This window comes from Pseudomonas sp. Pf153 (assembly GCF_001269775.1).
GTDB classification, from domain to species: domain Bacteria; phylum Pseudomonadota; class Gammaproteobacteria; order Pseudomonadales; family Pseudomonadaceae; genus Aquipseudomonas; species Aquipseudomonas uvaldensis.
Map to the genome: position 1 here is coordinate 1 of NZ_LHVL01000004.1, position 56,218 is coordinate 56,218.

Consider the following 56,218-nt stretch of genomic DNA (forward strand, 5'->3'; position numbering starts at 1 on the left):
CGAATGCAGTGTGTCAGTCGACTTTCATTGCCTGACACACTGCATTCGCGAGCAAGCCCGCTCCCACAGGTTCATGTGTATGTCAGAGGTTTTAACAGGGCTTAGTATTTTTACTCTAAAAATGACCACTGAATATTCTTGAGTCGGATTAGTGACTAGGGAGGCCTATTTTGGCTCTAGTCGACCCTTGGCAAAGCTGCTACTCTCGGCGCGCTTTTGTGACTTCTCGGCCTTCATTCAAGCCAGATTCACCAACAAACACACACCAATAATAATCGCATCAAATGCGGTGAGAATTCGCGTTGCTGAGGAGTGGGCTTCCATGATTGAAGACTTTTGGAAGGATAAGTACCCAGCTGGGATTGCTGCCGACATCAATCCAGACGAGTATCCGAATATTCAGGCAGTGTTGAAGCAATCCTGCCAACGCTTCGCCAACAAGCCGGCATTCAGCAACCTCGGCAAGACGATCACCTACGGTGAACTGTACGAACTGTCCGGTGCCTTTGCCGCGTATCTGCAACAGCATACCGATTTGCAGCCCGGCGATCGAATCGCCGTGCAACTGCCCAACGTTCTCCAGTACCCGGTGGCCGTGTTCGGTGCGATCCGTGCCGGTCTTATCGTGGTCAACACCAACCCGCTGTACACGGCGCGGGAAATGGAGCATCAGTTCAACGACTCAGGCGCCAAGGCGCTGGTGTGCCTGGCCAACATGGCGCACCTGGCCGAAAACGTGGTGCCCAAGACGAGCGTCAAACACGTCATCGTGACCGAAGTTGCCGACCTGTTGCCGCCGCTCAAGCGTCTGTTGATCAACAGCGTGATCAAGTACGTCAAGAAGATGGTCCCGGCGTATCACCTGCCCAAGGCCGTCAAGTTCAACGACGTGCTGAGCAAGGGCCACGGCCAGCCCGTGACCGAGGCCAACCCGTCCAGCGACGATGTGGCGGTGCTGCAATACACCGGCGGTACCACCGGCGTGGCGAAGGGCGCGATGCTGAGCCATCGCAACCTGGTGGCCAACATGTTGCAATGCAAGGCGCTGATGGGCTCCAACCTCAATGAAGGTTGCGAAGTGTTGATCACGCCGCTGCCGCTGTACCACATCTATGCCTTCACCTTTCATTGCATGGCGATGATGCTGATCGGCAACCACAACGTCCTGATCAGCAACCCGCGGGATCTTCCGGCGATGGTCAAGGAACTGTCCAAGTGGAAGTTCAGCGGTTTCGTCGGCCTCAATACGCTGTTCGTGGCCCTGTGCAACAACGAAGGTTTCCGCAAGCTGGATTTCTCGGCGCTCAAGGTTACCCTGTCCGGTGGCATGGCCCTGCAACTGGCGGTGGCCGAGCGCTGGAAGGAGGTCACCGGCTGCCCGATCTGCGAAGGCTACGGCATGACCGAGACCAGCCCGGTAGCCACCGTCAACCCGATCCAGAAGGTTCAGGTGGGTACCATTGGCATTCCGGTGCCGTCGACGCTGTGCAAGGTGATCAACGACGCGGGCGTCGAATTGCCGCTGGGGGAAGTCGGCGAGCTGTGCGTGAAGGGGCCGCAAGTCATGAAGGGCTACTGGCAACGTCAGGAAGCCACCGACGAGATCCTCGACAGCGAAGGCTGGCTCAAGACCGGGGACATCGCGCTGATCCAGCCGGACGGCTACATGCGCATCGTCGATCGCAAGAAAGACATGATCCTGATCTCGGGCTTCAATGTGTACCCCAACGAACTGGAAGACGTGTTGGCGACCTTGCCGGGCGTGCTGCAATGCGCCGCCATCGGCATACCGGACGAGAAATCCGGCGAGGCGATCAAGATTTTCATCGTCGTCCGGCCGGGGGCTACGCTGACCAAGGAGCAGGTGATGGAGCACATGCGCGCCAACGTCACTGGCTACAAGGTGCCCAAGGCGGTGGAGTTCCGCGATGCCTTGCCGACTACCAACGTGGGCAAGATTCTGCGACGCGAGTTGCGGGATGAAGAGCTCAGGAAGCTGGGTCTGAAGAAGTAGGGCAGGCTGCAATCCACAATCTGTGGGAGCAAAGCTTGCTCGCGATTGAGGTAGGCCAGCCGACGCAATCGCGAGCAAGCTTTGCTCCCACGGCGGTACCGGTTACAACTTGAACTGGGCGAAATTCAGGTTGGTACCACCGGGCCGCAAATCCTGCAGATACGAATCCTTGTCGGCACTCAGCTCCAGGCTCAGGGCTGCCTTGCGCTTGCCCTGGTTACGTACTTCCAGGCCTTCTATCTTTTCCCGCAGGAACACGGTCGGTACCTTCAAGTGCAGCAGCTCGTCGGTGGTCGGAGTGTGCAGCAACAGATGGACCCATTCGTACTGACCGACGGCCAGGCGTGTCACCGGGATGTTGAACCAGAAGATGTTGCGGTTGCGGTTCAATTCGCTGAAGTGGCAATTATTGACGCCCAGTACGGCACCGCCCAGTTCCTGGTTCCTGCGGGCGATGGCCTGTTTCTTATCGAGTTTCATAACATTCCTACGGGATTGGAGCTTCAGGTCGCAGCCCGAATACGTAGGGCATTCTCGGGGGTTGGCCGGCAAACATAAAGCGCAACCTGCATTCGACGATGAAATATGCCGCCGAAAAATGAAACTCCCCGCAAACGGCCCCGGTCAACCCTTATGTAATGACTTTTGGTACCGTTGTTCACAGGAGAGACATCATGGGTAGCACGAGCGATAAGGTGAAGGGCGTTGCCAACGAAGCTGTCGGCAACATCAAGCAAGGCGTCGGCAAGGCCACCGATAACGACCGCATGCGCGCCGAGGGCGTGGTACAAGAGAAAAAAGGTGAGGCCCAGCAAACCGCAGGCAAGGCCAAGGACGCGCTCAAGAAAGGCGTCGACGAGGCTTGACCGGGCTGTCGTGAAAAAACGATTGGAACGGCCATCTGCGGATGGCCGTTTTCATGTCGGCTCGAACTTGCACCTGGGAAATTGTTCCAAAGTCGCCAAACAGGTTACTTTGTCTTGGATAACAACCCTATGAGTCGCCAGACGACCTTCCTTTTTTTGCGGCGAAAGGAGACGCACATGATGTTTCCGGCCTTGAAAGGCTTACCCCTTCATCGTGTGATGATGCGTACCGTGACCGAGTTTCTCGACGACGAGATGTCGACCTACGCCTCGGCATTGGCCTACCAGATGCTGTTTTCGCTGTTCCCCTTCATTCTCTTCCTGATTGCCTTGATCGGCTTCCTGCACCTGCCGGATTTCTTCTCCTGGCTGCGCCTGCAATCGGAACTGGTGCTGCCGCCCCAGGCCCTGGAGCAGGTCAACCCGGTGATCGATCAGTTGCAGCAATCCAAGGGTGGGTTGTTGTCGGTGGGTATCGTCATTGCCTTGTGGACTGCCTCTGCGGGTGTGCGCTTGATGATGAGTGCGATGAACGCCGCCTACGACGTGGTGGAAGGGCGTCCAGCCTGGAAACGCTTCCCGCTGTCGATTCTGTACACGGTCGGCATTGCCGGCATGCTTTTGGCGGCTGCGGCGTTGATGGTTCTCGGGCCGCAGGTGATGGGCTGGATCGCGGCGCAGGTGGGGCTGGAGGAATTCATTGTCACGGTCTGGACGATCGTGCGCTGGCCGGTGATCGTCTTCCTGCTGATGGTGGCCGTGGCACTGATCTATTACGTAATGCCGGACGTCAAGCAGGAGTTTCGCTTCATCACGCCGGGTTCGGTGCTGGCGGTGGTGGTGTGGATCATCGCTTCCCTGGGCTTTGCGTTTTACGTCAAGACCTTTGCCAACTACAACGCCATGTATGGCAGTATCGGTGCGATTATCGTGCTGTTGCTGTACTTCTATATTTCTTCGGCGGTGCTGTTGCTCGGCGCAGAGATGAATGCGGTGATCGAGCACATGTCTTCCGAGGGCAAGGACCCTGGGGAAAAGAGCCCTGGCCAGCACGAAAAACAGCATGTGTCGGGCCTGGGGCGCGACCATTCCATCCATCACACCCACCCTGACGAAGCCCGACCATGATTCGTGAAATCCTGAAAATGGGCGATGAACGCCTGCTGCGCATCGCCCCGCCGGTGCCTGTCGAGATGTTCGACAGCCCGCAGTTGTGGCAATTGATCGACGACATGTTCCAGACCATGGAAAGCGTTGGTGGTGTCGGGCTGGCGGCGCCGCAGATCGGTGTGGACCTGCAGCTGGTGATCTTCGGTTTCGAGCACAGCGAGCGTTATCCCGATGCCGAGGCAGTGCCCCAGACCATCCTGATCAACCCGCTGATCACACCGCTGAGCCCGTTGATGGAAGAGGGCTTCGAAGGGTGCCTGTCAGTACCGGGCCTGCGTGGCGCTGTGGAGCGTTATCAGCACATTCGCTATGAAGGCTTCGATCCCAAGGGCGAGCCGATCGTGCGGATGGCCTCGGGTTTCCATGCGCGGGTGGTGCAGCATGAATGCGATCACTTGATCGGGCGTCTTTACCCGTCGCGAATCAAGGATTTCAGCAAGTTCGGTTTCACTGAAGTGATGTTTCCGGATCTGGATCCGGCTGCTGACGATTAATTGGACAGCTACACATAACCCCTGTGGGAGCGGGCTTGCTCGCGAATGCGATCTGGCGTCCAACGACGATGTTGACAATCAGTCCGCATTCGCGAGCAAGCCCGCTCCCACAGGGGATGCATTCAATTCAGTGCCTTGGGCACCAACCCCATCGCTATCATCGGCTTGCTGCGGGCATACCGGCTCAGGCGCTCGGCCATGGCGTAGGGCAGGGCAGGGTCGAAGCTGAAACCGCGTCGCTCATAGAAACCGCGCAAGTCCGGATGGCAGAACAACCACACCGGTTCCTCCACCCCTTTGATCGCTTCGGCAATCAACCGGGCGGCGATCCCTTGCTCGCGGTACGCCGGGTCGACAAACAGCCCGGTCAACCAATGCCCGCCCGATACCGGCCGCAGGCAGAGGGCTGCGACGATGTGTTCCTCGCGCGCCACCCATAGCTGCGCGTCACGCACTGCTTTCATCGAGGATTGGTGGGCACGATAGAACTTGTTCATCAACGGCCATAGTGGCGCGTCGAGCAGCATGTAGTGAATCTCAGGCATGTCAGAGTCGGAGGCGAGGAGGGGCGGGCATTATAACGGTCGGGTGTGAAGCTGCTGGGGCATCATCGGCCCCAGCTTGGAAGGGTTATTGAGCTCAGACAGCGGCCAGGAAGGGGTCCACGGACGGTTCCTTGGCATCCGTGCGGCGTTCCTGTTCTTTCTCCACTTGTGCGATTGCCGTCTTGTCCTGCATACGCTGGGCAATTTCCTGGCTGACCGCCAGTTTTTTCTCGGGCGGCATTGCCTCGTATTCTTCTTCGGTGATGCCCATCTCCTTGAGAATGCTGTCGCGAAGGCGTTCTTCCGGCGTCTTGCTCATGTAGTCCTTGAACTCGGCCGTTGCAGCGCCACCAACGGTCTGCAACTGCACGCGGGTCTTGGCGAACGCTTCATCGACATTGTCGCTGATGGCGGTGGCCGCGTTGACCTGCTGGGTGGCCTGGCGGGTAGCAGACTCCTGAACTTGGCTGGCCTGGGCCTGGACGTTGTCGCGCAACGCCTGCAGGGCGGCGCTTTGCAGGCCGCTGGCGGCCTCCGCGGTGGGGTCCTCCCCGGGACGCTTGAGCGGCAGATTAATCATTTGCTGTTTTGCACTGACCAACATGATGGACACCTGTAGGTAATGGCTGAGCGATGGGCAGGAGCAATTACCATGCCGTCGCTGGAAAGCCCCATGCCACCGGGCTTTAGCGAATGCAGGCAGGCCGCCCGGCGGCCAACCCTTGCCGCCCGGCGGCACGGTTCCACCGCATCGAGATCAGGTGCTTTCGCGAACCTTGAGTTCAAAACCCATGTCGACCACCGGCTGCGCGATGCGGTTGCCGGCCATCAACGTCAGCATCTGCTCGGCGGCACGTTGGCCGATGGCCTCCCGTGGCGTACTGATGCTGCTCAGGCGCGGGACCATATGGGCCGAGGCGGGCAGGTCGTTGAAGCCCAGCACCGATATTTGTTCGGGAATCCTGATGCCACAGCGCAGCGCCTCGAACAGCGCCCCGTGGGCCAGGTCGTCGTTGCCGAAGAAAATCGCATCGACGTCCGGATGACTGGCCAGCAGTTGAAGGAACAACTCGCCGCCCAGGCCCACCGATGACGGGCGTGGCGTCAGCAGCTCCAGGTCCGGGTCATAGAGACCGGCCTTTTGCAGTGCCCGACGAAAGCCTTCGCCACGCAGCAGGGTGCGCTGGTCCAACTGTGCGCCGATGTAGGCCAGGCGTTTGCGCCCCCTGGAAATCAGGTGTTCGGCGGCTGTTTCGCCGGCCTTGAGCTGGGAGAAGCCGACGCAGTTAAGGCCCGCGCCGGGGTCCAGTTCCATCATGTACACACAGGGAATGTTGCTGGCCTCGATCATGCGTCGGGCACTTTCAGTGCGGTCGAAACCGGTCAGCAGCAAACCACGTGGCTGATAGGCCATGTAGTTGCGCAGCAAGTCTTCTTCTTCGTCCCGCGAGTAGTGGTAGTTACCGATCACCACTTCGAAGCCCTTGGGTCTGAGCACGCGATGGATGGCTTCCAGGGTGTCGATGAACAGCAGGTTGGACAACGACGGCACCAGTACCACTACCGAATGGCTTTGCGCCGAAGCCAGGGCGCGGGCGGCGGGATTGACCACGTAGTTGAGTTCAACGGCGGCGTGGCGGACTTTTTCCACCAGCTCGGTGGCAACGGTGCTGACCCCGCGCAGGGCTCGGGAGGCGGTGATGGGGCTGACGCCAGCCAGTCGTGCGACTTCGTTGAGCGTAGGGCGACCGGTGGTGCGTGTATTTTTATCGTTTTTAGGGACAGTCATCAGGGTGGCTTGCCAAACAAAAATCAAGGCACTAAGGTAGCGCTGTCTCGACGTGGCTGCAAATACGTGACCGGGGTTTTGCCTGATCTCCGCCCGTGGATGTCGTGAACGAACATGCTGCAACTACAAAAATGACAAGAAGGCGTCGGCAACTTCTGCTTTTGCATTGGTGTCATAACTCGCAAAGGTAGCGCTGTCTGCGCGCTGAGGTGTTACATGAACAATCCCATCACCGCCCTCGTCATCATGGGCGTTGCCGGTTGCGGCAAGACATGCGTCAGCCAGGCCCTGTGCCAGTTGAGCGGCGCCACCGCCATCGAAGGCGACACTTTCCACCCAGCGGCCAACATCCAGAAGATGAGTGCCGGTATTCCCTTGAACGACGACGACCGTGCCGGCTGGCTCGACAGCCTGTGCGAAGAGCTGCGTCGTGTCGATGCCAGGGGCGAACGCCCGGTGTTGACCTGTTCGGCCCTCAAGCACAGTTATCGCGAGCGCCTGCGCAGCGCCTTGCCGGGCCTGGGCTTCGTATTCCTCGAACTCACACCTGAAGTGGCTGCCGACCGGGTTTCCCATCGTCCGGGCCATTTCATGCCGTCGACCCTGATCGATAGTCAGTTCGCCACCCTCGAGTCGCCTGTCGGCGAGCCCTTGACCCTGGCCCTGGATGCATCCAGCCACAGCGTCGACGAGCTGGCACGTGAGGCTTACGTCTGGTGGCTGGCCCACGGCCTCAAGCTCGCCAGCTGAGTTTTTTCAACGCGTCAGAAAGACAGCGCTGTCCCGACAGCTAACGAATAACTGCTTCAATAACAACAACAAATCAGGAGACACCTCCCATGTTTGGCATGTCCCACGAGACGTTTCTGCTGCTGGATGCAGTGGTCACGGTGATCGGACTCATCGTCCTCATCACCAAGTTCAAGTTCCATCCCTTCATTGCCCTGACCATCGCCGCCGCGTTCCTCGGCCTGACATCGGGCATGCCGACCGGCACTATCATCAAGGCGTTCCAGGACGGCTTCGGTGGGGTGCTGGGCTTTGTCGGCATCATCCTAGCGCTGGGTACGATGCTCGGAAAAATGATGGCCGAATCGGGGGGGGCCGATCAGATCGCCCAGACCCTGATCCGCGCCTTCGGCAGGGAAAAGGTGCAATGGGCCATGATGTTCGCCGCGTTCCTGGTGGGCATCCCGCTGTTCTTCGAAATCGGCTTCGTGCTGTTGATCCCGCTGGTGTTCATCGTCGCGCGCCGCACCGGCGTATCGATCATCAAGATCGGTATTCCGCTGTTGGCCGGTCTTTCTGCCGTCCATGGCCTGGTACCACCGCATCCGGGGCCGTTGCTGGCGATCGGCATATTCGGCGCTGATATCGGCAAGACCATTCTCTACGGCCTGATCGTAGCGCTGCCGACCGCCATCATCGCCGGGCCGATCTTCGGTACGTTCATTGCCAAGCACATTCCCGGTCACCCGAACCAGGAGCTGGTGGACCAACTGGCCCGGGAGACGAATGCCGCCGAACTGCCAAGCTTCAGCATCACCCTGATCACCGTGCTGTCGCCGGTATTCCTGATGCTGCTCAAGACCTTCGCGGATGTGGCGCTGCCGGACGGCAACCTCTTCCGGGTCTGGATGGACATGATCGGCCACCCGATCTCGGCCTTGCTGCTGGCCTTGCTGCTCTCGCTGTACACCTTCGGCTACAAGCAGGGCATCGGTTCCAACCAGATGCTGAAGTGGCTGGACGCCAGCCTTGCTCCGACGGCTGCGATCATCCTGATCATCGGTGCCGGCGGTGGCTTCAAGCAGATGCTGGTAACCAGCGGCGTGGGTGACGTGATCGGCCACATGGCCGTGAGCGCGCAGATTTCTCCGATCCTGCTGGCCTGGCTGGTGGCGGCGGTGATCCGTATCGCCACAGGTTCGGCGACCGTGGCAACCATTACCGGTGCCGGTATCGTGGTGCCGGTGGTGGGGATGATTCCGGGTGTGAACCGTGAGCTGCTGGTCCTGGCCACCGGTGCCGGCTCGCTGATCCTGTCGCACGTGAACGATGCGGGTTTCTGGTTGGTCAAGCAGTACTTCAACATGACCGTGGCCGAAACCTTCAAGACCTGGACGGCGATGGAAACCATCCTGTCCGTGGTGGGGCTGATCTTTATCCTGCTGTTGTCGCTGGTGATCTGACCGAAACGCAGTAACCAATGTGGGAGCATGGCTTGCCCGCGATACAGACACCTCGATCCCAAGTCGACCGCGTCGTCTTCATCGCGGGCAAGCCTTGCTCCCACAGGCCCGCTCCCACAGTGGGTTTTGCGTCAGGCGTTGGTCTTTTGTACCAGCCCATCCGCCCGGAACATTGCGCGGATTCCACGCACGGCCTGACGGATCCGGTCCTGGTTCTCGATCAGCGCAAAGCGCACATGATCATCCCCATATTCCCCGAACCCCACCCCCGGCGAGACGCACACCTTGGCTTCGGCCAGCAACTTCTTGGCGAACTCCAGCGAACCCAAATGCGCATAGGCCTCGGGAATTCTGGCCCAGACGTACATCGATGCCTTGGGATTTTCCACCATCCAGCCCAGCTCATGCAGGCCCTTGACCAGCACATTGCGGCGTTGGCGGTACTGCTCGGCGATGTCGCGCACGCATTGCTGGTCGCCTTCGAGCGCGGCGATGGCGGCCACTTGCAGCGGGGTGAAGGTGCCGTAGTCGTGATAGCTCTTGATCCGCGCCAGAGCGCTGACCAGCTCCGGGTTGCCCACCATGAAGCCGATGCGCCAGCCCGCCATGTTGTAGCTCTTGGACAGGGTGAAGAACTCCACCGCGATGTCCTTCGCCCCGGGAACCTGCATGATCGACGGGGCTTTCCAGCCGTCATAGACGATGTCGGCGTAGGCCAGGTCGTGGATCACCAGCACGTCGTATTGCTTGGCCAGGGCGATGACCCGCTCGAAGAAGTCCAGCTCCACGCACTGTGCGGTGGGGTTGGACGGGAAGCCCAGGATCATCATCTTCGGCTTGGGAATCGAGCCGCGAATGGCCCGCTCCAGCTCGTCGAAGAAATCCACGCCAGGCACCAGCGGCACCGAGCGCACCTGGGCGCCGGCGATCACCGCGCCGTAGATATGGATCGGGTAGCTGGGGTTGGGCACCAGCACCGTGTCGCCCTGGTCCAGGGTTGCCAGCATCAGGTGGGCCAGGCCCTCCTTCGAGCCGATGGTGACGATGGCTTCGCTCTCGGGGTCGATGTCCACCTCGTAGCGGTCCTTGTACCAACGCGAAATGGCGCGGCGCAGGCGTGGGATGCCCTTTGAAGTGGAGTAGCCGTGAGTGTCTTCGCGCTGGGCGACGGTGACCAGTTTTTCCACGATGTGCGGGGGCGTGGCGCCGTCGGGGTTACCCATGCTCAAGTCGATGATGTCTTCGCCGCGCCGACGCGCAGCCATCTTCAGCTCGGCAGTGATATTGAATACATAGGGGGGGAGTCGATCGATGCGCGCAAAGCGGCGCGACGAACCTTGTTCGGCCATTGTTGCCTCGAGATACGTGAGCGCCCGGAACCGTCCGAGCGACGTTGGCCACTGCGGTGGCCTGCGGCGCAAGATAAGGGCGTGCAGGGGATATTGTCCAGTGGCGGCCGACAACTATTTTCGACGACACTGTCGAGCCGGTCGCAGGACCCTGGTTGTCGACTGCGCGCCCTAAACCCGTCGTACCTCTTCGAATGGACTGAACAATGGAGTTTTCCAGCGGTTTCCTGCTGAGCCTTTCCTTATGCCTGGACATTGGCGTGGCCAACATTGCGATGATCACCCTGGCCATGCAGAGGGGCTATTTCCAGGGTTTTGCCCTGGGCCTGGGGACATGTGTGGGTGACCTGATTTACGCCGTGCTGGCGCTGGCCGGTATGACGGTATTGTTGCAATACGAGGCGGTACGCTGGGTCTTGTGGATCGGCGGCTCAGGGTTGTTGCTGTACTTTGCCGCGAAAATGGTCCACTCAGCGATTCATCACGACGCGGTGCTGGTCCAGGCTTCCGAGGCCCGCGATAACTCCTCTCGCCAGGAGTTTTTCCGAGGCATCTTCCTGGCCATGTCGTCGCCCAGCGCGATCCTCTGGTTCGCGGCGGTAGGCGGTACGCTCATTGCCCGCTCAGGTGGTGGCACGCTGCTCAGCTCGGCACTGTTCCTCAGCGGGTTCCTGAGTGCCGGTCTGCTGTGGTGTGCGGGCGTGTGCCTGGCGGCGACCCAGGGCGGCAAGCTGTTGGGGGATAAATTATTACGTTATTCCTATTGGGCATCCGCTGCGATCTTCTGCTATTTCGCGCTCTACGTGATCGTTTCTGGTTACAACGAGTTCTTAGGCGTCGCCCCTGGCCCTGCGATTTTCGGAGCCTGAAAAGCGAAACGGCCTGGCGATCATGGTTTGGCTTCTATACTGCCAAGCCCGACTTCATGTTTTGCGGAGTGTTGACGCATGGAAAAGCACGAGCGCGATTACACAGCCCAGCCACGTTTTGAACAGGGACACTTTCAGCTCATTGCCGGTTTTGGCGCTCGTTTTACCCCCGAAACCGCCCAGGATATTCCTCTGCTCTGGGAAAAGTTTTTACCCTGGCTCGGTGAGGTGCCAGGGCAGGTCAGTGACGTGACCTACGGCGTGTGCTGCAATCCGGATGGCAAGGGCGGGTTCGAATACATCGCCGGCGTCGAGATCAGCCGCCTGGACGATTTGCCGGAACAATACCGCTGGATCGAGCTCCAGCCTGCCCACTATGCGGTGTTCGAACATCGGGGGCCGTTGAAGACGTTGCCGGAAACATTCCGGTATATCTGGAAAGAGTGGTTGCCTCGATCAGGCCATGAAGCAGCGGATCAACCGGAGTTCGAACGCTACAGTGAAGACTTCAACCCCAGGACCGGCGAAGGCAGCCTGGAGGTCTGGATACCGCTCAAAGCCTAGAAGATCAATCCCATCCGCCGTCCATGACCGGCGAGGCCCTTGTAGGCCTCGCCGTTGTCGACCCGGCCCAGTCAGGTATACAAGCTGATCGCCGATTCGTTACGGGGATCGACCGAGAGCTCCAGACCCCTGATTTCCGGCCAGACTGCACGCGCCACGGCGGGCAATGCCTCCAGGCCGGCAAATTATTTTTATCCGGATTGTCGATTCTCCGTTTTTCCAGACGACCAAGGGTGTCTTCAACAAAAACCTGCGGAGAACCAGCATGAATACCCAAGCCACCGAAACCGAAATCCAGGCCCTGATCGATACCTATCGCCAAGCTGTCATGGCCAAGGACGTCGAAAAAGTCATGGCGCTCTACGACGAGGACATCGTTTCGTTCGATGCCATTCAGGCCTTGCAATTCAAAGGCAAGACCGCCTATCGCGCCCATTGGCAGGCCTGCATGGAAATGTGCCCCGGCCCGCACAAGTTCGACTTCCATCAAGTCCGGATCACCCCGGCGGACAACATTGCCTTCGCCCATTGGCTGGCCTATTGCGGCGGTACCAACGACAAAGGCGAAGAACAAGCTTGCTGGATGCGCGTAACGGCTTGCTATCAACGCGTCGCCGGGCAATGGAAGATTGTCCATGAGCATTGGTCGGCGCCGTTCGACCCGATGGCCGGTACCGCGATCTTCGATCTGCAGCCCTGATCGTCGGTTTTTTCTCCATCGCACGGTTCTACCGTCATAGTTGATCAGTTCGATCCCGGAGCTTTCCATGAAGTACTTATGCCTGGTGTATAGCAACGAGCAAACGCTGCACGACTCGCCCGACAGCCCGGAGGATGCGGAATGCCTGGCTTACGCGGAGTCGGTCCAGGGCAGCGGACGGATGATTGCCGCCGAGGCCCTGGAGTCGGTACAGACCGCCACCACGGTACGCATGCGCGGTGGCAAGCTGTCGATCACCGACGGCCCGTTCGCCGAAACCAAGGAGCAACTGGCGGGCTTCTACCTGATCGACGCCAAGGACTTGAACGAGGCCATCCAGGTCGCCGGCAACATTCCGGCGGCCCGGGTCGGCTGTGTCGAAGTCCGGCCGGTACGCCAACTGAACCCCTGAACAACAATCACAAACAGGATATTGCCCATGAACCTCAAGCCTGCCTCTTTCGAGTTATCCATCAGCCGGTTGATCGATGCTCCGCGCCAGAAGATCTTTCGCGCCTGGACCGAACCGGCCCTGCTGGCGCAGTGGTGGGGGCCCCATGGCATGACTACGCCGGAGTGCGAGATGGACCTGTGGGTCGGTGGCCAGTTCCGCACGCTGATGCGTGCGCCCGACGGCAGCGAGTACCCGACCATGGGGGTGTTCCTGGAAATCGTCGCGCCGCAGCGGTTGGTGTTCACCGATGCATTTCTTCCCGGCTGGCTGCCGTCAGGCAAAGCCTTCATGACCGCCGAGGTGGTGCTTGATGACGAGGGCGGTAAAACCCGCTACACCGCCCGTGCCCTTCACTGGAGTGAAGAGGATCGCCAGGCGCACGAGGCCATGGGTTTTCATGAAGGCTGGGGGGAGAGTCTGGACCGGCTCGAAGCACTGGTCACCCAAGGTATGCCCGACTGATGTCGGCCGAAGCGGTCAAGACGCGGGTCGAGCAGGTCTATCGCCAGGACTCGCGACGGATCCTGGCCACACTGATTCGCCTGCTGGGGGACTTCGACCTGGCGGAAGAGGCGCTGCACGAGGCGTTTTTCATTGCGGTCGAGCGTTGGCAGCTCGACGGTGTGCCAGACAATCCTCGGGCGTGGCTGGTGTCCACGGGACGCTTCAAGGCGATTGACCGTTTGCGCAGACGGGCGCGCTTCGCGGCATCGCGACCGATGTTGATCGCCCAGCTCGAAGCGCTGGAACAGTCCGATTGGAGCGACGAAGACTTGGAAGATGACCGTCTGCGCCTGATTTTCACCTGCTGTCACCCGGCGCTGGCGGCGGATGCCCAGGTGCCGCTGACATTGCGGGAGGTGTGCGACCTGACCACCGAAGAAATAGCCCGGGCTTTCCTCGCAGCTCCAGCGGCCATCGCCCAACGCATCGTGCGGGCCAAGGCGAAGATTCGCGATGCGAAAATTCCCTACCAGGTGCCCTCCCGCTCGGAACTGCCCGAACGGCTGGACAGTGTCTTGCGGGTTATCTATCTGGTGTTCAACGAAGGCTATTCGGCCTCGATGGGGGTCGAATTGACTCGGGAAGACCTGACCCGAGAAGCCATACGCCTGGCGCGCCTGTTGATGGAGTTGCTGCCTGAGGCCGAGGTCATGGGATTGCTGGCCCTGATGCTGTTGCACGAGTCCCGTCGACCGGCGCGCACCTCCGATACCGGTGAATTGATCCTGCTGGATGAACAGGACCGCTCCCTGTGGGACGCTGAGCTGATCGCCGAAGGTTGTGCCCTGGTGGAGGCTGCGCTGAATACCCGTCGATTCGGTCCCTATTGCCTGCAAGCGGCAATTGCGGCGGTCCATGCCGAAGCAGCGACTGCCCAAGAGACGGATTGGCCGCAGATCGTCGGGCTTTATGACGTGCTGCTGCGCGTCATGCCGTCACCGGTGATCGAACTCAACCGCGCCGCCGCCCTGGCCAAGCGCGACGGGCCGGCGGCGGGGCTGGATCTGATTGATGCAATCCTGCGGCGTGGCGAGTTGCTCGACTATCACCTCGCTCATTCGGCGCGGGCGGAGTTCTGTCGGCAATTGGGGCGAGTGGAGGAGGCGAGGGCTGCGTACCGGCGTGCGCTCGAGTTGACGCAGCAACTGCCGGAGCGGCGGTTTATCGAGGGGCGGCTGGCGGGGTTGCTGTGACCTGTGGCTAGACACTGCCTGCGTGGGCACCCGAATGCAACTGTGGGAGCGAGCCTGCTCGCGATAGCGGTGGACCTGTCGACAGAGATGTTGGCTGACCTGACGCCATCGCGAGCAGGCTCGCTCCCACAGGGATGCGGGTGTTTCAGTCAATAAAAAGGCGACCCGAAGGTCGCCTTTTTATTCAGCAGCGTTGATCAGAACTCGTGATCAGCGTTGTCCGGGTTCAGATCGCTGATGCCCAGCTTGCCGGCGGCCTGTTCGATTGAACCGGTCTGCTTGACCAGCGCGGCGATGGCGTCGCGCACGATCTGGTTGCCGGCGGTATTGCCTGCGGCGATCAGCTGGTCGTAGTGCTCACCCTTGTTGGCATGATCGACCATGACCTGGATCTTGGCTTCGGTGTCGGCCAGATCGGCCTTGAGCGCGGTGTCCGCAGCCGGATCGGCCTTGGCCACCAGGGACGACAGGCTGGCGCCGGTCATCTTGGTGCCGTCTACGCGGGTGTATTCGCCCAGGTACACGTTACGCACGCCCTTGGCGTCGTAGAAGTGCGAGTAGTGGGTGTTGTCGCTGAAGCAGTCCTGCTCGTCTTCTGGCGAGTTGGCTTCCAGGGACACCTTCATGCGCTCGCCCGCCAGTTCGCCCAGGGACAGGCTGCCCATGCCGAACAGCATTTTGCGCAGGCCGCTTTCGGCAGGCTCGGCTTCCAGGGTGGCGCGGTAGTTGTCGGCCACGTTCGGCTTCCAGTTGCCGACCATTTCTTCCAGGTCGCTGACCAGCAGTTGGGTCACCGACTTGAGGTAGGCACGACGACGGTCGTTGTGGCCGCCGGTGGCACCCGCGCCTTGCAGGTAGTCGGACGCAGGACGGTTGCCGGCACCCGGACCGGTGCCGTTGAGGTCCTGGCCCCACAGCAGGAATTCGATGGCGTGGTAGCCGGTGGCGACGTTGGCCTCGGAACCGCCCAGCTCGTTCAGGCTGGCGAGTTTTTCCGGGGTGATGTCTTTTACGTCGACCTTGTCTTCGCCCACCTGCACTTCAGTGTTGGCAATGATGTTGGCGGTGGCGCCCGGGTTGCCCAAGGCGTGTTCGTAGGACTTGTCGACATAATCGATCAGGCCTTCGTCCAGTGGCCATGCGTTCACTTGGCCTTCCCAGTCGTCGACGATGGTGTTGCCGAAGCGGAACACTTCGCTCTGCAGGTAAGGCACGCGGGCGGCGACCCAGGCTGCCTTGGCGGCTTTCAGGGTCTCGGCGTTCGGCTTGGCCAGGAATGCATCAATGGCGGTCTGCAGGGTTTTCGCGGTGGATTCGGCATCGCTGTAGACGGCATAGACAATGTCGGCGTAATGCGCGACAACGGCCTTGGCGGCGGCTTCGTCGACCTTGCCGCTGGCAGCCGGGGTGGCCGGTGCGGCAGTGCTGGCGGCCGGCGTCGGCGCTTGCGGCGCGGCAGCCTTGTCCTTGCCTTCGCCGCAACCGGCGAGGGAAATAGCGATGGCCAGCAGACTGGCGGAAGCCAGGGGCATACGAATCATGGCGAACATCCTGCTTCGGTAATGGATGGGACTGGCGCGAGGGCGCGCAAAAGGTGCGACATAATGCGAAAGATTTGCATTATGTGTAAAGGGCGTGGCTGTAAATATTTCTAGTCTGTAGATGAAAGATTGCAGTCCGGATCTGCGCCTTGAAGCATTTCCATCCCCCGACAGGCGCGGACCCGGCAGCGCTTTTTGAAACCTTCAGAGAATGAGGGCCTTGCTGCGCTGTGCCTGCTTCAGGTACGCCCCCAGCTCCCGGGCCGGAAGGGGCTTGCTGTAGTAGTAGCCCTGACCTTCGTGGCAGCCCTCGGAAATGATGTAGGCCTCTTGCTCGACCGTCTCGACCCCTTCGGCGATCACCTGCATCCCCAGGCTTTTGCCCAACTGGATGATGGCCCGGACGATGGTTGCGTCGTCTTCGTCTTCGAGCAGGTCCTGGACGAAGCTCTTGTCGATCTTGATCTTGTCCAGCGGCAGGCTCTTGAGGTAACTCAGGGACGAATAGCCGGTGCCGAAATCATCGATGGCTATCAGCGCGCCGGAACGGCGCAGGCTCAGCAAATGCTGGGCGGCGGTGGTGATGTCTTCCATCAGGCCGGTTTCGGTGACCTCCAGTTCCAGGCTGCGGGGCGGCAGGCGGTACCTTTGCAACAGGTTGTTCACCACTCGGGGCAGTTCGGCGTGATGCAGTTGCACGGTCGATAGGTTGACGGCCATGCGCAACTCGATGAAGCCCTGGTCATGCCATTCGCGCAGTTGCTTGCAGGCCTGGTCCAGTACCCATTCGCCGATGGCGATGATGGTGCCGTTCTGCTCGGCCAAGGGAATGAACAGGTCGGGTGGCACGAAGCCGTGCTCCGGGTGATGCCAGCGGATCAGGGCTTCGGTACCCACCACGCGCAGGTCGCGGTAGCTGATCTGTGGCTGGTACGCCAGGGTGAACTGATCCCGGACCAAGGCCTCGCGCAGGTCTTTTTCCAGCTCGCGGCGTCGGCGCATTTCGCTGTCGACACTGGCAATGTAGAACTGGTAGCGATTGCGCGAGCGGGTCTTGGCCAGTGTCATGGTCTGCTCGGCTTTCTGCAGCAGCTTCTCCGTATTGCCGCCATCTTCAGGGAAAAGAGTGATACCGATGGTGGCCCGCAAACGGATGTCATGATCGTCGAGGGCGAAGGGGGCTTCCAGGTCATCGAGGATGCTCTGGGCCAATTCGGCGGCTTCATAAGGCTGTTCGATGTCGGCCTGGACCAGGGCGAACTGATCGCCCCCCAATCGCGCCAATGCCCCCAGGCGTCCGCTGTGGGCCCGCAGCCGATCGGCCAGGGCCAGTAGCAACTGGTCGCCGGTCTGGTAGCTGAATTGTTCGTTGATGCCCTTGAAATCATCCAGGCCCACGCACAGCACCGCCACCCGACGTTGCAAGCGGCCAGCATCCACCAGGATCTTGTCCAGCTGCTGCTGGAGTTGCTGGCGGTTGGGCAGGCCGGTGAGAAAGTCGTATTGCGCCATTCTCAGCAGGCTGTTTTCCGCTTCGTGGCGCAGGTGCGTGTTGCGCTCGATAGAGGAAAGCAACTGGTTGGCCGTGTTGATCCACAGACCCAGCTCGTTCTGCTCATGGCCTCGCAGCAGCGGAATCTGGTGTTCGCTGGGGCGGTCGGGGTTGATTTCGGTCAGGTGTTCGATGATGCGCGACAGCGGCTTGGTCAGCATCCAGTGATAGACCAGGTACAGCACCAGGCCCATCGCCAGGGCCCGCAGCATGCCGGAAATAAAGATGACCACCGAGCTCACAATGAAACTGTGTCCGTAGCTGGCCGTATCGAGGGTGATGCTCAGGTCGCCGTAGTATTCGCTGAACGGACCGCGACCCACCAGTTGCGTAGTAAAAGTACGTTCCTTGTCCAGGATGAGGTCGGTCAGCCAGCGGCTTTTCGAATCCTGCAGGGGCCGGGTCTTTTCCGCGAGCATGGTTTCGCGAGGGTGACCGATGGAGGCCATGCGGACGGCTTTGTCCTGGAACAGTCCTTCGATCACTTGCATGCCCATTTCCCGATCGAGGCTGTAGACGGCCTGGGTCGAAGGATCGCGGAACATATCGAGGATTCGCAGGGCGTCGTTGGTAACGGCCTGGTTGGTTTTGTAGGCATCGAACACGATCTGAGCGCAGCTCAAGATCATGCCGACGATCAATGCCGAGATGAGCACGACCCGGAGCAACTTCACAGACAAGCTGTTCTTTAATTCCAGCTTCAAAGAGGGATTCCTTGTACCGTGCGGGTAGCGTCAAGTTGCCATGAGTATTGGCAATCCTGTGATGTCAGTCAAAGGGACAATCGAACACAGGGAGTTTCGCCTGGAACATGGCCGATATACGGTTCTTTCAGAGTGATTGCTCTATGGTCTTTATGTCGGTTGGGAGGGGGCGCAACTTGAGCCCGCGGGGGATTTTTTGTCGGGATTCGGACGTGAGGTCGTTTCCAGCGTTCCGATAGCCGGGCCCTTTCCCGTCGGGCAAAAAAGAACCCGGCAGGTGCCGGGTTCTTTTGGGCTGGAGCGCGAATCAGGCGGTGAAGGTCTTGCCTTCGAACTGCTCGGCCACGAATTTCCAGTTGACCAGGTTCCAGAACGCTTCGACGTATTTCGGACGAAGGTTGCGGTAGTCGATGTAGTAAGCGTGTTCCCAGACATCGCAGGTCAGCAGCGGGGTGTCGCCGCTGGTCAGCGGGTTGCCGGCGCCGATGGTGCTGGCCAGGGCCAGGGAACCGTCCGCTTTTTTCACCAGCCAGCCCCAGCCGGAACCGAAGGTGCCGATGGACGTCTTGCTGAACTCTTCCTTGAACTTGTCGAACGAACCGAAGGCCTTGTTGATGGCTTCGGCCAGCGCACCGGTAGGTTCGCCGCCGGCGTTAGGGGCCAGGCAGTTCCAGTAAAAGGTGTGGTTCCAGACCTGAGCGGCGTTGTTGAAGATACCGCCCGAGGAAGTCTTGACGATTTCTTCCAGGGTCTTGCCCTCGAACTCGGTGCCTGGCACCAGGTTGTTCAGGTTCACGACGTAGGTGTTGTGGTGCTTGTCGTGGTGGAATTCCAGAGTTTCTTTGGAGATGTGCGGCTGCAGTGCATCGTGTGCGTAGGGCAGCGGCGGCAATTCGAAAGCCATGGTGATTCTCCTAATCAGGTCAGTTGCGGTGAGCGCAAGGCCGATCACGGGCGGCCGGACAAGCGCCGGGGAGTTTATACTCCTTGCGGCGCAAGACCCGGATCATAGCACCGGGGGTGCGGCATAACCACGCAACAACTGTGTGGAATAGAGGTTCCAGAGCGGTTTGCAATAATCAGCCGGCGACGATCAATTGCACCGCCACGGTAAACATCATCACCGCCACGAGCACGTCCAATACCCGCCATGTCGTGGGCCGGGCCAGCCACGGGGCGAGCCAGGCGGCCCCCAGGGCCAGAGTGAAGAACCATAACAGCGAAGCACTGGCCGCCCCCACGACGTAAGCGCCAGGGACGCTTTGCTGGGCGCCGAGGGAGCCGATCAGCAACACGGTGTCCAGATACACGTGTGGGTTGAGCAGTGTCACCGCCAATGCGCTGAGCAGTACCGCCCGCAGTGAGCGCACGGCTTGTTTGCCGCCTTCCTGCAGGCTCTGTTTCGAACAGGCCCGGCGCAACGCCAGACTGCCGTACCAGAGCAGGAACGCCGCGCCGCCCCAACGGGCGATCGACAGCAGCAGCGGGCTCTGGGCCAGCAGCGTCGCCAGCCCGAAGACCCCGGCCATCACCAGCAAGGCATCGCAGGTGACGCACAGGGCGGCCACCGGCAAATGGTATTCGCGACGCAGGCTCTGGGCCAGGACAAAAGCATTCTGGGCACCGATGGCCATGATCAGGCCGAGGGCCACCAACAAGCCGTTCACATAGCTTTGCCACATCATTACTTCTCCGCGAGGTGTTGAATGCTGGTCATTCTCCGGTGCGACGCGGTATAAGAAAAACAAATCCTACTGATTGCTCATTAGAGGAACTGATGTTCGATTACAAATTGCTTTCCGCTCTGGCGGCGGTGGTCGAGCAAGCCGGTTTCGAGCGGGCCGCCCAAGTACTTGGTTTGTCGCAATCGGCCATTTCCCAGCGCATCAAGTTGCTGGAGGCGCGGGTCGGGCAGCCGGTACTGATACGCGCCACGCCGCCGGCGCCTACCGAGATCGGTCGGCGTTTGCTCAACCATGTGCAGCAAGTGCGTCTGCTGGAGCGCGACTTGCAAAGCCAGGTCCCGGCGCTGGATGAAGAGGGAGTGCCCGAGCGCTTGCGCATCGCCTTGAACGCCGACAGCCTGGCGACCTGGTGGGCGGCCGCGGTGGGTGATTTTTGTGCCGAGCATCATTTGCTGATGGATCTGGTGGTCGAGGACCAGACCGTCGGCCTCAAGCGCATGCGCGCCGGTGAAGTGGCGGCGTGTGTCTGCGCCAGTGAGCGTCCGGTGGCTGGTGCCCGTAGCGTATTGCTCGGGGCCATGCGCTACCGGGCCCTGGCCAGCCCGGCGTTCATCGCCCGGCATTTCCCCAACGGTGTGCGCGCCGATCAATTGGCCCGTACCCCGGCGCTGGTGTTCGGCCCGGACGACTTTCTCCAGCATCGCTACCTGGCCTCCCTGGGGGTGGAAGGTGGTTTCGAGCACCATCTTTGCCCGTCGTCGGAAGGCTTCATTCGTCTTGCCGAGGTCGGGCTTGGCTGGGGGCTGGTGCCTGAGCTGCAGGTGCGTGAACAACTGGCTCGGGGCGAGTTGGTGGAATTGTTCGCAGATAAACCGATCGATGTGCCGTTGTACTGGCATCATTGGCGCAATGGAGGGCAGTTGCTCGGTTCATTGACCGATCGATTGATCCGCACCTGCGGCCAGTCGCTGGTGCCTTGGAGGCCGCGTTAAGCGTCAAGCCGCTTGCGGCGTTGAGATTAACCTGCAACGGGGGCTCGCAGCCCGTCGCTGCACTTGTTGGGAGTATTCATGAAGATTCTGGTCACCGGCGCAAGCGGCTTCATTGGTGGACGCTTCGCGCGTTTCGCCCTGGAGCAGGGCCTGGATGTACGGGTCAACGGACGCCGGGCCGAGAGTGTGGACCACCTGGTGCGTCGCGGCGCGCAGTTCGTACCCGGGGACTTGAGCGATCCACTGCTGGCTCGCGACCTCTGCCTGGATGTCGAGGCCGTGGTGCATTGCGCTGGTGCGGTGGGGCTGTGGGGGCGCTATCAGGATTTTCACCTGGGCAATGTCCAGCTCACCGAGAATATCGTCGAGGCATGTCTCAAGCAGAAGGTCCGGCGCCTGGTCCACTTGTCGTCGCCGTCGATCTATTTTGATGGCCATGATCACCTTGGGTTGACCGAAGACCAGGTGCCCAAACGCTTTAGACATCCTTACGCGACAACCAAGTACCTGGCCGAGCAGAAGGTCTTCGGTGCCCAGGAGTTTGGCCTCGAAGTGCTGGCCCTGCGGCCGCGCTTCGTGACCGGGGCCGGTGACATGAGCATTTTCCCACGGCTGTTGAAAATGCAGCGCAAGGGGCGGTTGGCCATTGTCGGCAACGGTTTGAACAAGGTGGACTTCACCAGCGTGCAGAACCTCAACGAAGCCTTGCTCAGCAGTCTGCTGGTGACCGGCTCGGCCCTGGGCAAGGCCTATAACATCAGCAACGGGGCGCCGGTTCCGCTGTGGGATGTGGTCAATTATGTGATGCGCCGGATGGACGTTCCGCAAGTGCGGCGTTACCGTTCCTACGGATTGGCCTACAGCGTCGCCGCCTTGAACGAAGGCATATGCAAGCTATGGCCGGGCCGTCCCGAACCGACGTTATCGCGCCTGGGCATGCAGGTCATGAACAAGCATTTTACCCTGGACATCGGCCGGGCCCGGCATTATCTCGATTACGATCCGCAGGTCAGCCTGTGGACGGCTCTCGATGAGTTCTGCAGTTGGTGGAAAGGCCGCTGATCGGCCCATCATGAACCGAGTGCCGGGTTCGGGGTCAATCGGTGCGGCGGGCGAGGGGGTTATACTCGCCGCATCATGCCATTACCGGTTTCCCAAAGGTTGAACCCATGCCCATGCGTAACGATGCCAACGACGACTTCGATGATGTACCGAGCCTGCGGATGCGGGCCGACATTCCCGATGACGAGGACTTTTTGTCCAACCGCCCGCCCCACGTACAAGCGCGTACGGCGCCCGTTGCGGCCGCCAGGGTCAAGGGGCCCAGCACCGGACCGCTGTGGGCACTGGTCGGCGCATTGTTGTGTGCGCTCGGCTTCCTGGCGTGGTGGAGTTTCCAGCAGATTTCCCTGATGGAACAGCAGTTGGTGGCCACCCAGGAAAGCTTCGCCCGGATCAGTGAGGACGCGGCGGGGCGCTTGCAGGACATTTCCGGCAAGGTGGTTGCCGGCCAGTCCAATGTCATGAGCGACAGCGAAGCCTTGAAATTGCAGGTCAAGCAACTGGACAGCAAGCTGCAGGAGCAGGCCCGGCTGTTCGAGAGCAAACTGCAGGAGCAATACCGGCAGTTGCAAGGCGCGTTCGGTCCGTCCGCTGACCTGGACAAGGAACTGGCCCAACTGATTGCACAGGGCACTGAACAGCAGAACATCAACACGCAGCTGCAAGCCACCAACAAAGAGCTCCAGACCCAGCTCAAGGCGCTGGCGGCTGAAGTCACCACTCTTAAAAACCAAGGAGAGGGCGGCGCCCTGGATGCTCAGCTCAAGAGCATCGGTGCCGATATCACCGCGTTGAAAAGGGCCACCTCCAACTCCGCCATCGATCGCCTGGAGCAGGACATCATCGTGCTCAAGAGTCAGCAGGACAAAGGCGGCAGTACCGCCGAGTTCGACGCCTTCCGCGGCCAGGTCACCCGCAATATCAACACCCTGCAGGCGCAGATTCAGCATTTGCAGCAACAACTCAGCGCCCGGGGCCAATAGTTCCTTTGTGGGGGCGAGCCTGCTCTCGATAGTGGTCTGTCTACAGGTAGTGACTGGCAGGACGCCATCGCGAGCGGGCTCGCGAAGGCGTCCTGCCAGACAACCCCTAATTCCCTGAATACTTCTACATCGCCTCCACGCCGTCTACGCTTTTGAAACATCAAAACGAACGGGGGCGCGCGCATGGGGTTTCTTCGCAGGACGACCGGGTTGGTCGCAATGCTATTGCTGGGGCTGGCATCGGCACACGCTGCGACAGCAGATGATGGCCAGGCAGCCAAGGCTCTGCTGGAAAAGGCCTTGGCCTATTACCGCGACAATGGCGACAAGGCGTTTGCCGCCTTCAGTCGCCAAGGGGAATTCGTCGATCAGGATCGCTATGTGTTCGTGGTGGACACCCAAGGAGTGATGCTCGCCAGCGGCGGGCCATCGTCGGCGCTGATCGGGCGAGACGTTTCCGAAGTGCTGGGCCCGGATTTGCGCAAGGCCTTCAAAGACGCCCTGAAGACCCCCGAAGCCAGTGGCATTCAACAAGCCGAGTACCGTTGGCAAAACTGGGCGGACGGCAGGGTCGAGCGCAAGCATGTGTATTTCCAACGGGTCGGCGAGCGGATCCTGGCGGTCGGCTACTACCTGCCACGGGCTTCCGCCGAACAGGCCAGGGCGCTGCTGGACAAGGCTTCAAGCGACTTGCTGACGAACGAGAAGAGCACGTTGACGGCAATCAACTCCCTCAAGGGCGGCTACTTGCAGGATGACCTGTACGTGTTCATTGTCGACCTCGATACCCGTCGGTACGTCGCTCATGGCACCAATCTGCGGTTGATCAACACCGACTTTGCCAAGATCAAGGACCCCGATGGCAAGCCGGTGGGGGAACCGATCCTGGCCCTGATCGGCAAGCATAATGCGGGAGAGTATGAATATCGGTGGAAGAATCCGGTGACCGGCAAGGTCGAGGACAAGCACGCGTACCTGAAGAAGGTCGGGCATTTCCTGGTGGCGGTGGGGTATTACAGCCCTTGAGGCCCGCGTTTCTGTGTTAGGCGCATTTGCAAAGAAGCCCGCATCGCTGCGGGCTTCTTGTTTGGCTCAAGGCAATCAGCCCGCCACCAACACCCGGATCGCTTCCAACCGCAGCGCGGCCTTTTCCAGCATCGCCAGGCCTTGCTCGCGCTGTTGACGCAGGGCCACCAGCTCACTGTCGCGCACGGTCGGGTTGACTGCTTGCAGGGCAGTCAGGCGCGCCAGTTCCTCGTCGGTGTCGGCCGCCAGACGGTGCTGGGCCTGCGCCACGCGTTCGGCGTGACGTGGGGCGACCTTTTCTTCACCGGCATTGATGCGCGGGGTGAGCTGATCACGCTGGGCCTGGATGAACTTGTTGGCGCTGGCGCGGGGTACGCTTTCGAGCTGGTCGTTCAAGGTCTCGAACGAAACCCGGGCAGCCAGGTCGTTGCCATTGGCGTCCAGCAGACAACGCAAGGCGGCCGGCGGCAGGTAGCGGCCCAATTGCAACGAGCGTGGGGCAACCACCTCGCTCACATAGAGCAGTTCCAGCAACACGGTCCCAGGCTTGAGGGCCTTGTTCTTGATCAACGCCACGGCGGTGTTGCCCATGGAACCGGACAGCACCAAGTCCATGCCGCCTTGCACCATCGGGTGCTCCCAGGTGATGAATTGCATGTCTTCGCGAGACAGCGCCTGGTTGCGATCGTAGGTGATGGTCACGCCTTCGTCGTCGCCCAGCGGGAAGCTGGCGTCGAGCATTTTTTCGCTCGGCTTGAGAATCAGCGCGTTGTCCGAATGGTCCTCGCTGTCGATGCCGAACGCATCGAACAGGGTTTCCATGTAGATCGGCAGGGCGAACTGATCGTCCTGTTCGAGAATGGCCTCCACCAGTGCATCGCCTTCGCCGGCGCCACCGGAGTTGAGTTCCAGCAGGCGGTCGCGACCGGTGTGCAACTCGGCTTCCAGACGCTCGCGCTCGGCACGGGCTTCGTCGATCAGCGCCCGCCATTCGCCATCGTCGGCTTCTTCCAGCATCGGCAGCAGGCGCGGGCCGAACTGATGCTGCAAGGCGTTGCCGGTCGGACAGGTGTTGAGGAATGCGTTCAGGGCTTCGTGGTACCACTGGAACAGCCGCGCCTGGGGACTGGTTTCCAGGTAGGGCGCATGCAGCTCGATGGTGTGTTTCTGGCCGATCCGGTCCAGGCGACCGATACGTTGTTCCAGCAGGTCCGGGTGCGCCGGCAAATCGAACAGCACCAGGTGGTGGGCGAACTGGAAGTTGCGGCCTTCGCTGCCGATTTCCGAGCAGATCAGCACCTGGGCGCCGAACTCTTCATCGGCGAAATAAGCGGCAGCGCGGTCGCGCTCCAGGATGCTCATGCCTTCGTGGAACACCGTGGCCGGAATGCCGGAACGCACGCGCAGGGCGTCTTCCAGGTCCATGGCGGTTTCGGCGTGGGCACAGATCACCAGCACTTTGGTGCGCTTGAGCATTTTCAGGGTGTCGATCAGCCACTCGACACGCGGGTCGAAACGCCACCAGCGCTCTTCGTCACTGGCGTCCGGCTGGGCCTGGAAACTGACCTCGGGGTACAGTTCGGCGTGATCGCCCAAAGGCAATTCCAGGTATTGGTCCGGGCATGGCAGCGGATAGGCGTGCAGCTTGCGTTCCGGGAAACCTTGCACCGCGGCGCGGGTGTTGCGGAACAGCACACGGCCGGTGCCGTGTCGGTCCAGCAGTTCGCGTACGAGGCGGGCACTGGCTTCGACATCGCCGTCATTGACGGCGGTCAGCAAGGCTTCGCCTTCGTTGCCCAGGAAGCCGTGGATGGTCTGGTGGGCTTCGGGCGACAGGCGGCCCTTGTCCAGCAATTCCTGCACGGCCTCGGCCACCGGGCGATAGTTCTCGCTTTCGGCGCGGAAGGCCTTGAGGTCATGGAAACGGTTCGGATCCAGCAGCCGCAGACGGGCGAAATGGCTGTCCTGGCCCAGTTGCTCCGGCGTCGCGGTCAGCAGCAACACGCCCGGGATCGTCTCGGCCAGCTGTTCGACCAGCGCGTATTGCGGGCTGACCTGATCCTCATGCCATACCAGGTGATGGGCTTCATCGACCACCATCAGGTCCCAGCCGGCGGCGAACAGCGCGTCCTGGGCCTTTTCGTCCTCGACCAGCCACTCCAGGGCCACGAGGGCCAGCTGAGTGTCTTCGAACGGGTTGCTCGCATCGCTCTCGATGAAACGTTCTTCATCGAACAGCGCGACCTGCAAGTTGAAACGCCGACGCATTTCCACCAGCCACTGGTGCTGGAGGTTTTCCGGCACCAGGATCAGTACACGGCTGGCGCGCCCGGACAACAGTTGGCGGTGAATGACCAGGCCGGCCTCGATGGTCTTGCCCAGGCCCACTTCGTCTGCCAGCAGCACGCGCGGAGCAATCCGGTCGGCCACTTCACGGGCAATGTGCAACTGGTGGGCGATTGGCTGGGCCCGGACGCCCCCCAGGCCCCAGAGCGGGGACTGCAATTGGCGACTGGTGTGCTCAAGGGTGTAGTAGCGCAGGGAGAACCAGGCCAGCGGGTCGATCTGGCCGGCGAACAGGCGGTCGCTGGCCAGGCGGAACTGGATGAAGTTCGACAGCTGTGTTTCCGGCAGGGTCACGACTTCGTTCTGCCCGTTGAGACCGTGGTAGACCAGCAATCCATCGACGTCGTCGACTTCCCGGACGGTCATTTTCCAGCCTTCGAAATGAGTGATCACATCGCCGGGCGAGAACCGTACACGGGTGAGGGGCGCATTCCGTAGCGCGTACTGGCGGGTGTCGCCAGTGGCCGGATAGAGCACGGTCAACAAGCGACCGTCCTGTGCCAGGACGGTGCCTAAACCCAGCTCCGCTTCGCTGTCACTGATCCAGCGTTGCCCCGGTTGATACTGCTGCGCCATGCTGCCTGACTCCCGCCTTGAAAAAGCCGGCTATCTTAACGGATTGATCCCCCAGACCAAAGGAAATACGCACGCACCGACCGGGGTATCGACAGGTTCCGGCCAACCGGTTCCATGGAACTTAATCCGGCTTGGTGATCAAACAAGCTTGTGTCTGTTTTGTATTAATGCCAACCGGGTCACAAGTTTCAGACCGGCGGTTCAAGCTGCCTGCCTTGCAGCCGACAACCTGAAGACAGGAGATTGTTATGTTGCCACCCACGCTCCCCTTGAGCGCCGTACCGATTACCGCTCAACAGGATCCGATCCGTCAGCGACCGGATATTCCGCCCGTGGTCCCGGTACAGCAAAGCTCCAGCGAAACGACCATCGATCTGCAAAAGCGCGATCCGGAAGAAGCCGCGCTGTTGTTGCGCGAGGAGCAGCGTCGCCAGCAAGAGCGCGACAGGCGTCGACGCGAAGCCGATGAAGACCCCGAAGAACACCTGGCGGTACCTGGCACCGAACTGAATGCCGATAAAACCGTGCCCGTGGTGCCACTGGTGGAAGGCGAGACACGTCAGGGGCTATGGGTCGATATCCAGATCTGATTTCGGTTTTGCGACGAAGGCAGACTGGTCAACGCGGCCCAGACCCAGCATCATGGATGCATTCGCAATCCACTGCATGATTCCGGACGCCATGAGCCAAGACGACAAGCTGATCGACCTCAGCGCCGAACGCGCCAAGCGCGTTCACGACCTCAACGAAAAACGCCTCAATGAAGTTCGCCAGGCTTTCGAGCAGGCCATGCCTCTGGGCAAGCCCGCAAAGAAATCCAAGAACAAGCCGAAAAAGCGCTGACTCTCTCCGTTCCATTGACACAGATCAGTTATTTCCCTGCCTTTTCGCTCAACTGCGAGCGTTATTGACCCCGGTCAATTCTCATCCAGGCCTGATTGGTTAACTTGAACCCATCGCAACAGGGGCAAGACCAGGAGGCCCGTCATGTTTCTAGATAATGTGGTGTTTGCCGGGATACTGACGGTCGGCCTCATGTTCGTATTCTTCGCCGTATTTGGATTATTCATCTGGAAAGACGCACATAAGCGCAGAAAGCCATAGACCTTTCCAGCTGCAACGAGCACGCAAGGCATTTTGGGCGACTTCGGTCGCCCTTTTTTTTGCAGTTTTTCTGCTTCGACACGAAACCACTGTGGTAGCGAGCCTGCTCGCTCCCACAGCAGGAAAGTCTTGAGTATAAAAAAAGGTGCGACCCGCCAGGATCGCACCTTTTTCGTGAGCGGCTGGAATCAGCTGACGATGGCTTTGGACGCCAGCCAGAACAACGCGGCCGACAGGCCCACCGTTGCCGGCAGGGTCAGCACCCAGGCCAGCAGGATGTTGCGTACCGTGCCGCCTTGCAGGCCGCTCTTGTTCGCGACCATGGTGCCGGCCACGCCGGAGGACAGCACGTGGGTGGTGGACACCGGCAGGCTGAAGATATTCGCCATGCCGATCATGCAGGCGGTGGTGATCTGCGCCGACATGCCCTGGGCGTAGGTCATGCCTTGCTTGCCGATCTTCTCGCCAATGGTGAGCACCACACGTTTCCAGCCAACCATGGTACCCAGGCCAAGGGCCAGGGCGACGGCCAGGATCACCCAGAACGGAGCGTATTCGGTGGTGGCGGTCAGGTCCTTGCGCAGTTTGTTCAGGTCGTCCTTCTCACGCGCGGCCAGGCCAGGGAGCTTGCCCACTTTCTTCGCCGTATCGTCCAGGCAGAGCAGGTAGCGACGCACCTCGATGCGCTTTTCCGACGGCAGCGAGTGATAGTCCGCCACGCCCTTCAGGGTATCGAGCAGCGCATTGATGGTCGGTTCGGTCTGCTGCGGATTGCAGCGGAATTTTTCGGGCAGATCGCCGTTCACGCTCTTGCCCAGCGCGAGGTATTCGCCCAGGGATTCGTTGTTGCGCTGGTAGAACTGGCTCAGGTGCAGCGTTGCGTCGCGGGTGCGTTCGATCTGGTAGGTGGTGCTGTTCAGATCAAGGACGAACTGCGCTGGGACGATACCGATCAGCACCAGCATGATCAGGCCGATACCTTTCTGACCGTCGTTGGAGCCGTGTACGAAGCTGACGGCCATGGCCGAAATCACCAGCACCAGGCGGTTCCAGAATGGTGGATGTTTCTTGTCGTCGATCTTGCGGCGCTGTTCCGGCGTCTTGTGCATCTTGGACAGCGGACGCCACCATTTCAGGCCGATCAGCACCAGGGCGGCAATCAGGAAGCCAGCCATGGGCGAGAACACCAGGGAAGCGCCGATATCGATCGCTTTCTGCCAGTTCACGCCGTCGGCCAGCGCAATATCGTTGATCAGCGCGTTGGCCAGGCCGACGCCGAGGATGGATCCGATCAACGTGTGGGAGCTGGATGCCGGGATACCGAAGTACCAGGTGCCCAGGTTCCAGGTAATGGCCGCTGCAAGCAGTGAGAACACCATGGCCAGGCCGTGGCCGGTGTTCACATTGATCAGCAGTTCCACCGGCAGCAAGTGCACGATGGCATAAGCCACGCCCACGCCACCCAGCAGCACGCCGAGGAAATTGAATACACCGGAAAAGAACACCGCCAGGTGAGGCGGCATGGCTTTGGTGTAGATAACAGTGGCAACCGCGTTAGCGGTGTCATGAAAGCCGTTGATGAACTCGAAGGCGAGGACAAAAGCCAGGGCGAGCAAGAGGCTCACAAGCACCCAAGCATCCAGTCCGCTGAATAAATCGATCATGAAGGTTTTCTGACCCGGTCGTAAGGGGGCGCGATTATGCCAGAAAACCTCGTAAATCGATGCACTCCCTGCTCATCGGTAGCATTCTTCTGCGAAATAATTTGTAGGAAAGCTTTTCGGGCAAGGTGTTCGGTGGTGGGCGCAACCCCTTGATTCGGGGATGAAAAGCAAGCCGGGCAGGGCGATTCTCGCCGCTTGAGTGAGGTACCAAGGGCCGTGTGAAATATCTGAAAGGCGGATCGCTGGTCGGCGATCCTCCTCCATGGCATGAGACGGCGGCCCGCTCTTGATGGGCTACCGGTATCGGTATCCAGCCCGGGTATTGGCCAGACACTGTTGCTCAGGAACATCAGGCCAGGCGTGTCATCGCTCTTCGGCCCGGAGTTCTTTTTCCATTTTCTGCAGTTCCTGGGTAAAGGCCTGATCCTGAACAGTGGCGCGTTTACGCCAGGGTTTGCGTTCCGGTTCAGGTTGGGCGGCGTAGGTGGTGATTTCCCCGCCGTAAACTTCCTTGTAACGTTGTTCCTGGCGCTCAAGTTCCGCGCGCAGTTCGTCTTTCGTCACAGTATTACCTAATAAAGTGAAATGAATCTGGTGATACGCACTGCATAAGATATGCAGACGGCCACGGCACCAGAGCTGACAGCTGACGTAGCATCAGGGCTTCGTGTTGTTGCCGACACAGGGGAAGCAGCCTTGAAGGTGCTTCGGATACCTGTTCCGGTACCCGCAATCCATATGCCTTGGTACCCCTCGGGCGGTAGCGGTCGATTGCCGTACCGTCCTGAAGTGCATTATAGCGACCCGCTCGAAGAACACTATCGGGAAAATTGAATTGATCGTTATTGTGTGAACCAATGTTTGTATATGTAAGTTATGGCAATTAGATTGCAAACGATTGCAACGGCTGACGATATCCTGACGCCATTGAAGACGACAAGTTCAACATTTGGCCTGCACTAGTCCCGAATAGAATCCTTTACTCATATGAGAGTTTTATCCCGGCCTGGATAGACGAAGCATGGCCGACGCATGCCAATTGCGATTATCGCCCGTGGGTTCGATAATCGAACGGTCTTGCCCGCTCGAGCCTTGTCTGCCTGCCGGGCAGGCGTATGTAATAGTTGCCATTTCCGGGGAAGCACAGATATGAACGACCAATTGCGCAGCGCCTTCTCTTCGGTCGCGCCACCGATCGTCGCCTCGCCGGCCAAACGGATCCAGGCCCTGACCGGTGATCCGGACTTCATGACGTCCCTGGCCCGTGGTCTGGCTGTAGTCCACGCCTTCCAGGAGCGCAAGCGGCACCTGACCATCGCGCAGATCAGCCATCGCACCGAGATTCCCCGTGCAGCTGTCCGGCGTTGCCTGCATACGTTGATCAAGCTTGGCTATGCCACGACCGATGGGCGCACCTACTCGTTGCTGCCTAAAGTGCTGACCCTCGGCCATGCCTACTTGTCATCGACGCCACTGGCCGTTTCCGCCCAGCCCTACCTGGACCGCATGAGCGAGCAGCTACACGAGGCCTGCAACATGGCGACACTCGAAGGCGACGATATCCTCTACATTGCCCGCTCGGCCACCACTCAGCGGTTGATCTCCGTGGATTTGTCCGTTGGCGGTCGGCTGCCTGCCTACTGCACTTCAATGGGCAGGATTCTCCTGGCCGCCCTGGATGACGCATCCTTGCGTGACTATCTCGACCATGCCGACTTGCAGGCCAAGACCAGTCGGACCCTGCACACACCCGAAGCCCTGCTTGAATGCCTGCAGCAGGTGCGGCAGCAGGGCTGGTGCATAGTCGACCAGGAACTGGAGCAAGGCCTGCGTTCGATTGCCGTGCCGGTCTACGACGCATCCGGCCAAGTGGTGGCGGCGCTGAATGTCAGTACCCATGCCGGTCGGGTTAGCCGTACAGAGCTGGAACAGCGTTTCCTGCCAGGCTTGTTGGCGGCCAGCCGCGACCTGAGTGCGCAGCTGTTCACTTAAGCCGTTCGATAAACGCACACAGTCGCCTCCGGCGAATTGACGGTATTTGTCTGGGCTCATTAATGTCGCGGCAGCGTCATCCGGCGCGGTCACCCGCTCTGCCGGTGAAGGGCGACCCGACACAATAATAATGAGAGACACGATGAATCAGCCCCAGATCTCCGTAGGCAACTGCCTCGATGTGCAATCCTTCATCAATGCCCAGCCGATCTCGCGCTACCAATGGCGGGTGGTGATTCTCTGTTTCCTGATTGTTTTCCTGGACGGTCTCGACACGGCCGCCATGGGGTTCATCGCCCCGGCCCTTTCCCAGGACTGGGGCATCGACCGCGCCAGTCTCGGCCCTGTGATGAGTGCAGCGCTGATCGGCATGGTGTTCGGCGCCCTGGGCTCCGGGCCGTTGGCTGACCGCTTCGGGCGAAAAGTGGTATTGGTGGGCGCGGTCGTGCTGTTCGGCGCCTTCAGCCTGGCGTCGGCCTACAGCACCAACGTGGACCAACTGTTGGTGCTGCGCTTCCTGACCGGCCTGGGCCTGGGGGCCGGGATGCCCAACGCCACCACCTTACTTTCTGAATACACCCCGGAACGCAAGAAATCGCTGCTGGTCACCAGCATGTTCTGTGGCTTCAACCTGGGCATGGCCGGCGGCGGGTTCATCTCGGCCAAGCTGATCCCGGCCTTCGGTTGGCACAGCCTTCTGCTCATCGGCGGAATCCTGCCGTTGATCCTCGCCGTGGTGTTGCTGTTCTGGCTGCCGGAATCTGCGCGTTACCTGCTGGTGCGCAATCGCGGCACCGATAAAGTACGCAAGGCCCTGGCGCCGATCGAGCCGGTCACCATCGCCCAGGCGGCGAGCTTCAGTGTGCCCGAGCAGAAAACCGTAAAGGCCCGCAATGTGCTGGCGGTGATTTTCTCCCGCACCTGTAGCGCCGGTACGCTGCTGCTCTGGCTGACCTATTTCATGGGGTTGGTGATCGTTTACCTGCTGACCAGTTGGTTGCCGACCCTGATGCGCGACAGTGGCGCAAGCATGGAGCAGGCCGCCTTCATCGGAGCGTTGTTCCAATTTGGTGGGGTGTTGAGTGCGGTCGGCGTGGGTTGGGCGATGGATCGGTTCAATCCGCACAAGGTGATCGGACTTTTCTATTTGATGGCCGGGATATTTGCCTACGCGGTGGGGCAGAGCCTGGGCAACATCACCTTGCTGGCCACCCTGGTGCTGGTGGCCGGCATGTGCGTCAACGGCGCGCAATCGGCGATGCCTTCCCTGGCGGCGCGCTTCTACCCAACCCAGGGCAGGGCCACCGGCGTGTCGTGGATGCTCGGCATCGGTCGGTTCGGCGCAATCCTGGGGGCCTGGATGGGCGCAACCCTGTTGGGCCTGGGCTGGAATTTCGAGCAGGTGCTGACGGCCCTGGTCATCCCCGCGGCGCTGGCGACTGGCGCGGTGGTCATCAAGGGCATGGTCAGCCATGCGGATGCGACCTGAATCAAGAACTTGATTTTGTGGAAGCGGGCTTGCTCGCGAAGGCGGCGTGTCAGTCGCGTATGCATAACTGACCCACCGTTTTCGCGAGCAAGCCCGCTCCCACAGGATTTCGTTTCGTTGGGCTAATCGTTAGCCAAACAACAATCCGTTCGATAACCGAACACTCAGTCGATTATCGGATTGTTTGGCCTTTTTCCTCGACTTAATCTTCAGTCATTCAGGCGCTTGACCTCGCGCCTTTTTCTTCATGTCGGTCCACTGGAAAACGGAGCCTGCCCCCATGGCTGAAATCCTTTCGCTGCACGACGCGGTGAAGCAGTTCGTCAATGACGGTGACACCGTCGCGCTTGAAGGCTTCACCCACCTGATTCCGACGGCGGCGGGTCATGAAATCATTCGTCAGGGCAAGAAAGACCTGACGCTGGTGCGCATGACCCCTGACTTGATCTATGACCAGTTGATCGGCGCCGGCTGTGCTCGCAAGTTGATTTTTTCCTGGGGCGGTAACCCAGGGGTAGGGTCGCTGCACCGGCTGCGCGATGCCGTGGAAAAACAGTGGCCACATCCGATGGAAATCGAAGAGCACAGCCACGCCGACCTCGCCAATGCTTACGTCGCCGGGGCTTCCGGCCTGCCGTTCGCGGTATTGCGGGCCTACGCCGGTTCCGACTTGCCGAAGGTCAACCCGTTGATCAAAAGCGTGACCTGTCCCTTCACCGGAGAAGTCCTGGCCGCCGTGCCCTCCGTGCGCCCTGACATTACGGTGATCCATGCCCAGAAAGCCGACCGTAAGGGCAACGTGTTGCTCTGGGGCATTCTCGGTGTGCAGAAGGAAGCCGCCCTGGCCGCCAAGCGCTGCATCGTCACGGTGGAAGAAATCGTCGACGACCTCGATGCACCGATGAACGCCTGCGTACTGCCGACCTGGGCGTTGAGCGCCGTATGTCATGTGCCAGGCGGCGCTCACCCGTCCTACGCCCACGGCTACACCGAGCGTGACAACCGTTTCTATCAGGCGTGGGACCCCATCGCACGGGATCGTGGGACGTTTACCGCCTGGATCGACGAATTCATCCGTGGCACCCGGGATTTCAGTGAGTTCCAGTTCCGGCTGGCGGCCACTTCGGAGGCGAAGCAATGACGTATTCCACCAACGAAATGATGACTGTCGCGGCGGCCCGTCGCTTGAAGAACAACGCCGTGTGTTTCGTGGGCATCGGTCTGCCGTCGAAAGCGGCCAACCTGGCGCGACTGACCTCGTCGCCGGATGTGGTGCTGATCTACGAGTCCGGTCCGATCGGCGCCAAGCCGAGTGTCCTGCCGCTGTCTATCGGTGACGGTGAGCTGGCGGAAACCGCCGACACCGTCGTGCCGACCGGTGAGATTTTTCGCTATTGGTTGCAGGGCGGGCGCATCGACGTCGGTTTTCTCGGCGCAGCGCAAGTCGACCGTTTCGGCAACATCAACACCACGGTGGTGGGCGACTACTATCAACCGAAAGTCCGCCTGCCGGGTGCCGGTGGCGCGCCGGAAATCGCCGGGTCCGCCAAGAGCGTACTGATCATCCTCAAGCAGTCGGCGCGGTCATTTGTCGACAAGCTGGACTTCATCACGTCGGTCGGTCACGGCGAGGGAGGCGACTCGCGCAAACGGCTGGGTCTGCCGGGTGCCGGTCCCGTGGGCATCATCACCGACCTGTGCATCATGGAGCCGGAAGCCGGCACCCATGAATTCGTGGTCACATCGCTGCACCCTGGCGTGACCCGCGAGCAAGTCATTGCCGCCACCGGTTGGGCGATCCGTTTCGCCGATCAGGTGGACACCACCGTCGAACCGACCGAAGTGGAGCTGCGCGCCTTGCGCGACCTTGAAGCTCGCACTGCGGCGGCCCACGGCCAGGCACCGGGAGAAGCCTGATGCGCGACGTTTATATCTGTGACGCGATTCGAACCCCCATCGGCCGCTTTGGCGGCGGACTGTCCGCTGTGCGGGCCGATGACCTGGCGGCCGTCCCGATCAAGGCATTGATGGAACGTAACCCCTCGGTGGACTGGAACGCCGTTGACGAAGTGTTTCTCGGCTGCGCCAACCAGGCCGGCGAAGACAACCGCAACGTGGCGCGCATGGCACTGCTGCTGGCGGGCCTGCCGGAAAGCATTCCCGGCGTGACCCTCAACCGTCTCTGCGCCTCGGGCATGGATGCTATCGGCACGGCGTTCCGGGCCATCGCCAGCGGTGAGATGGACCTGGCGATTGCCGGCGGCGTGGAATCGATGTCTCGTGCGCCCTTCGTAATGGGCAAGGCCGATGCGGCGTTCTCGCGCAACATGAAGCTGGAAGACACCACCATAGGCTGGCGTTTCATCAATCCGTTGATGAAGGCCCAGTACGGTGTGGACGCGATGCCCCAGACCGCCGATAACGTCGCTGACGATTACGCAGTGTCCCGCGCCGACCAGGATGCATTCGCCCTGCGCAGTCAGCAGCGCACGGCGGCGGCCCAGGCAGCGGGATTTTTCGCCGAGGAAATCGTCCCGGTGCGCATCGCCCACAAGAAAGGCGAAACCGTGATCGAGCAGGACGAGCATCCTCGTGCCGACACCACGCTGGAAGCGCTGAGCAAGCTCAAGCCGGTCAACGGCCCGGACAAGACCGTCACAGCAGGCAACGCCTCGGGGGTGAATGATGGCGCGGCGGCGCTGATCCTGGCGTCGGCCGAAGCGGTGCAAAAACATGGCCTGACAGCTCGCGGCAGAGTCCTGGGCATGGCCAGCGCTGGCGTGGCGCCGCGGGTGATGGGCATCGGCCCGGTGCCCGCGGTGCGCAAATTGACCGAACGCCTGGGCTTGGCGGTCGCCGACTTCGACGTGATCGAGCTCAACGAAGCCTTTGCCAGCCAGGGCCTGGCGGTGTTGCGTGAACTGGGGCTGGCGGACGATGCGCCGCAGGTCAATCCGAACGGCGGCGCCATCGCCCTGGGCCATCCGCTGGGCATGAGTGGGGCGCGGCTGGTGCTGACCGCCTTGCATCATCTGGAAAAGACCGGCGGCAGGAAAGGGCTGGCGACCATGTGCGTCGGTGTAGGCCAGGGCCTGGCATTGGCAATCGAACGCGTCTGACACGTCGTTCTACTAATAAGAAATCGAGGAATGCTTCATGACTGACAAGCCTGGTTATCGTCGCCCTCAAGCGGGCACCCAGCCGGAGTATCTGCATCCGCCGTACCAGTCCACCAACCTGCGCTCGCCGTCCAAGCCGTTGGTGCACCTGCCTCACTCGCTATCGGAAATCACCGGCCCGACTGTAGGCGCCGACCGCCTGCACGAGAAAGACAACGACCTGACCGCCCAGCATGCCGGCGAGCCTTTGGGGGAGCGGATCATCATTCACGGGCGCGTGCTGGACGAGAACGGCCATCCCGTGCCGGGCATTCTGGTGGAGATCTGGCAGGCCAATGCCGCCGGTCGCTACCATCATGACCGCGACAAGCATGACGCACCGCTGGACCCGAACTTCACCGGCACCGGCCGCACCGTCACCGATGCCGATGGCTGGTATCAGTTCCAGACCATCAAGCCCGGCGCTTACCCGTGGGGCAACCATCACAATGCCTGGCGCCCGGCGCATATCCATTTCTCGTTATTCGGGCCGAGTATTCTGACGCGCCTGGTGACGCAGATGTATTTTCCTGGCGACCCGTTGCTGGCCTACGATCCGATCTATAACTGCGTGCCGGACACGAGCGCCAAGGAGCGCTTGATCGCTCGCTTCGACCTGGAAAAAACCGTTCCCCACTACGCCCTCGGTTATCGCTGGGACATCGTCTTGCGCGGCCGCGAAGCCACGCCGATGGAGAAATAAGATGACGCTTACCGCCACTACCTCCCACACCGTCGGCCCTTACTACCACATCGGCCTGACCTGGCTGAATCGCGAAGACATGACCGCGGCCCAGACCCTCGGTCAGCGCGTGACAATCACCGGGCAGGTCATTGACGGCAACGGCGAGTTCGTCAACGACGCCATGCTGGAAGTCTGGCAAGCCAATGCCGCCGGTAAGTATGCCCATCCGGAAGATGACCAGGACAAACCCCTGGACCCGCACTTCGAAGGCTTCGGTCGGGTGCCGGTGGACGCCGAAGGGCGTTTTCGTTTCACCACCATCAAGCCCGGTACCGTGCCAGGGCTGGGCGGGACGACCCAGGCACCGCACCTGGTGGTGCTGGTGTTCGCCCGTGGCCTGGTCAAGCATCTGCTGACACGCATCTATTTCGATGGCGAGCAGGCCAACGAGAGCGATCCGCTGCTGGCCTGCGTGCCGGAAGAACGCCGCGCGACTATCGTGACCAAGCCCGATGCATCGGGTGTGTACCAATGGAATGTGGTGTTGCAGGGGACAGATGCCGAAACGGTGTTCTTCGATTACTGAGTCGATGCTGAGATTGCATCGCGGGCAAGCCTTGCTCCCACAGAGAGAGGGGGCGTTCAATCCCAAGTGGAGGTTGGAACCCTGTGGGAGCAAGGCTTGTCCGCGATGGGGCCAGCACAGGCAACGCCTGTTTGTGGAACGGGACTGTTACAGGGTGTGTCTAGACCTTGTCAGTCCCTAACGAGTGAATAATCCATGACCACCCTAACCACTCACTACACCGGCGAAGAACGCAGCAAGCGCATCTTCGCCATTGTCGGTGCCTCATCCGGCAACCTGGTCGAATGGTTCGACTTCTACGTCTATGCGTTCTGCGCGATCTATTTCGCTCCGGCGTTCTTCCCGTCCGACAACCCTACGGTGCAACTGGTCAACACCGCCGGTGTGTTCGCCGCCGGGTTTCTGATGCGCCCCATTGGCGGGTGGATCTTCGGGCGGGTGGCGGACCGTCACGGGCGCAAGAATTCGATGATGATCTCGGTGCTGATGATGTGCTTCGGCTCATTGCTCATCGCCTGTCTGCCCACTTATAAGGACATTGGCGTCTGGGCCCCGGTGCTGCTGTTGTTCGCCCGCTTGTTGCAAGGCTTGTCGGTGGGTGGCGAGTACGGCACCACCGCCACTTACATGAGCGAAGTCGCCCTCAAGGGCCAGCGCGGTTTCTTTGCCTCGTTCCAGTACGTGACGCTGATCGGCGGCCAGTTGCTGGCGGTGTCGCTGGTGGTGATCCTGCAGCAGTTTCTCAACGAAGATGAACTGCGCGCCTACGGCTGGCGGATCCCGTTCGTGGTCGGGGCCGTGGCGGCGTTGATCTCGTTGTTCCTGCGTCGCTCCCTTAAGGAAACCAGCAGCAAGGAGATGCGCGAGAACAAGGACGCCGGCAGCATCGCCGCGTTGTTTCGCCACCACAAGGCAGCCTTCATCACCGTGCTGGGTTACACCGCCGGTGGTTCGCTGATTTTCTACACCTTCACCACCTACATGCAGAAATACCTGGTGAACACCGCCGGCCTGCACGCCAAGACCGCCAGTTACATCATGACCGGCGCGCTGTTCCTTTATATGTGCATGCAGCCGTTGTTCGGCATGCTCGCCGACCGGATCGGCCGACGTAATTCCATGCTCTGGTTCGGTGCCCTGGGGGCGTTGTGCACGGTGCCGATCCTGCTGACCCTCAAAAGCATCAGCAGCCCATTCCTGGCTTTCATCCTGATCACCCTGGCATTGGCGATCGTCAGCTTCTACACCTCCATCAGCGGTTTGGTAAAAGCCGAGATGTTTCCACCCGAAGTGCGGGCGCTGGGGGTAGGGTTGGCTTACGCGGTGGCGAACGCGGTGTTCGGTGGTTCGGCCGAGTACGTCGCCCTGAGCCTGAAAGCCCAAGGCATGGAAAACGCATTCTACTGGTATGTCACGGTGATGATGGTCGTGGCGTTCCTGTTCAGCCTGCGCCTGCCGAAGCAACCGGCGTATTTGCATCACGACCTTTAAGTAAGCCACCAAGGACTGTTTATGAGCCAACGACCGGGCAATCAGTTGTTCGATGCCTACTTCACCGCCCGCGATATGCGCGAGGTGTTCTGTGATGCGGGGCGGGTGCAGGCCATGCTCGACGTCGAGGCGGCACTGGCCCGGGCAGAGGCGCGGGTCGGGCTGATTCCCGAGAGGGCGGTGGCGCCAATCGAGAAGGCCTGTCGTGCCCAGCTGTATGATTTTTCAGCGTTGGGCGAGGCGATTGCCAGCGCGGGCAATTCGGCGATTCCATTGGTCAAGGCGCTTGGCAAGCGCATTGCCAGCGAGAACGCCGAGGCTGAGCGTTATGTGCATCTGGGCGCTACCAGCCAGGACGTGATGGACAGCGGCCTGATCCTGCAACTGCGCCAGGCGCTGGAACTGATCGAAGGTGAGCTGAAACAACTGGCGATCACCCTGGCTCGACAGGCCGAGCGCTACGCCGCCACGCCGCTGGCCGGACGCACTTGGTTGCAGCATGCGACGCCAGTGACCCTCGGCATGAAAATCGCCGGGTGGCTGGGGGCGATCACTCGCGGTCGTCAGCGCTTGAGCGAACTCAAGCCGCGTTTGCTGGTGCTGCAATTCGGCGGCGCGTCCGGAACGCTCGCCGCGTTGGGTGAGCACGCGCTGCCCGTCGCCGAAGCCTTGGCCGCCGAGCTGCAACTGAACCTGCCGGAACAACCGTGGCACACCCAGCGTGATCGCTTGGTGGAGTTCGGCTCAATGCTGGGCTTGATCGCCGGCAGCCTGGGCAAACTGGGGCGCGACATCAGCCTGTTGATGCAGACCGAGGCCGCTGAAGTCTTCGAGCCGTCGGCGCCGGGCAAGGGTGGCTCATCGACCATGCCGCACAAGCGCAACCCGGTGGGCGCGGCGGTGCTGATCGCCGCGGCGACGCGGGTGCCTGGCCTGGTGTCGACGCTGTTCAGCGCCATGCCCCAGGAACACGAGCGCAGCCTGGGTCTGTGGCACGCGGAATGGGAAACCCTGCCGGAGATCTGCTGCCTGGTGTCCGGCGCCTTGCAACAGGCGCGGCTGCTGGTCGAAGGACTGGAAGTGGACGAGGCGCGTATGGCTCGAAATCTCGAACTGACCCAGGGGCTGGTGCTGGCCGAGGCGGTAAGCATCGTCCTGGCCCAGCGGGTCGGACGCGACACTGCCCATCATCTGCTGGAGCAGTGTTGCAAGCGCGCCGTCACCGAACAGCGGCATTTGCGCGCTGTGCTGGGGGACGAATCCCAGGTGACCGCGCAGGTGTCCGCCGCTGAGCTCGATCAATTACTCGACCCCGCTCATTACCTCGGCCAGGCCCGGACCTGGGTCGCCCGAGCGGTGGCCGAACACGTTGCCCTTAACGCCTGAAAGGAGATGGTTGTGGGATTCGTCAAACTCGCCGAGGGCGAACTGCATTACTCATTCGACGGGCCGCAAGACGCCCCGGTGCTGCTGCTCTCCAACTCGTTGGGCACCAACCTGCACATGTGGGACGAACAGGTCGCGGCGTTCGGCGAGCACTTTCGCGTGCTGCGTTTTGACACGCGTGGTCATGGCCGGTCATTGGTGACCGAAGGCCCGTACAGCATCGAGCAACTGGGCCGCGATGTGCTGGCGATGCTCGATGCCCTGAACCTCGATAAGGTGCATTTCTGCGGCTTGTCCATGGGGGGGCTGATCGGCCAGTGGCTGGGGATCAATGCCGGCGAACGGTTGAATAAGTTGGTGGTTTGCAACACGGCGGCCAAGATCGGTGACCCGTCGGTGTGGAACCCGCGCATCGAAACCGTGTTGCGCGATGGCAAGGAGGCGATGGTTGCGTTGCGCGATGCTTCGATTGCCCGTTGGTTTACGCCAGACTTCGCCGAGGCTCATCCAGAGAAGGCCAAAAAGATCACCGATATGCTCGCCGCCACCTCGCCCCAGGGCTATGCCGCCAACTGCGCGGCGGTACGCGATGCCGATTTTCGTGAGAAATTGTCGTCGATCCGTGTGCCGCTGCTGGTGATCGCGGGCACTGAAGACGCCGTGACACCGCCGGCGGGCGGGCACTTTATCCAGGAGCGGGTCAGCGGGGCGCAGTACGCCGAGTTCCGTGCCGCTCACCTTTCCAATGTCCAGGCCGGCGCTGCGTTCAGCGCTCGAGTACTGGATTTCCTGCTCGGCGCCTGAGGAGTTTTCTGTGGACGAGAAACAACGTTACGACGAAGGCATGCAAGTGCGCCGCGCGGTGCTGGGTGATGCCCATGTCGACCGCAGCCTCACGGCCTTGAACGAGTTCAACAGCGAGTTCCAGGAGATGATCACCCGCCACGCCTGGGGCGACATCTGGACCCGCCCGGGCCTGCCGCGCCACACCCGCAGTCTGATCACCATCGCCATGCTGATCGGCATGAACCGCAACGAAGAACTCAAGCTGCACCTGCGCGCCGCTGCCAACAACGGCGTGAGCCGCAGCGAGATCAAGGAAGTGATCATGCAGAGCGCCATCTACTGCGGCATCCCGGCGGCCAATGCGACCTTCCACCTGGCCGAGTCGGTGTGGGATGAGCTCGGGATCGAATCCCGAGCATAAGACTGTGCCAACCCACTGTGGGAGCGGGCTTGCTCGCGAAAGTGGTGGATCAGTCGGCGAGGATGCTGAATGTACCTGCGCCTTCGCGAGCAAGCCCGCTCCCACATTGGATTCGGGGTGTTCACAGAGGCTGCGACCACCCTGGGACCCTGTGGAAGCGGGCTTGTTCGCGAAAGCGGTAGGTCAGCTGGCGATGATGTTGGATGTATCGCCGCCATCGCGAGCAGGCTCGCTCCCACACTGGATTCGGAGTGTTCACAAAGGTTGCGACCACCTTGGGACCCTGTGGGAGCGGGCTTGCTCGCGAAAGCGGTAGTGCAGTCACCCGCGCTGCTGGTCCTATAACAAACTGATCGGGTAGCTGATGAAAATGCGGTTCTCATCGAACTCGTTGGTGCTGAAGTCCCGACGTAGTGACGAGTTACGCCATTTCACGTTGAGGTTCTTCAGCGCGCCGCTCTGCACGGTATAGGCCAGCTCACTTTCCCGACCCCATTCCTTGCCATCGTCCACCGTGGCGGTGTGCACGTTGTCGCCACTGATGTAGCGGTTCATCAGGGTCAGGCCCGGCACGCCGACGGCGGCGAAGTTGAAGTCGTGGCGCACCTGCCAGGACTTTTCCTTGGCGTTGTCGTAGCTGGAGTTGTAGCTGTCGTTGGCCAGGGTGCCGCCGCTGGTGCCGTTGACGCGCATCCAGGCATCGTCGCCACCGACTTTCTGCAGGCCGACGTAGAAGGTGTTGCCACCGTATTTGGCCGAGAGCATGGCGAAGGCGGTTTTGTTGTCCAGGTCGCCGGCCAGCGCGCTGCCGTTTTCCTTGCCGATGAAGTAGCCAAGGTTGGCGCCCAGGGTCCAGTCGCCCATGGGCTGGCTGTGGGTCAGATTGAAATATTGCTGTTGATAGATGTCGGACAGTTCCGCGTACCAGACGCCGACCTGGGTGCGTTTCTCGTTGAAGGCGTATTCGCCGCCGCCGAAGTTGAAGCGGTCGGAGGTGGCGGCCGGACGGCCGTTCATGAACATGTCTTCCATGCTCGCGTCGTTGCGCGGGCTGTTGCCGCGGAACTGACCGCCATACAGACTCAGGCCGCTGATTTCGGTGGAGGTGATCTGGCCGCCGCGGAAGGTCTGCGGCAGGGAGCGCCCATCGTCGGAACGCAGGATAGGCAGCACCGGCATCCACTCGCCGACCTTCAGTTCGGTCTTCGACACCTTGGCCTTCAGGGCGACGCCCAGGCGACCGAAGTCATCGGCCGGGCGGCCGTCATCGTGCACTGGCAGCAACTGAGTGCCGGCCGTGCCTTTACCACCGTCGAGCTTGACCGAGTACAGGCCCAGCACGTCCACCCCGAATCCTACCGTGCCCTGGGTGAAGCCGGACTTGGCGTCGAGGATGAAACTCTGGGTCCATTCCTCGGCCTTGCCCTGGGCATTGTTCGGGTTGGTGAAGTTGCGGTTGAAGTACGCGTTGCGCAAGTTCAGCGTGGCTTTTGCATCCTCGACAAAACCCGACTCCGCGGCCAGGACGGGCAGGGCGGAGCCGGCCAGGGTGACGGCAATGAGACTGGGAAATAAGTGCTGTGTAGGTTTCATGGACGTTTCTCTAATTGTTGTAGGCGAAGCAAGTCGTTGCCGCGACCTCAGGTCGCAGACAGAACGGTGGATAACAGAGGCGCTGATCGAGAATCAGCCGGGCGCGGCGGGGCGTAGGGGCATGGCGTCGAACCTGTTGTTATTGGTTTTGTGCGAGGGATGGTGAAGGGCGGCCTGGGATCGGTTCAATTGCCGTTTGCGGGTTTTGGGCGATTATCGAACGGCAAAAATAATTGATGGATGCCGTGTCCCTGTGGAAGCAAGCTCCCACACAACTCTGTAGTAACCCAAACAAAAAGCCCACCTTTCGGTGGGCTTCGTGTTTTCAGAACATCGAATCAGAATAATTTCATCTTCGGCGCTTCTTCTTTCACCGGCTCGTTCTTACCCGTCTCGGCATTCCAGCCACCACCCAGTGCCTTGTACAGATTGACCTCACTGGTCAACTGCGCAAGGCGGTCGGTGATCAGCGATTGCTGGGCGCTGAACAGCTGGCGCTGGGCGTCGAGGAAGGTCAGGTTGCTGTCGACACCGATTCGGTAGCGACGCTCGGCCAGGCGGTAGTAGTCCTGGTTGGAGGCAACGTAAGCCGTCTGGGCCTGCAACTGTTCGTTATAGGTCCGACGTGCGGCCAGGCCGTCGGAGACTTCCTGGAACGCCGTTTGAATGGCCTTCTCGTAGTTGGCAACGTTGATGTCTTTCTGGATCTTGGCGTAGTCCAGACTCGCCCGCAGACTGCCGGCGTTGAAGATCGGCAGGTTGATCTGCGGTGCGAAGGTCCAGGTGCCCGAGCCGCCCTTGAACAGGCCGGACAGGTCCGGGCTCAGCGTGCCGGCGTTGGCCGTCAGGCTGATACTCGGGAAGAACGCAGCCCGCGCGGCGCCGATGTTGGCGTTGGCGGCCAGCAGGTTGCGTTCGGCCTGGAGAATATCGGGACGACGTTGCAGCAGGTCCGACGGCAACCCGGCCGGTACTTCGCTGAGCAGATCATCGCTGAGCGGTTGCGTGTTCAGGTTCGCCGGCAGGCCGGTGCCCAGCAGCAGGGTCAAGCTGTTTTCGTCCTGGGCCACCTGGCGCGTATAGCGGGCCAGTTGAACGCGGGCGTTTTCCACCGCCGTGCGGGCCTGGCTCAGGTCGAGTGCCGAGGCAACGCCGACATCGGCGCTGCGGGTGGTCAGCTTGAGGCTTTGCTCGTAGGTCGCCAGGGTTTCCTGGGTCAACTTGAGCAGTTCCTTGTCGGCCTGCCAGGTCAAGTAGGCGTTGGCAACACTCGCCACCAGGCTGATCTGGGTGCTGCGCCGTGCTTCTTCGGTGGCGAAGTAGCTTTGCAGCGCTTGTTCGCTCAGGCTGCGGACCCGACCGAATAGGTCCAGCTCATAGGCGCTGATGCCCAGGGTGGCCGAGTAGGAACTGCTGATAGCCGCTTCGCCGGTCTGCGAGGCACGGGCCGGCAAGCGTTGGCGGCTGCCGGCACCGGTGGCCGAGACCGCCGGGAACAGGTCCGCCCGCTGGATGCGGTATTGAGCGGCGTAGGCGTCGATGTTCAGCGCCGCGACCCGCAGGTCGCGGTTGTTTTCCAGGGCCACCTGGATCAACTGCTGCAGCGCCGGATCATGGAAGAACTGTTTCCAACCTTGTTCCGCGGCAGCCTGGTTGGCCGCTTTGGCTGGCTCGTAGGCCGGCCCTTGCGGGTACTGCGCCGCGACCGGTGCTTCGGGCCGCTGATAATCGGGGATCAGCGAGCAACCGCTGAGCACGACGGCGGCGATGGTCAGGGAAAGTAGCGACTTGCTCATTGGCCAGCCTCTTTGGAAGTTTCAGGAGTGTCGTTGTGGTCGGCATTTTTGCGACGGCCTATCGACGACACGGACACGAAGAACAAGGGTACCCAGAAGATCGCCAGCACGGTGGCGGTGATCATACCGCCGATCACACCCGTACCGATGGCATGCTGGCTGCCCGAGCCGGCACCGGTGGAAATCGCCAACGGAACCACGCCGAGCACGAACGCCAGGGACGTCATGATGATGGGCCGCAGACGCATCCTGCAAGCTTCGATGGCTGCGTCCATGAGGCTGCGCCCCTGTTCGTGAAGTTCCTTGGCGAATTCCACGATGAGGATGGCGTTTTTCGCCGCCAGGCCAATGGTTGTCAGCAGGCCGACCTGGAAATACACGTCGTTGGACAAACCACGCAGGCTGGTCGCCAACAGAGCACCGATGATCCCCAGCGGCACTACCAGCATGACCGCGATCGGAATCGACCAGCTTTCATACAGCGCCGCCAGGCACAGGAACACCATCAGCAGCGACAACGCATACAGCGCGGGAGCCTGGGAGCCCGACAGACGTTCCTCGTAAGACAGCCCGGTCCAGGAAATACCGACACCGGCCGGCAGCTTCTTGGCGATGGCTTCGACTTCGGCCATGGCTTCACCGGTGGAGTAGCCCGGTGCCGGAGTACCGAGGATTTCCATCGCTTCCACACCGTTGTAGCGGGCCAGCTTCGGCGAGCCGTAGATCCATTCACCCTTGGCGAATGCACTGAACGGCACCATGGTTCCGGCGCTGTTGCGTACGTACCATTTCTGCAGGTCTTCGGGGCTCATGCGAGCGTTCGGCTGGCCCTGCACGTACACCTTCTTCACTCGACCGCGGTCGATGAAGTCGTTGACGTAGCTACTGCCCAGGGCAATCGACAGGGTGCTATTGATGTCCGAAATGGTCACGCCCAGGGCGCTGGCTTTTTCGTCATCGATTTCCAGTTGATATTGCGGCTCGTCGTTCAGACCGTTCGGACGAACCTGAGCCAGCACCTTGCTCTGGGCCGCCATGCCCAGGAACTGATTGCGTGCTTCCATCAACTTGTTGTGGCCGATGCCGGCGCGGTCCTGCAGGAACACGTCGAAACCGGTGGCGTTACCCAGCTCCATCACCGCCGGCGGGGCGAAGGCGAACACCATCGCGTCGCGGAAGGTGAAGAAGTGCTGCTGTGCACGGGCCGAGATCTTGAACACGGTGTTGTCGGCGTTCCGCTCCTCCCACGGCTTGAGCATGATGAACGCCATGCCCGAGCTCTGGCCACGGCCGGCGAAGTTGAAGCCGGTCACGGTGAACACCGAGGCCACGCCATCGCCTTCGCCGCCGTCCTTGCCCGGACGCAGCAGGAACTCACGCATCTTGTCCACCACCACCTGGGTGCGCTCGGCACTGGAGCCCGCCGGGGTTTGTACCTGGGCAAACAGCACGCCCTGGTCTTCTTCCGGCAGGAACGCCGTCGGGATGCGAGTGAACAGCCAGACCATGCCGACCACGATGATGATATAGGCCAGCAGGTAGGGTGCCTTGTGCCGGAGTATGTTACCCACGCCGCGTTCGTAGCTTCTGACGCCACGGTCGAAGGTGCGGTTGAACCAGCCGAAGAAGCCGCGTTTCGGCGTGCCATGTTCCCCTTTCGGAATCGCCTTGAGCATGGTGGCGCACAAGGCTGGAGTGAAGATCAGCGCTACCAGCACCGACAGGGCCATGGCCGAGACGATGGTGATGGAGAACTGTTTGTAGATCACCCCGGTGGAGCCGCCGAAGAACGCCATCGGCAACAGCACCGCCGAGAGCACCAGGGCAATACCCACCAGGGCACCCTGGATCTGGCCCATGGATTTCTTGGTGGCTTCCTTGGGTGACAGGCCTTCTTCGCTCATCACCCGCTCGACGTTTTCCACCACGACGATGGCGTCGTCCACCAGCAAGCCGATGGCGAGTACCATGCCGAACATGGTCAAGGTGTTGATGCTGAAACCGAATGCCGCAAGGATCCCGAAGGTGCCCAGCAATACCACCGGCACGGTCATCGTGGTGATGATGGTAGCGCGGAAGTTCTGCAGGAACAGGAACATCACCAGGAACACCAGCACGACCGCTTCGACCAGGGTTTCCACCACACCCTTGATCGATTCGCTCACCACCGGTGTGGTGTCATAGGGGAACACCACTTCCATGCCTGGCGGGAAGAACGGCTTGAGGTCGTCGACCGTCTTGCGCAGGGCCTTGGCCGTGTCGAGGGCATTGGCACCGGTGGCCAGTCGCACCGCCAGACCCGAGGCCGGAGCACCGTTGAACTGGGCGTTGATGCTGTAGTTCTCGCCACCCAGGGCTACGTCGGCGACGTCACCGACGCGCACCTGCGAGCCATCCGGGTTGACCTTGAGCAGGATCGCCTTGAACTGCTCGGCGGTCTGCAGGCGGGTCTTGCCGATGATGGTGGCGTTCAACTGCTGGCCCGGCACGGCGGGCAGGCCGCCGAGCTGGCCGGACGAGACCTGGACGTTCTGCGCGGAGATGGCGGCGCTCACGTCAGCCGGTGTCAGGCTGTAGTTGTTCAGCTTGGCCGGGTCGAGCCAGATCCGCATCGCATACTGGGCGCCGAAGACCTGGAAGTCACCGACACCAGAGGTGCGCGAGATCGGGTCCTGCATGTTCGACACGATGTAGTTGGAAAGGTCTTCCCGGGTCATGGTGCCGTCGCGCGACACCACGCCGATCACCATCAGGAAGTTCCTCACCGACTTGGTCACGCGGATACCTTGTTGCTGCACCTCTTGCGGCAGCAGCGGGGTCGCCAGGTTCAGCTTGTTCTGAACCTGGACCTGCGCGGTGTCGGAGTTGGTGCCCTGCTCGAAGGTCGCGGTAATGGTCATGCTGCCGTCGGAGTTACTTTCCGAGGAGACGTAGCGCAGGTTGTCGATACCGTTGAGCTGCTGTTCGATGACCTGCACCACCGTGTCCTGCACGGTCTGTGCGGACGCGCCCGGGTAGGTCACCTGGATCGCAATGGCCGGTGGCGCGATGCTCGGGTACTGGTTGATCGGCAACTTGAGGATCGATAGAGCCCCGACCAGCATGATCACCAGGGCGATCACCCAGGCGAAGATCGGACGGTCGATAAAGAATTTCGACATGGTTTACTCCCCTTTGCCGCCGGCTGCTTTATCAGCTGCCTGGGCGGGGGCCGGGTTCTTGGTGCCCACATTGGTGGCTTCGGTGGCCTTGACTTCCACCCCAGGCCGTACGTACTGCAACCCTTCGGTAATCACGCGATCGCCGGCCTTGAGCCCGTCTTCGATCAGCCATTGGTTGCCGACGGTGCGGCTGGCCTTGAGCTGGCGCAGTTCGACCTTGTTGTCCGCACCCACCACCAGTGCGGTCGGCATGCCCTTGAGGTCGCGGGTCACGCCTTGCTGTGGCGCGAGGATGGCCGCGCTGTTTACGCCCGCCTGCAATTGCGCGTGAACGAACATGCCCGGCAGCAGGGTGTGGTCCGGATTGGGGAACACGGCGCGCAAGGTGACGGAACCGGTGGTCTGGTCGACCGAAACCTCCGAGAACTCCAGCTTGCCCTCATGGGCGTACTGGCTGCCGTCTTCCAGGATCAGTTTGACCATGGCCGCATTGTCGCCGGCCTTCTGCAACCGGCCACTTTCCAGCTCGCGGCGCAGTTGCAGCAGTTCGACCGAGCTCTGGGTTACGTCGACATAGATCGGGTCCAGTTGCTGGATGGTTGCCATCGCTTCTGTCTGGCCGTTGCTGACCAGTGCGCCCTCGGTCACCGTGGAGCGGCCGATGCGGCCGGAAATCGGCGCATAGACCTTGGTGTAGCGCACGTTGATCTGGGCGGTTTGCAGGTTGGCTTCCGACTCGAGGCGGTTGGCCACTGCGGTGTCGTATTCCTGGCGGCTGACGGCTTGCTCATCCACCAATTGCTTGTAGCGATCGGCAATCGACTTGGTGGAGCGCAGGTTGGCCTCGGCGCTCTTGAGGGTGGCTTCGTACACGGCCGGGTCGATCTGGTACAGCTGCTGACCGGCCTTGACGTCGGCGCCTTCCTTGAACAGGCGCTTGAGGATGATGCCGTTGACCTGCGGGCGAACCTCCGCGACGCGGAATGCGCTGGTACGTCCCGGAAGTTCGGACGTCAGGGTAAAGGGCTGGGTCTTGAGAGTGACGACGCCGACCTGAGGAGGTGGTGCGGCAGGGGCCGCTTCTTCCTTTTTGCATCCGCTGAGCAGCGATGCCAGGGCGATGGCGGTAACCAGAGCGGTAACAGCTGGCTTGAATTGCATGGAAATCCTCGGGTCAGGCGCGCAACAGCGCACTCGAAAGGTGGAAGGTTAAAAAGGAGCATTATTCAATTAGTAGGTTGCTAAGAAATATACTTACGTACACGGTTGTTTGTAAACAGCCAAATTGCGTACCATCCGGTATTACAAAAGCCTGACAAAGGCCTTACAGACCGAAGGCGCACCGATGGGCGGTCGCGTCCCTTTCGCTCAGCTGACCTTTACATATTGCTGACGCATCCTGATTCGAGGTGTTTACTGCCATGGTCCGCCGTACCAAAGAGGAAGCCCTGGAGACTCGCAGCCAGATACTCGAAGCCGCCGAAAAGGCCTTTTTCGAGCGGGGCGTGGCGCGCACGACGCTGGCTGACATCGCGACGCTGGCCGGTGTGACGCGCGGGGCTATCTATTGGCATTTCAGCAACAAGGCGGATCTGCTCCAGGCCATGCTCGATACCCTGCACGAGCCGCTGGACGACTTGGCCCGGGCCAGTGAGAGCGAAGAGGAGCTTGATCCATTGGGCTGTACCCGCAAGCTGCTGGTGCAACTGTTCCACCAGGTTGCCGAGGATCCCAAGACGCGACGCATTAATGAGATTTTGTTCCATAAGTGTGAATTCACCGATGAAATGTGCGACCTTCGTCAACAGCGGCGCCAGGTCAGCCTCGATTGCAATGTGCGAATCGCCCTGTCATTGCGCAATGCGATGAATCGCGGCCAATTACCCGATGACCTGGATCCTGAAAGGGCGGCGGTGGCTATTCATGCCTACATCGACGGCATTCTGTACCAGTGGCTATTGGCTCCTGACAGCTTCGCTCTGGCCGAGGAGGCTGAGCGCTGGGTCGATATCGGGCTGGACATGCTGCGCCTGAGCCCAAGCCTGCGCAAATGAAACAAAATGCTTAATTGCATCGTTTTATGTCAACGTTTATCGGTGGGACCTGAGCCGTGCTTGATTCTGAAGGCTACGTTATAGATCAACCGTAGCCAGGTTTACAGCGACAGCGCGCAAGGCGCTGCCGGATGGGGAATTATGCGGAGGGTGGCTATTCGACGATCAGTCGAACGGTGTAGTTGAATGGCGGTTCAAGCATTTTCTGAGCGATTTCCGATCGGCAGGTGTAATTGCCATTACCGGTATAAGCCGTTTCGCTTTTCCTGTCCGGTCTGTAGCTGGACTCCAGAACGCCAAAGCCGATGGGCGCTTCAAATCGGGTTTTCATCTGACAGCCAAAGTTAATGTTGCTCAGTTGATAGGAAACCACTAGTTCGATGGGCTGGATCTTTCTCAATGATGGTTGCCAGCCAGCGGCGGGGTAAGTGAATTTTCGATTGTGGACGAATTGAAAGTCACGGGTGGTTTTGGCGGGAACGTCATAAAGATCGAGTGTTACATCCGGGTGCACTGGCAACTCGCTTAAAATATTTATCATCTCCAGGGTGTCGGAGGTGTTGTTCACGACCTCCACTGTGATGCGGGTGCTGGCCATGCTGTTGGCAACCATGGCGGGGCCCAGGAGCAGGGCGAGGATGAAACTTTTCAGAATGTTCATAGTGCGTTGTCTCTTGTGAATGCAGGGCTCGCTGGCGCCTGCACGAGTTTATGCATATTTAATAATTAATGAGGGTGTTCGGGTGAGCGCTATATCTGCAGGTAAATAGTTTGATGTTCGATAGTTAAAATCCATTTAATGGTCGGGCTTTTATTATTAGCGCTGCCGGATAATTGAATCCAGAGGGGCGTGGAGTTGTGTTGTTATTTGATATTTCGAGGTCGGCTGGTTGTTCTTTAAGTTGGCCGGCATAAAAAAGCCCCGGCTCTTTCGAGGCGGGGCTTTGGATAAAGAAATTTACGGATTTACATGACGGGATAATCGATATAACCCACCGGACCTTTTCCGTAGAACGTTTCCGGCCGAGGCTCGTTCAAGGGGGCGTCGGCTTTCAAGCGGGCCGGCAGGTCCGGGTTGGCAATGAACGGAACCCCGAAGGCAACGGCGTCTGCCTTGCCTTGCGCCAGCCAGGCATTGGCGCTGTCCTTGGTGAAGCGTTCGTTGGCGATGTACGGGCCGCCGAAAGCTTGCTTGAGCTGCGGGCCGATGCTGTCGTCGCCTTCTTTTTCGCGGGAGCAGATGAACGCGATGCCGCGTTTGCCCAGTTCGCGGGCTACGTAGCTGAAGGTTTCCAGACGGTTTTCGTCGCCCATGTCATGGGAGTCGGCACGTGGCGCGAGGTGCACGCCGACACGGCCGGCACCCCAGACTTCGATGGCGGCGTCGGTCACTTCCAGCAGCAGGCGGGCACGGTTTTCCAGGGAACCCCCATAATTGTCGGTGCGCTGGTTGGTGCTGCTTTGCAGGAATTGATCCAGCAGGTAGCCGTTGGCGCCGTGGATCTCCACACCGTCGAAACCGGCGGCCTTGGCATTTTCGGCGCCGACGCGGTAGGCATCGACGATGTCGGCGATTTCAGCGGTTTCCAGGGCACGTGGCGTCGGATAGTCGGCCAGCGGACGCACCAGGCTGACGTGGCCCTTGGGCTGGATGGCGCTTGGCGCCACCGGGGTTTCACCGTTCAGGTACGACGGATGGGAAATGCGGCCTACGTGCCACAGCTGCAGGAAGATCTTGCCGCCGGCGCCGTGGATCGCCTTGGTCACGTTGGCCCAGCCGCGTACCTGGTCGTTGGACCAGATGCCGGGAGTATCCGGGTAGCCCACGCCCATTGGCGTGACGGAGGTCGCTTCGCTGAGGATCAGGCCGGCGGAGGCGCGTTGCACGTAATACTCGGCCATCAGCGCGTTGGGCACGCGGCCTGCGTCGGCGCGGCAGCGGGTGAGCGGGGCCATGATGATGCGGTTTTTCAGTTCGATATCGCCGAGTTTGATCGGATCGAAAATAGTCGCCATGAATTACAACCTCGTCTGTGTAGGGTAAGAATCAGTGAGTAGCGGGTGCCTGGCCGGCGTCGCCGCCCAGGGGAACGGCAGCAGGCCCGGGATGAGAAGTGAGAGGGGCATGGCGGGGCCTTTGGGTCAGAGCTCTTGGCTCATTTGCTTGAGGAACTGCTGGATCACTTCCTCGTTGCGTTTGAAGAAGTGCCATTGACCGACCTTCTGGCTAGTAATCAGCCCCGCCCGTTGCAACACCGCCAGATGAGCCGACACGGTGGACTGCGACAGGCCGCAGCGTTGGTCGATCTGTCCGGCGCAGATGCCGAATTCATGGTTATGCAACTGTTCGGGGAACTGGACCTTGGGGTCTTTGAGCCAGTTGAGGATGTCTCGCCGTACTGGGTGTGCCAGGGCTTTTATTATTTCGTCGAGGTCGAGGGTCATGTGGGCAGCTCGTGGGTAAAACGCTATATCGCGATGAGGCGAACCATAAATCGTTACTTCGCGATATACCAATATGTATTTGATCTGAGCACCCAACGAATCGCTATATCGGGTTATAACGATACGAGGCTGGCAATGCTAAGCTGGCGCTCATGAACTATCTCGCGCACCTGCACCTCGGCGGCACCGGCCGGGAAGAACTGCTCGGCAGCCTCTACGGCGATTTCGTCAAGGGGCCGCTGCAAGGGTTGTATGACCCACGGATCGAAGCGGCGATTGCCTTGCATCGGCGCATCGACCTGTACACCGACCGCCACCCTCTGGTGGACATTGCCCTGTCGCGGTTTTCCACGGTACGGCGACGCTATGCGGGCATCGTGCTCGATGTTTTCTTCGATCATTGCCTGGCGCGGGATTGGGTGCTGTACGGCGAAGGGCTGCTGCCGGACTTCACGTCCCGGGTGTACCGGGTACTCGCTGCCGAACCGCAGCTGCCGGGGCGTCTGGCGCAAATAGCGCCTTATATGGCGGCGGATGACTGGCTGGGTTCTTATCAGGATTTCGACGTGCTCGGGCAGGTATTGCGGGGAATCTCCCGGCGCTTGTCTCGCCCTGAAGAGCTGGCCGGGGCGATGGAGGAATTGACCCGGCTCTATGAACCGTTGAGCGATGATTTCCAGCTGTTTTATCCACAGCTCCAGGATTTCGCCCGAACCCCTCCAACACTGCCGAACTGAAATTGTGGGAGCGGGCTTGCTCGCGAAAGCGATGGTTCAGCCAACATCAATGCTGAACTTAAAGCCATCTTCGCGCGCAAGCCCGCTCCCACAGGGACTCCATCCCATGTATATCCGTGTCAAGCCGCGATGGCGGGGCGCATCGGAGCCTGTTGTTTTTCCGGGATCTCGCCAAATAACGCCCTATGCACCGCCTGCTGCGCCTGGAACGCCAGGGCCGCACGTTCCTGGCCCTGGCAGGCGATGGGTTGCAGCAGGTAGATGTGCACGTCACCCCGGTCGTTGGCGAACAGGCGCATCAGGTGCGACAGCAAGTCGTCATCACCAATGAACGGTGCCAGGGAATCCGGTTCGCCGTTGCGCAGGTAACGGATCGCCACAGGTTGCAATGCGACATCGGCGTCTATGGCTGCCGACAACAGGCGACCATGAAAGGTACGCAACGAGCGACCATCGGTGGTAGTGCCTTCCGGGAACATCAACAACGGGTGGGTCTGTTCCAGATGGCGGGTCATCTGCTTGCGGATCAACTGGCTGTCGCCCGAGCCGCGGCGGATGAACAGACTGCCGGCTTTTGCCGCCAGCCAGCCGGCCACGGGCCAGGTGCGCACTTCGGCTTTGGACAGGAACGACAGCGGGGTGAGCATGCCCAACAGCGGGATGTCGGTCCAGGACACATGATTGCTGACCCACAACATCGGCTGTTGCGGCAACTGCCCGTGGACAGTCACGGAAAAGGGCAGGGCATGGCTCAGCCGTGCCATGAAAAAGCGTGACCAGCGCTGACGGCGCGCCATGGAGTGGGCGAGCCCCAGGCGTTCGAACAGACCGAATACGCTGGCCATGGCCAGGCCCAGCGTGACCACCAGCAGCACCCGCGCGATGCGCGCGTACACCCTGAGCCGGCTCATCAAACCGCCGCCTTGAAGTGGCGGGCGTAGCGTGGGCAGAGGTTATCGCGCTTGAGCAGGATAAACACGTCGGCGACCTGGAATTCCTCATCCCAGCACGGCTCGCCGCAAATCTTCGCGCCCAGGCGCATGTAGGCCTTGAGCAGCGGTGGCATTTCGGCAATCACGTTGGACGGTACGTCCAGGGTTGGCAGGGGTTTCTTCGGTACGGCCTGAAGGTGTTCGTTGCACAAGTAACGCTCGCGCAGGCGCTGCATGATCGCCTGGGCCTGGACGCCGCCGTCCTGCATCGGAATGCTCGCGCAGCCCATCAGGTAGCTGTAGCCGCCCTCGTTCAGTACCTCGGCCAGTTCGCCCCACAACACGGCGATGGTGCCGCCGTTGCGGTAGGCCGGGTCGACACAGGTGCGGCCGATCTCAAGGATCGGCCCCTGGAGATGGACCAGGCCATGGAGGTTGAATTCCTCTTCGCTGTAGAAGCGACCCAGGCTGCTGGCGGCCTGGTGGTCGAGCAAGCGAGTGGTCGCCACGAGGCGGCCGCTGTTCAGGTCGCGTACGCCGATGTGGGCGCAGTGAACATCGTAGTCATCCATGTCCAGACCCATTTCCGCGCCCTTGAGCCTGGCATTGAATTCGCCGCTGAAGACCCTGAAGCGCAGGGCCTGGGCTTCCTGCAATGCCTGTGCGCCAATCAGGCGTTCGGCTTGCAGACGGCGTTCATTGCCGGTGTCGCTGATGCGGGCGATCTGAGTCATAGCGAATCTCCGTGCGGGCTGTTCAGTTGCAGCCAGTCGACTTTCTTTATGCAGCCATGTTGTGCAAAGTCAGGCTAAGTAGCCCCGGTGTCATCGCCATGAAGCTTTGGTGATGCTTATATGACAGCCCTTCAGGAGCCCTCCCATGCCTTGGCACTCTCTGATCGAACGTGGCGAGCGAATGACTGCTCATCCGGACCTGGCCGAGGGGTACGCGGCGTTGCTGCAGCGTCTGGGGGCGGTCACCCCGTTCGAGCTGGCGGTCGCCGGCGGTCGGTTGATGGCCACACCGGGATTGGCCTTTCTGGTGGGTTACCAGGCAGCGTTGCGTGCACTCTGGCCCAGTGCGCCTCATAGCCTCGGCGCCTTGTGTGCCACTGAACAGCGCAGCCTGCGGCCGGCGGACATGCAGACCCGTCTGAGCGACCTGCGCCTGAGCGGACGCAAGGATTTCGTCACCGCCGGGAATGCCGCCGAATGGCTGCTGATCGCCGCTCGCTGCGAAGTACCCGATGAAAGACCGCGACTGAGTCTGGCGGTGGTCTATGCCGGCGAGCCCGGCGTGACCCTGGAAAAATTACCCTCCATGGCCTTGATGCCGGACATCGGCCACGGCCGGGTCGTACTCGACAGCGCGCCCTGTGAGTTGCTTGCGGGGGACGGTTGGGATGCCTACGTCAAACCGTTCCGCACTCTGGAAGACCTGTATGTGCTCAGCGCCATGGTCGCCTGGCTGTATGGCGTGGGGCAGGACTGTGAGTGGCCCCAGGGGTTGCAGTTGCGCCTGCTGGGGTTGCTGGCGGGGTGTGCGGAAGTGAGCCGCCATAACCCGTC

The 56,218-nt window shown here is 60.8% G+C and carries 54 protein-coding genes and 1 pseudogene (1 of these 55 cut by a window edge); 33 read left to right on the forward strand and 22 right to left on the reverse strand.

Going from position 1 to position 56,218, the window contains the following annotated elements; translation table 11 throughout:
- Positions 1-322: 322 nt before the first annotated feature.
- Complete coding sequence (gene fadD1, locus AD666_RS00045) at positions 323-2,014, forward strand: long-chain-fatty-acid--CoA ligase FadD1 (RefSeq protein WP_053146207.1); 1,692 nt, start codon at positions 323-325, stop codon at positions 2,012-2,014.
- Positions 2,015-2,116: 102 nt separating this feature from the next.
- Here the strand turns inward: fadD1 and AD666_RS00050 are convergent, their stop codons facing one another.
- On the reverse strand, positions 2,117-2,494 hold the full coding sequence (locus AD666_RS00050) for a hypothetical protein (protein WP_053146210.1): 378 nt from the start codon (positions 2,492-2,494) through the stop codon (positions 2,117-2,119).
- 194 nt (positions 2,495-2,688) lie between these two features.
- Between AD666_RS00050 and AD666_RS00055 the strand changes: the two genes are divergently transcribed.
- The 3 genes from AD666_RS00055 (at position 2,689) to def (ending at position 4,544) form a co-directional block, all read left to right on the forward strand.
- Entirely contained in the window at positions 2,689-2,880 is a 192-nt protein-coding gene (locus tag AD666_RS00055) for a CsbD family protein (protein WP_053146213.1), read from the forward strand.
- A 177-nt stretch (positions 2,881-3,057) separates the two neighbouring features.
- Positions 3,058-4,008, forward strand: coding sequence for a YihY/virulence factor BrkB family protein (locus tag AD666_RS00060; RefSeq protein WP_053146216.1), 951 nt, complete (start codon positions 3,058-3,060; stop codon positions 4,006-4,008).
- Positions 4,005-4,544, forward strand: coding sequence for a peptide deformylase (gene def / locus AD666_RS00065; RefSeq protein ID WP_053146219.1), 540 nt, complete (start codon positions 4,005-4,007; stop codon positions 4,542-4,544). Before AD666_RS00060 ends, def begins: the two co-directional genes overlap by 4 nt.
- A 122-nt stretch (positions 4,545-4,666) precedes the next feature.
- Here def and AD666_RS00070 read toward each other — a convergent pair whose 3' ends face one another.
- From AD666_RS00070 to AD666_RS00080, 3 genes are all read right to left on the reverse strand, one after another.
- Entirely contained in the window at positions 4,667-5,089 is a 423-nt protein-coding gene (locus tag AD666_RS00070) for a GNAT family N-acetyltransferase (protein ID WP_053146221.1), read from the reverse strand.
- Between the two features lie 94 nt (positions 5,090-5,183).
- Positions 5,184-5,693 carry a hypothetical protein gene (locus AD666_RS00075; RefSeq protein WP_053146223.1) on the reverse strand — a complete coding sequence of 170 codons (510 nt, stop codon included), beginning with the start codon at positions 5,691-5,693 and terminating at the stop codon, positions 5,184-5,186.
- Positions 5,694-5,846: 153 nt separating this feature from the next.
- Positions 5,847-6,878, reverse strand: a complete 1,032-nt coding sequence (locus AD666_RS00080; RefSeq protein ID WP_053146225.1) for a LacI family DNA-binding transcriptional regulator — start codon at positions 6,876-6,878, stop codon at positions 5,847-5,849.
- A gap of 216 nt (positions 6,879-7,094) precedes the next feature.
- On the opposite strand from AD666_RS00080, the gene AD666_RS00085 reads away from it, so the two are divergent.
- Both AD666_RS00085 and AD666_RS00090 read left to right on the forward strand, forming a co-directional pair.
- On the forward strand, positions 7,095-7,628 hold the full coding sequence (locus AD666_RS00085) for a gluconokinase (protein ID WP_053146228.1): 534 nt from the start codon (positions 7,095-7,097) through the stop codon (positions 7,626-7,628).
- Positions 7,629-7,717: 89 nt separating this feature from the next.
- Positions 7,718-9,070, forward strand: coding sequence for a GntP family permease (locus tag AD666_RS00090; RefSeq protein ID WP_053146231.1), 1,353 nt, complete (start codon positions 7,718-7,720; stop codon positions 9,068-9,070).
- Between the two features lie 131 nt (positions 9,071-9,201).
- On the opposite strand, the gene alaC is transcribed toward AD666_RS00090, so the two are convergent.
- Positions 9,202-10,419, reverse strand: a complete 1,218-nt coding sequence (gene alaC, locus AD666_RS00095; RefSeq protein WP_053146233.1) for an alanine transaminase — start codon at positions 10,417-10,419, stop codon at positions 9,202-9,204.
- Positions 10,420-10,625: 206 nt separating this feature from the next.
- Between alaC and AD666_RS00100 the strand changes: the two genes are divergently transcribed.
- On the forward strand, positions 10,626-11,288 hold the full coding sequence (locus tag AD666_RS00100; RefSeq protein WP_053146236.1) for a LysE family translocator: 663 nt from the start codon (positions 10,626-10,628) through the stop codon (positions 11,286-11,288).
- A gap of 78 nt (positions 11,289-11,366) precedes the next feature.
- Positions 11,367-11,852, forward strand: coding sequence for a GyrI-like domain-containing protein (locus AD666_RS00105; RefSeq protein WP_053146239.1), 486 nt, complete (start codon positions 11,367-11,369; stop codon positions 11,850-11,852).
- Here AD666_RS00105 and AD666_RS26725 read toward each other — a convergent pair.
- A pseudogene (locus AD666_RS26725) lies at positions 11,849-12,034 on the reverse strand (GNAT family N-acetyltransferase); the annotation flags it as partial. The gene AD666_RS00105 and the pseudogene AD666_RS26725 overlap by 4 nt on opposite strands.
- Positions 12,035-12,117: 83 nt before the next feature.
- Here AD666_RS26725 and AD666_RS00110 point away from each other — a divergent pair.
- The 4 genes from AD666_RS00110 (at position 12,118) to AD666_RS00125 (ending at position 14,703) form a co-directional block, all read left to right on the forward strand.
- Positions 12,118-12,552 carry an SgcJ/EcaC family oxidoreductase gene (locus tag AD666_RS00110; protein ID WP_053146242.1) on the forward strand — a complete coding sequence of 145 codons (435 nt, stop codon included), beginning with the start codon at positions 12,118-12,120 and terminating at the stop codon, positions 12,550-12,552.
- A 67-nt stretch (positions 12,553-12,619) separates the two neighbouring features.
- Positions 12,620-12,964: a YciI family protein gene (locus tag AD666_RS00115; protein ID WP_053146245.1), complete on the forward strand. Its 345-nt coding sequence runs from the start codon at positions 12,620-12,622 to the stop codon at positions 12,962-12,964.
- A gap of 27 nt (positions 12,965-12,991) precedes the next feature.
- Complete coding sequence (locus tag AD666_RS00120; RefSeq protein ID WP_053146248.1) at positions 12,992-13,468, forward strand: SRPBCC family protein; 477 nt, start codon at positions 12,992-12,994, stop codon at positions 13,466-13,468.
- A complete protein-coding gene (locus AD666_RS00125) occupies positions 13,468-14,703 on the forward strand; it encodes an RNA polymerase sigma factor (protein WP_053146251.1) in 1,236 nt (411 codons plus the stop codon). Before AD666_RS00120 ends, AD666_RS00125 begins: the two co-directional genes overlap by 1 nt.
- Positions 14,704-14,900: 197 nt before the next feature.
- Here AD666_RS00125 and AD666_RS00130 read toward each other — a convergent pair whose 3' ends face one another.
- The 4 genes from AD666_RS00130 to AD666_RS00145 form a co-directional block, all read right to left on the reverse strand.
- Positions 14,901-16,244 carry an imelysin family protein gene (locus AD666_RS00130; RefSeq protein ID WP_053146254.1) on the reverse strand — a complete coding sequence of 448 codons (1,344 nt, stop codon included), beginning with the start codon at positions 16,242-16,244 and terminating at the stop codon, positions 14,901-14,903.
- A gap of 204 nt (positions 16,245-16,448) precedes the next feature.
- Positions 16,449-18,500 carry a bifunctional diguanylate cyclase/phosphodiesterase gene (locus AD666_RS00135; RefSeq protein ID WP_053146257.1) on the reverse strand — a complete coding sequence of 684 codons (2,052 nt, stop codon included), beginning with the start codon at positions 18,498-18,500 and terminating at the stop codon, positions 16,449-16,451.
- Positions 18,501-18,807: 307 nt separating this feature from the next.
- Positions 18,808-19,404, reverse strand: coding sequence for a superoxide dismutase (locus AD666_RS00140; protein WP_053146260.1), 597 nt, complete (start codon positions 19,402-19,404; stop codon positions 18,808-18,810).
- A gap of 175 nt (positions 19,405-19,579) precedes the next feature.
- Positions 19,580-20,182: a LysE/ArgO family amino acid transporter gene (locus AD666_RS00145; protein ID WP_053146263.1), complete on the reverse strand. Its 603-nt coding sequence runs from the start codon at positions 20,180-20,182 to the stop codon at positions 19,580-19,582.
- Positions 20,183-20,277: 95 nt separating this feature from the next.
- Between AD666_RS00145 and AD666_RS00150 the strand changes: the two genes are divergently transcribed.
- From AD666_RS00150 to AD666_RS00165, 4 genes are all read left to right on the forward strand, one after another.
- Positions 20,278-21,177 carry a LysR family transcriptional regulator ArgP gene (locus AD666_RS00150; protein ID WP_053146266.1) on the forward strand — a complete coding sequence of 300 codons (900 nt, stop codon included), beginning with the start codon at positions 20,278-20,280 and terminating at the stop codon, positions 21,175-21,177.
- A 78-nt stretch (positions 21,178-21,255) separates the two neighbouring features.
- Entirely contained in the window at positions 21,256-22,239 is a 984-nt protein-coding gene (locus AD666_RS00155; protein ID WP_053146269.1) for an NAD(P)-dependent oxidoreductase, read from the forward strand.
- 107 nt (positions 22,240-22,346) lie between these two features.
- Positions 22,347-23,222, forward strand: a complete 876-nt coding sequence (locus AD666_RS00160) for a hypothetical protein (RefSeq protein ID WP_053146272.1) — start codon at positions 22,347-22,349, stop codon at positions 23,220-23,222.
- A gap of 183 nt (positions 23,223-23,405) precedes the next feature.
- On the forward strand, positions 23,406-24,248 hold the full coding sequence (locus tag AD666_RS00165; RefSeq protein WP_053146275.1) for a cache domain-containing protein: 843 nt from the start codon (positions 23,406-23,408) through the stop codon (positions 24,246-24,248).
- Positions 24,249-24,323: 75 nt separating this feature from the next.
- On the opposite strand, the gene rapA is transcribed toward AD666_RS00165, so the two are convergent.
- Entirely contained in the window at positions 24,324-27,170 is a 2,847-nt protein-coding gene (gene rapA / locus AD666_RS00170) for an RNA polymerase-associated protein RapA (protein WP_053146282.1), read from the reverse strand.
- Positions 27,171-27,418: 248 nt separating this feature from the next.
- On the opposite strand from rapA, the gene AD666_RS00175 reads away from it, so the two are divergent.
- The 3 genes from AD666_RS00175 (at position 27,419) to ccoM (ending at position 28,274) form a co-directional block, all read left to right on the forward strand.
- Positions 27,419-27,760 carry a hypothetical protein gene (locus tag AD666_RS00175; protein ID WP_053146286.1) on the forward strand — a complete coding sequence of 114 codons (342 nt, stop codon included), beginning with the start codon at positions 27,419-27,421 and terminating at the stop codon, positions 27,758-27,760.
- A gap of 52 nt (positions 27,761-27,812) precedes the next feature.
- Complete coding sequence (locus tag AD666_RS00180) at positions 27,813-28,013, forward strand: hypothetical protein (protein WP_053146289.1); 201 nt, start codon at positions 27,813-27,815, stop codon at positions 28,011-28,013.
- A gap of 144 nt (positions 28,014-28,157) precedes the next feature.
- On the forward strand, positions 28,158-28,274 hold the full coding sequence (gene ccoM / locus AD666_RS26885) for a cytochrome c oxidase subunit CcoM (protein ID WP_053146291.1): 117 nt from the start codon (positions 28,158-28,160) through the stop codon (positions 28,272-28,274).
- Between the two features lie 188 nt (positions 28,275-28,462).
- On the opposite strand, the gene AD666_RS00190 is transcribed toward ccoM, so the two are convergent.
- Both AD666_RS00190 and AD666_RS00195 read right to left on the reverse strand, forming a co-directional pair.
- Positions 28,463-29,938: an inorganic phosphate transporter gene (locus AD666_RS00190; protein WP_053146294.1), complete on the reverse strand. Its 1,476-nt coding sequence runs from the start codon at positions 29,936-29,938 to the stop codon at positions 28,463-28,465.
- A 363-nt stretch (positions 29,939-30,301) separates the two neighbouring features.
- Positions 30,302-30,502, reverse strand: a complete 201-nt coding sequence (locus tag AD666_RS00195; protein WP_053146297.1) for a hypothetical protein — start codon at positions 30,500-30,502, stop codon at positions 30,302-30,304.
- Between the two features lie 585 nt (positions 30,503-31,087).
- On the opposite strand from AD666_RS00195, the gene pcaR reads away from it, so the two are divergent.
- The 11 genes from pcaR to pcaC all read left to right on the forward strand — a co-directional run bounded on the left by pcaR (position 31,088) and on the right by pcaC (position 41,932).
- Positions 31,088-31,930: a pca regulon transcriptional regulator PcaR gene (gene pcaR / locus AD666_RS00200; RefSeq protein ID WP_053146300.1), complete on the forward strand. Its 843-nt coding sequence runs from the start codon at positions 31,088-31,090 to the stop codon at positions 31,928-31,930.
- Between the two features lie 142 nt (positions 31,931-32,072).
- Positions 32,073-33,419, forward strand: a complete 1,347-nt coding sequence (locus AD666_RS00205) for an MFS transporter (protein ID WP_053146303.1) — start codon at positions 32,073-32,075, stop codon at positions 33,417-33,419.
- Between the two features lie 280 nt (positions 33,420-33,699).
- Positions 33,700-34,560, forward strand: a complete 861-nt coding sequence (locus AD666_RS00210; RefSeq protein WP_053146306.1) for a CoA transferase subunit A — start codon at positions 33,700-33,702, stop codon at positions 34,558-34,560.
- Entirely contained in the window at positions 34,557-35,336 is a 780-nt protein-coding gene (locus AD666_RS00215; protein ID WP_053146309.1) for a CoA-transferase subunit beta, read from the forward strand. Before AD666_RS00210 ends, AD666_RS00215 begins: the two co-directional genes overlap by 4 nt.
- Positions 35,333-36,538 carry a 3-oxoadipyl-CoA thiolase gene (gene pcaF / locus AD666_RS00220; RefSeq protein ID WP_172679569.1) on the forward strand — a complete coding sequence of 402 codons (1,206 nt, stop codon included), beginning with the start codon at positions 35,333-35,335 and terminating at the stop codon, positions 36,536-36,538. Before AD666_RS00215 ends, pcaF begins: the two co-directional genes overlap by 4 nt.
- A 37-nt stretch (positions 36,539-36,575) precedes the next feature.
- Positions 36,576-37,280 (forward strand): protocatechuate 3,4-dioxygenase subunit beta, encoded by a 705-nt coding sequence (gene pcaH / locus AD666_RS00225; RefSeq protein ID WP_053146314.1) that lies wholly within the window; start codon positions 36,576-36,578, stop codon positions 37,278-37,280.
- Between the two features lies 1 nt (position 37,281).
- Complete coding sequence (gene pcaG / locus AD666_RS00230) at positions 37,282-37,848, forward strand: protocatechuate 3,4-dioxygenase subunit alpha (RefSeq protein WP_053146317.1); 567 nt, start codon at positions 37,282-37,284, stop codon at positions 37,846-37,848.
- A 195-nt stretch (positions 37,849-38,043) separates the two neighbouring features.
- Positions 38,044-39,339: an MFS family transporter gene (locus AD666_RS00235; RefSeq protein ID WP_053146322.1), complete on the forward strand. Its 1,296-nt coding sequence runs from the start codon at positions 38,044-38,046 to the stop codon at positions 39,337-39,339.
- 21 nt (positions 39,340-39,360) lie between these two features.
- The gene (locus AD666_RS00240) at positions 39,361-40,725 is read left to right on the forward strand and encodes a 3-carboxy-cis,cis-muconate cycloisomerase (protein WP_053146325.1); all 1,365 of its coding nucleotides are present in this window, start codon (positions 39,361-39,363) and stop codon (positions 40,723-40,725) included.
- 12 nt (positions 40,726-40,737) lie between these two features.
- Entirely contained in the window at positions 40,738-41,529 is a 792-nt protein-coding gene (gene pcaD, locus AD666_RS00245; protein WP_053146425.1) for a 3-oxoadipate enol-lactonase, read from the forward strand.
- A 10-nt stretch (positions 41,530-41,539) separates the two neighbouring features.
- Positions 41,540-41,932 (forward strand): 4-carboxymuconolactone decarboxylase, encoded by a 393-nt coding sequence (gene pcaC / locus AD666_RS00250; protein WP_053146328.1) that lies wholly within the window; start codon positions 41,540-41,542, stop codon positions 41,930-41,932.
- Between the two features lie 339 nt (positions 41,933-42,271).
- On the opposite strand, the gene AD666_RS00255 is transcribed toward pcaC, so the two are convergent.
- The 4 genes from AD666_RS00255 to AD666_RS00270 form a co-directional block, all read right to left on the reverse strand.
- Positions 42,272-43,525, reverse strand: coding sequence for an OprD family porin (locus AD666_RS00255; RefSeq protein ID WP_053146331.1), 1,254 nt, complete (start codon positions 43,523-43,525; stop codon positions 42,272-42,274).
- Positions 43,526-43,863: 338 nt separating this feature from the next.
- Positions 43,864-45,321 (reverse strand): AdeC/AdeK/OprM family multidrug efflux complex outer membrane factor, encoded by a 1,458-nt coding sequence (gene adeC, locus AD666_RS00260; protein ID WP_053146335.1) that lies wholly within the window; start codon positions 45,319-45,321, stop codon positions 43,864-43,866.
- Positions 45,318-48,482, reverse strand: coding sequence for an efflux RND transporter permease subunit EmhB (gene emhB / locus AD666_RS00265; protein ID WP_053146338.1), 3,165 nt, complete (start codon positions 48,480-48,482; stop codon positions 45,318-45,320). The genes adeC and emhB overlap by 4 nt, the downstream gene beginning before the upstream one ends.
- Positions 48,483-48,485: 3 nt before the next feature.
- The gene (locus AD666_RS00270; protein WP_053146341.1) at positions 48,486-49,643 is read right to left on the reverse strand and encodes an efflux RND transporter periplasmic adaptor subunit; all 1,158 of its coding nucleotides are present in this window, start codon (positions 49,641-49,643) and stop codon (positions 48,486-48,488) included.
- 260 nt (positions 49,644-49,903) lie between these two features.
- On the opposite strand from AD666_RS00270, the gene AD666_RS00275 reads away from it, so the two are divergent.
- Positions 49,904-50,536 (forward strand): TetR family transcriptional regulator, encoded by a 633-nt coding sequence (locus AD666_RS00275; RefSeq protein WP_053146344.1) that lies wholly within the window; start codon positions 49,904-49,906, stop codon positions 50,534-50,536.
- 154 nt (positions 50,537-50,690) lie between these two features.
- Here the strand turns inward: AD666_RS00275 and AD666_RS00280 are convergent, their stop codons facing one another.
- The 3 genes from AD666_RS00280 to AD666_RS00290 all read right to left on the reverse strand — a co-directional run bounded on the left by AD666_RS00280 (position 50,691) and on the right by AD666_RS00290 (position 52,981).
- Positions 50,691-51,197, reverse strand: a complete 507-nt coding sequence (locus AD666_RS00280; RefSeq protein WP_053146348.1) for a hypothetical protein — start codon at positions 51,195-51,197, stop codon at positions 50,691-50,693.
- A gap of 305 nt (positions 51,198-51,502) precedes the next feature.
- Positions 51,503-52,552 carry an alkene reductase gene (locus AD666_RS00285; protein WP_053146351.1) on the reverse strand — a complete coding sequence of 350 codons (1,050 nt, stop codon included), beginning with the start codon at positions 52,550-52,552 and terminating at the stop codon, positions 51,503-51,505.
- A 126-nt stretch (positions 52,553-52,678) separates the two neighbouring features.
- Positions 52,679-52,981, reverse strand: coding sequence for a helix-turn-helix transcriptional regulator (locus AD666_RS00290; protein WP_003198672.1), 303 nt, complete (start codon positions 52,979-52,981; stop codon positions 52,679-52,681).
- 152 nt (positions 52,982-53,133) lie between these two features.
- Between AD666_RS00290 and AD666_RS00295 the strand changes: the two genes are divergently transcribed.
- Positions 53,134-53,718: an ACP phosphodiesterase gene (locus tag AD666_RS00295; protein WP_053146354.1), complete on the forward strand. Its 585-nt coding sequence runs from the start codon at positions 53,134-53,136 to the stop codon at positions 53,716-53,718.
- A 119-nt stretch (positions 53,719-53,837) separates the two neighbouring features.
- Here AD666_RS00295 and AD666_RS00300 read toward each other — a convergent pair whose 3' ends face one another.
- Complete coding sequence (locus AD666_RS00300) at positions 53,838-54,629, reverse strand: lysophospholipid acyltransferase family protein (protein ID WP_053146356.1); 792 nt, start codon at positions 54,627-54,629, stop codon at positions 53,838-53,840.
- A complete protein-coding gene (gene olsB / locus AD666_RS00305) occupies positions 54,629-55,384 on the reverse strand; it encodes an L-ornithine N(alpha)-acyltransferase (RefSeq protein WP_053146359.1) in 756 nt (251 codons plus the stop codon). The genes AD666_RS00300 and olsB overlap by 1 nt, the downstream gene beginning before the upstream one ends.
- Positions 55,385-55,529: 145 nt before the next feature.
- Between olsB and AD666_RS00310 the strand changes: the two genes are divergently transcribed.
- Positions 55,530-56,218, forward strand: partial view of an acyl-CoA dehydrogenase gene (locus tag AD666_RS00310; protein ID WP_053146362.1) — the 5' portion only. It continues 190 nt past the right edge of the window; the window shows 689 of its 879 coding nt (coding positions 1-689); the start codon lies at positions 55,530-55,532; its stop codon lies off the right edge, out of view.

Excerpts from the sequence above, each read along its gene's own strand:
- fadD1 (WP_053146207.1), top strand. The coding sequence starts at position 323 with ATGATTGAAGACTTTTGGAAGGATAAGTACCCAGCTGGGATTGCTGCC.
- AD666_RS00050 (WP_053146210.1), bottom strand. The coding sequence starts at position 2,494 with ATGAAACTCGATAAGAAACAGGCCATCGCCCGCAGGAACCAGGAACTG.
- AD666_RS00055 (WP_053146213.1), top strand. The coding sequence starts at position 2,689 with ATGGGTAGCACGAGCGATAAGGTGAAGGGCGTTGCCAACGAAGCTGTC.
- AD666_RS00060 (WP_053146216.1), top strand. The coding sequence starts at position 3,058 with ATGATGTTTCCGGCCTTGAAAGGCTTACCCCTTCATCGTGTGATGATG.
- def (WP_053146219.1), top strand. The coding sequence starts at position 4,005 with ATGATTCGTGAAATCCTGAAAATGGGCGATGAACGCCTGCTGCGCATC.
- AD666_RS00070 (WP_053146221.1), bottom strand. The coding sequence starts at position 5,089 with ATGCCTGAGATTCACTACATGCTGCTCGACGCGCCACTATGGCCGTTG.
- AD666_RS00075 (WP_053146223.1), bottom strand. The coding sequence starts at position 5,693 with ATGTTGGTCAGTGCAAAACAGCAAATGATTAATCTGCCGCTCAAGCGT.
- AD666_RS00080 (WP_053146225.1), bottom strand. The coding sequence starts at position 6,878 with ATGACTGTCCCTAAAAACGATAAAAATACACGCACCACCGGTCGCCCT.
- AD666_RS00085 (WP_053146228.1), top strand. The coding sequence starts at position 7,095 with ATGAACAATCCCATCACCGCCCTCGTCATCATGGGCGTTGCCGGTTGC.
- AD666_RS00090 (WP_053146231.1), top strand. The coding sequence starts at position 7,718 with ATGTTTGGCATGTCCCACGAGACGTTTCTGCTGCTGGATGCAGTGGTC.
- alaC (WP_053146233.1), bottom strand. The coding sequence starts at position 10,419 with ATGGCCGAACAAGGTTCGTCGCGCCGCTTTGCGCGCATCGATCGACTC.
- AD666_RS00100 (WP_053146236.1), top strand. The coding sequence starts at position 10,626 with ATGGAGTTTTCCAGCGGTTTCCTGCTGAGCCTTTCCTTATGCCTGGAC.
- AD666_RS00105 (WP_053146239.1), top strand. The coding sequence starts at position 11,367 with ATGGAAAAGCACGAGCGCGATTACACAGCCCAGCCACGTTTTGAACAG.
- AD666_RS00110 (WP_053146242.1), top strand. The coding sequence starts at position 12,118 with ATGAATACCCAAGCCACCGAAACCGAAATCCAGGCCCTGATCGATACC.
- AD666_RS00115 (WP_053146245.1), top strand. The coding sequence starts at position 12,620 with ATGAAGTACTTATGCCTGGTGTATAGCAACGAGCAAACGCTGCACGAC.
- AD666_RS00120 (WP_053146248.1), top strand. The coding sequence starts at position 12,992 with ATGAACCTCAAGCCTGCCTCTTTCGAGTTATCCATCAGCCGGTTGATC.
- AD666_RS00125 (WP_053146251.1), top strand. The coding sequence starts at position 13,468 with ATGTCGGCCGAAGCGGTCAAGACGCGGGTCGAGCAGGTCTATCGCCAG.
- AD666_RS00130 (WP_053146254.1), bottom strand. The coding sequence starts at position 16,244 with ATGATTCGTATGCCCCTGGCTTCCGCCAGTCTGCTGGCCATCGCTATT.
- AD666_RS00140 (WP_053146260.1), bottom strand. The coding sequence starts at position 19,404 with ATGGCTTTCGAATTGCCGCCGCTGCCCTACGCACACGATGCACTGCAG.
- AD666_RS00145 (WP_053146263.1), bottom strand. The coding sequence starts at position 20,182 with ATGTGGCAAAGCTATGTGAACGGCTTGTTGGTGGCCCTCGGCCTGATC.
- AD666_RS00150 (WP_053146266.1), top strand. The coding sequence starts at position 20,278 with ATGTTCGATTACAAATTGCTTTCCGCTCTGGCGGCGGTGGTCGAGCAA.
- AD666_RS00155 (WP_053146269.1), top strand. The coding sequence starts at position 21,256 with ATGAAGATTCTGGTCACCGGCGCAAGCGGCTTCATTGGTGGACGCTTC.
- AD666_RS00160 (WP_053146272.1), top strand. The coding sequence starts at position 22,347 with ATGCCCATGCGTAACGATGCCAACGACGACTTCGATGATGTACCGAGC.
- AD666_RS00165 (WP_053146275.1), top strand. The coding sequence starts at position 23,406 with ATGGGGTTTCTTCGCAGGACGACCGGGTTGGTCGCAATGCTATTGCTG.
- rapA (WP_053146282.1), bottom strand. The coding sequence starts at position 27,170 with ATGGCGCAGCAGTATCAACCGGGGCAACGCTGGATCAGTGACAGCGAA.
- AD666_RS00175 (WP_053146286.1), top strand. The coding sequence starts at position 27,419 with ATGTTGCCACCCACGCTCCCCTTGAGCGCCGTACCGATTACCGCTCAA.
- AD666_RS00180 (WP_053146289.1), top strand. The coding sequence starts at position 27,813 with ATGGATGCATTCGCAATCCACTGCATGATTCCGGACGCCATGAGCCAA.
- ccoM (WP_053146291.1), top strand. The coding sequence starts at position 28,158 with ATGTTTCTAGATAATGTGGTGTTTGCCGGGATACTGACGGTCGGCCTC.
- AD666_RS00190 (WP_053146294.1), bottom strand. The coding sequence starts at position 29,938 with ATGATCGATTTATTCAGCGGACTGGATGCTTGGGTGCTTGTGAGCCTC.
- pcaR (WP_053146300.1), top strand. The coding sequence starts at position 31,088 with ATGAACGACCAATTGCGCAGCGCCTTCTCTTCGGTCGCGCCACCGATC.
- AD666_RS00205 (WP_053146303.1), top strand. The coding sequence starts at position 32,073 with ATGAATCAGCCCCAGATCTCCGTAGGCAACTGCCTCGATGTGCAATCC.
- AD666_RS00210 (WP_053146306.1), top strand. The coding sequence starts at position 33,700 with ATGGCTGAAATCCTTTCGCTGCACGACGCGGTGAAGCAGTTCGTCAAT.
- AD666_RS00215 (WP_053146309.1), top strand. The coding sequence starts at position 34,557 with ATGACGTATTCCACCAACGAAATGATGACTGTCGCGGCGGCCCGTCGC.
- pcaH (WP_053146314.1), top strand. The coding sequence starts at position 36,576 with ATGACTGACAAGCCTGGTTATCGTCGCCCTCAAGCGGGCACCCAGCCG.
- pcaG (WP_053146317.1), top strand. The coding sequence starts at position 37,282 with ATGACGCTTACCGCCACTACCTCCCACACCGTCGGCCCTTACTACCAC.
- AD666_RS00235 (WP_053146322.1), top strand. The coding sequence starts at position 38,044 with ATGACCACCCTAACCACTCACTACACCGGCGAAGAACGCAGCAAGCGC.
- AD666_RS00240 (WP_053146325.1), top strand. The coding sequence starts at position 39,361 with ATGAGCCAACGACCGGGCAATCAGTTGTTCGATGCCTACTTCACCGCC.
- AD666_RS00255 (WP_053146331.1), bottom strand. The coding sequence starts at position 43,525 with ATGAAACCTACACAGCACTTATTTCCCAGTCTCATTGCCGTCACCCTG.
- adeC (WP_053146335.1), bottom strand. The coding sequence starts at position 45,321 with ATGAGCAAGTCGCTACTTTCCCTGACCATCGCCGCCGTCGTGCTCAGC.
- emhB (WP_053146338.1), bottom strand. The coding sequence starts at position 48,482 with ATGTCGAAATTCTTTATCGACCGTCCGATCTTCGCCTGGGTGATCGCC.
- AD666_RS00270 (WP_053146341.1), bottom strand. The coding sequence starts at position 49,643 with ATGCAATTCAAGCCAGCTGTTACCGCTCTGGTTACCGCCATCGCCCTG.
- AD666_RS00275 (WP_053146344.1), top strand. The coding sequence starts at position 49,904 with ATGGTCCGCCGTACCAAAGAGGAAGCCCTGGAGACTCGCAGCCAGATA.
- AD666_RS00280 (WP_053146348.1), bottom strand. The coding sequence starts at position 51,197 with ATGAACATTCTGAAAAGTTTCATCCTCGCCCTGCTCCTGGGCCCCGCC.
- AD666_RS00285 (WP_053146351.1), bottom strand. The coding sequence starts at position 52,552 with ATGGCGACTATTTTCGATCCGATCAAACTCGGCGATATCGAACTGAAA.
- AD666_RS00290 (WP_003198672.1), bottom strand. The coding sequence starts at position 52,981 with ATGACCCTCGACCTCGACGAAATAATAAAAGCCCTGGCACACCCAGTA.
- AD666_RS00295 (WP_053146354.1), top strand. The coding sequence starts at position 53,134 with ATGAACTATCTCGCGCACCTGCACCTCGGCGGCACCGGCCGGGAAGAA.
- AD666_RS00300 (WP_053146356.1), bottom strand. The coding sequence starts at position 54,629 with ATGAGCCGGCTCAGGGTGTACGCGCGCATCGCGCGGGTGCTGCTGGTG.
- olsB (WP_053146359.1), bottom strand. The coding sequence starts at position 55,384 with ATGACTCAGATCGCCCGCATCAGCGACACCGGCAATGAACGCCGTCTG.